Source organism: Paraburkholderia domus (assembly GCF_905220705.1).
In the GTDB taxonomy this organism is placed as follows: Bacteria; Pseudomonadota; Gammaproteobacteria; order Burkholderiales; family Burkholderiaceae; genus Paraburkholderia; species Paraburkholderia domus.
Genome location: NZ_CAJNAT010000032.1, coordinates 1 through 57671, shown reverse-complemented (window position 1 = coordinate 57671; position 57671 = coordinate 1). Strand labels below are relative to the sequence as shown.

49 protein-coding genes (1 of these 49 running past the window's edge) are annotated in these 57671 nt (G+C 59.6%); 29 read left to right on the top strand and 20 right to left on the bottom strand.

What is annotated here, in order from left to right; translation table 11 throughout:
* Positions 1 to 38: the 3' portion of an aldehyde dehydrogenase family protein gene (locus tag KHO31_RS33080; RefSeq protein ID WP_201108671.1), read on the top strand. It extends 1384 nt beyond the left edge of the window; only the last 38 of its 1422 coding nucleotides appear in the window; its start codon lies off the left edge, out of view; the stop codon is at positions 36 to 38.
* 59 nt (positions 39 to 97) lie between these two features.
* Here the strand turns inward: KHO31_RS33080 and KHO31_RS33075 are convergent, their stop codons facing one another.
* The 4 genes from KHO31_RS33075 to xylA form a co-directional block, all read right to left on the bottom strand.
* Positions 98 to 1297, bottom strand: coding sequence for a sugar ABC transporter permease (locus KHO31_RS33075; protein WP_201085218.1), 1200 nt, complete (start codon positions 1295 to 1297; stop codon positions 98 to 100).
* Positions 1294 to 2862 (bottom strand): D-xylose ABC transporter ATP-binding protein, encoded by a 1569-nt coding sequence (xylG, locus tag KHO31_RS33070; protein WP_201085217.1) that lies wholly within the window; start codon positions 2860 to 2862, stop codon positions 1294 to 1296. The genes KHO31_RS33075 and xylG overlap by 4 nt, the downstream gene beginning before the upstream one ends.
* Positions 2863 to 2950: 88 nt before the next feature.
* Positions 2951 to 3979 carry a D-xylose ABC transporter substrate-binding protein gene (gene xylF, locus KHO31_RS33065; protein ID WP_201078020.1) on the bottom strand — a complete coding sequence of 343 codons (1029 nt, stop codon included), beginning with the start codon at positions 3977 to 3979 and terminating at the stop codon, positions 2951 to 2953.
* 175 nt (positions 3980 to 4154) lie between these two features.
* Positions 4155 to 5477 (bottom strand): xylose isomerase, encoded by a 1323-nt coding sequence (gene xylA / locus KHO31_RS33060; RefSeq protein ID WP_211625230.1) that lies wholly within the window; start codon positions 5475 to 5477, stop codon positions 4155 to 4157.
* Positions 5478 to 5751: 274 nt separating this feature from the next.
* Between xylA and KHO31_RS33055 the strand changes: the two genes are divergently transcribed.
* The 5 genes from KHO31_RS33055 (at position 5752) to KHO31_RS33035 (ending at position 10930) form a co-directional block, all read left to right on the top strand.
* Positions 5752 to 6969, top strand: coding sequence for a XylR family transcriptional regulator (locus KHO31_RS33055; protein ID WP_201085215.1), 1218 nt, complete (start codon positions 5752 to 5754; stop codon positions 6967 to 6969).
* Positions 6970 to 7002: 33 nt separating this feature from the next.
* Positions 7003 to 8088 carry an aldose epimerase family protein gene (locus KHO31_RS33050; RefSeq protein WP_201085214.1) on the top strand — a complete coding sequence of 362 codons (1086 nt, stop codon included), beginning with the start codon at positions 7003 to 7005 and terminating at the stop codon, positions 8086 to 8088.
* Positions 8089 to 8262: 174 nt separating this feature from the next.
* The gene (locus KHO31_RS33045; protein ID WP_201078014.1) at positions 8263 to 8574 is read left to right on the top strand and encodes a DUF4148 domain-containing protein; all 312 of its coding nucleotides are present in this window, start codon (positions 8263 to 8265) and stop codon (positions 8572 to 8574) included.
* Positions 8575 to 9362: 788 nt separating this feature from the next.
* On the top strand, positions 9363 to 10439 hold the full coding sequence (locus KHO31_RS33040) for a polyamine ABC transporter substrate-binding protein (protein ID WP_236061077.1): 1077 nt from the start codon (positions 9363 to 9365) through the stop codon (positions 10437 to 10439).
* Positions 10440 to 10510: 71 nt separating this feature from the next.
* A complete protein-coding gene (locus KHO31_RS33035) occupies positions 10511 to 10930 on the top strand; it encodes a cupin domain-containing protein (RefSeq protein WP_236061022.1) in 420 nt (139 codons plus the stop codon).
* Positions 10931 to 10976: 46 nt separating this feature from the next.
* Here KHO31_RS33035 and KHO31_RS33030 read toward each other — a convergent pair whose 3' ends face one another.
* The gene (locus KHO31_RS33030) at positions 10977 to 11915 is read right to left on the bottom strand and encodes a LysR family transcriptional regulator (RefSeq protein WP_201078010.1); all 939 of its coding nucleotides are present in this window, start codon (positions 11913 to 11915) and stop codon (positions 10977 to 10979) included.
* A gap of 146 nt (positions 11916 to 12061) precedes the next feature.
* On the opposite strand from KHO31_RS33030, the gene KHO31_RS33025 reads away from it, so the two are divergent.
* From KHO31_RS33025 to KHO31_RS33010, 4 genes are all read left to right on the top strand, one after another.
* Positions 12062 to 12892: an MFS transporter gene (locus tag KHO31_RS33025; protein WP_201078008.1), complete on the top strand. Its 831-nt coding sequence runs from the start codon at positions 12062 to 12064 to the stop codon at positions 12890 to 12892.
* 65 nt (positions 12893 to 12957) lie between these two features.
* Positions 12958 to 13461 carry a hypothetical protein gene (locus KHO31_RS33020; RefSeq protein WP_201078006.1) on the top strand — a complete coding sequence of 168 codons (504 nt, stop codon included), beginning with the start codon at positions 12958 to 12960 and terminating at the stop codon, positions 13459 to 13461.
* Positions 13462 to 13907: 446 nt separating this feature from the next.
* On the top strand, positions 13908 to 14612 hold the full coding sequence (locus KHO31_RS33015) for an SDR family NAD(P)-dependent oxidoreductase (protein WP_211625228.1): 705 nt from the start codon (positions 13908 to 13910) through the stop codon (positions 14610 to 14612).
* A gap of 292 nt (positions 14613 to 14904) precedes the next feature.
* Positions 14905 to 15864 carry an SGNH/GDSL hydrolase family protein gene (locus tag KHO31_RS33010; protein WP_236061023.1) on the top strand — a complete coding sequence of 320 codons (960 nt, stop codon included), beginning with the start codon at positions 14905 to 14907 and terminating at the stop codon, positions 15862 to 15864.
* A gap of 108 nt (positions 15865 to 15972) precedes the next feature.
* Here KHO31_RS33010 and KHO31_RS33005 read toward each other — a convergent pair whose 3' ends face one another.
* Complete coding sequence (locus KHO31_RS33005) at positions 15973 to 17940, bottom strand: NHL repeat-containing protein (protein ID WP_201078000.1); 1968 nt, start codon at positions 17938 to 17940, stop codon at positions 15973 to 15975.
* A 451-nt stretch (positions 17941 to 18391) separates the two neighbouring features.
* Positions 18392 to 19423: a saccharopine dehydrogenase family protein gene (locus KHO31_RS33000; protein ID WP_201085213.1), complete on the bottom strand. Its 1032-nt coding sequence runs from the start codon at positions 19421 to 19423 to the stop codon at positions 18392 to 18394.
* Positions 19424 to 19602: 179 nt separating this feature from the next.
* Here KHO31_RS33000 and KHO31_RS32995 point away from each other — a divergent pair, with 179 nt between their 5' ends.
* Positions 19603 to 20211: a TetR/AcrR family transcriptional regulator gene (locus KHO31_RS32995; protein WP_201077989.1), complete on the top strand. Its 609-nt coding sequence runs from the start codon at positions 19603 to 19605 to the stop codon at positions 20209 to 20211.
* A 361-nt stretch (positions 20212 to 20572) separates the two neighbouring features.
* Here KHO31_RS32995 and KHO31_RS32990 read toward each other — a convergent pair whose 3' ends face one another.
* Positions 20573 to 21787 carry a hypothetical protein gene (locus KHO31_RS32990; protein WP_201085212.1) on the bottom strand — a complete coding sequence of 405 codons (1215 nt, stop codon included), beginning with the start codon at positions 21785 to 21787 and terminating at the stop codon, positions 20573 to 20575.
* Positions 21788 to 22503: 716 nt separating this feature from the next.
* Here KHO31_RS32990 and KHO31_RS32985 point away from each other — a divergent pair.
* From KHO31_RS32985 to KHO31_RS32970, 4 genes are all read left to right on the top strand, one after another.
* On the top strand, positions 22504 to 23238 hold the full coding sequence (locus tag KHO31_RS32985; protein ID WP_201085211.1) for a FadR/GntR family transcriptional regulator: 735 nt from the start codon (positions 22504 to 22506) through the stop codon (positions 23236 to 23238).
* Between the two features lie 442 nt (positions 23239 to 23680).
* Complete coding sequence (locus KHO31_RS32980; protein WP_201077983.1) at positions 23681 to 24760, top strand: sugar ABC transporter substrate-binding protein; 1080 nt, start codon at positions 23681 to 23683, stop codon at positions 24758 to 24760.
* Positions 24757 to 25758 (top strand): ABC transporter permease, encoded by a 1002-nt coding sequence (locus KHO31_RS32975; RefSeq protein ID WP_201077981.1) that lies wholly within the window; start codon positions 24757 to 24759, stop codon positions 25756 to 25758. Before KHO31_RS32980 ends, KHO31_RS32975 begins: the two co-directional genes overlap by 4 nt.
* Positions 25758 to 26528 (top strand): ATP-binding cassette domain-containing protein, encoded by a 771-nt coding sequence (locus KHO31_RS32970; RefSeq protein ID WP_201085209.1) that lies wholly within the window; start codon positions 25758 to 25760, stop codon positions 26526 to 26528. Before KHO31_RS32975 ends, KHO31_RS32970 begins: the two co-directional genes overlap by 1 nt.
* Positions 26529 to 26636: 108 nt before the next feature.
* Here the strand turns inward: KHO31_RS32970 and KHO31_RS32965 are convergent, their stop codons facing one another.
* Together KHO31_RS32965 and KHO31_RS32960 are read right to left on the bottom strand one after the other, a co-directional pair.
* A complete protein-coding gene (locus KHO31_RS32965; RefSeq protein ID WP_407945974.1) occupies positions 26637 to 27056 on the bottom strand; it encodes a DUF1801 domain-containing protein in 420 nt (139 codons plus the stop codon).
* A gap of 121 nt (positions 27057 to 27177) precedes the next feature.
* The gene (locus KHO31_RS32960) at positions 27178 to 27627 is read right to left on the bottom strand and encodes a response regulator (RefSeq protein WP_201085208.1); all 450 of its coding nucleotides are present in this window, start codon (positions 27625 to 27627) and stop codon (positions 27178 to 27180) included.
* A 58-nt stretch (positions 27628 to 27685) separates the two neighbouring features.
* On the opposite strand from KHO31_RS32960, the gene KHO31_RS32955 reads away from it, so the two are divergent.
* The 4 genes from KHO31_RS32955 (at position 27686) to KHO31_RS32940 (ending at position 34630) form a co-directional block, all read left to right on the top strand.
* Positions 27686 to 29497, top strand: coding sequence for a hybrid sensor histidine kinase/response regulator (locus KHO31_RS32955; RefSeq protein ID WP_236071631.1), 1812 nt, complete (start codon positions 27686 to 27688; stop codon positions 29495 to 29497).
* Positions 29498 to 29782: 285 nt separating this feature from the next.
* The gene (locus KHO31_RS32950) at positions 29783 to 30475 is read left to right on the top strand and encodes an NnrU family protein (protein WP_201077973.1); all 693 of its coding nucleotides are present in this window, start codon (positions 29783 to 29785) and stop codon (positions 30473 to 30475) included.
* Positions 30476 to 30839: 364 nt separating this feature from the next.
* Positions 30840 to 32066 carry a hypothetical protein gene (locus KHO31_RS32945; RefSeq protein WP_201077971.1) on the top strand — a complete coding sequence of 409 codons (1227 nt, stop codon included), beginning with the start codon at positions 30840 to 30842 and terminating at the stop codon, positions 32064 to 32066.
* A 17-nt stretch (positions 32067 to 32083) separates the two neighbouring features.
* Positions 32084 to 34630, top strand: a complete 2547-nt coding sequence (locus KHO31_RS32940) for an ATP-binding response regulator (protein WP_201078083.1) — start codon at positions 32084 to 32086, stop codon at positions 34628 to 34630.
* 106 nt (positions 34631 to 34736) lie between these two features.
* Here KHO31_RS32940 and KHO31_RS32935 read toward each other — a convergent pair whose 3' ends face one another.
* Positions 34737 to 35903: a hybrid sensor histidine kinase/response regulator gene (locus KHO31_RS32935; protein WP_201077970.1), complete on the bottom strand. Its 1167-nt coding sequence runs from the start codon at positions 35901 to 35903 to the stop codon at positions 34737 to 34739.
* Between the two features lie 92 nt (positions 35904 to 35995).
* Positions 35996 to 36130 (bottom strand): entericidin A/B family lipoprotein, encoded by a 135-nt coding sequence (locus KHO31_RS32930; protein WP_201077968.1) that lies wholly within the window; start codon positions 36128 to 36130, stop codon positions 35996 to 35998.
* Between the two features lie 386 nt (positions 36131 to 36516).
* On the opposite strand from KHO31_RS32930, the gene KHO31_RS32925 reads away from it, so the two are divergent.
* A complete protein-coding gene (locus KHO31_RS32925) occupies positions 36517 to 37953 on the top strand; it encodes a pyridoxal phosphate-dependent decarboxylase family protein (RefSeq protein WP_211625224.1) in 1437 nt (478 codons plus the stop codon).
* 190 nt (positions 37954 to 38143) lie between these two features.
* Positions 38144 to 38776 (top strand): helix-turn-helix domain-containing protein, encoded by a 633-nt coding sequence (locus KHO31_RS32920; RefSeq protein ID WP_172308499.1) that lies wholly within the window; start codon positions 38144 to 38146, stop codon positions 38774 to 38776.
* A 65-nt stretch (positions 38777 to 38841) separates the two neighbouring features.
* Here KHO31_RS32920 and KHO31_RS32915 read toward each other — a convergent pair whose 3' ends face one another.
* Both KHO31_RS32915 and KHO31_RS32910 read right to left on the bottom strand, forming a co-directional pair.
* The gene (locus tag KHO31_RS32915; protein WP_211625222.1) at positions 38842 to 41859 is read right to left on the bottom strand and encodes an FAD-binding and (Fe-S)-binding domain-containing protein; all 3018 of its coding nucleotides are present in this window, start codon (positions 41857 to 41859) and stop codon (positions 38842 to 38844) included.
* A gap of 52 nt (positions 41860 to 41911) precedes the next feature.
* Entirely contained in the window at positions 41912 to 42949 is a 1038-nt protein-coding gene (locus tag KHO31_RS32910) for a DUF1338 domain-containing protein (protein WP_236559937.1), read from the bottom strand.
* A 168-nt stretch (positions 42950 to 43117) separates the two neighbouring features.
* Between KHO31_RS32910 and KHO31_RS32905 the strand changes: the two genes are divergently transcribed.
* Positions 43118 to 44050, top strand: coding sequence for a LysR substrate-binding domain-containing protein (locus tag KHO31_RS32905; RefSeq protein WP_201077966.1), 933 nt, complete (start codon positions 43118 to 43120; stop codon positions 44048 to 44050).
* A 7-nt stretch (positions 44051 to 44057) separates the two neighbouring features.
* Here the strand turns inward: KHO31_RS32905 and KHO31_RS32900 are convergent, their stop codons facing one another.
* Positions 44058 to 45191: a 4-hydroxyphenylpyruvate dioxygenase family protein gene (locus tag KHO31_RS32900; RefSeq protein ID WP_201077964.1), complete on the bottom strand. Its 1134-nt coding sequence runs from the start codon at positions 45189 to 45191 to the stop codon at positions 44058 to 44060.
* Between the two features lie 274 nt (positions 45192 to 45465).
* Positions 45466 to 46464, bottom strand: a complete 999-nt coding sequence (pcaQ, locus tag KHO31_RS32895; protein WP_201077955.1) for a pca operon transcription factor PcaQ — start codon at positions 46462 to 46464, stop codon at positions 45466 to 45468.
* A 107-nt stretch (positions 46465 to 46571) separates the two neighbouring features.
* Between pcaQ and pcaH the strand changes: the two genes are divergently transcribed.
* Both pcaH and pcaG read left to right on the top strand, forming a co-directional pair.
* A complete protein-coding gene (gene pcaH, locus KHO31_RS32890) occupies positions 46572 to 47276 on the top strand; it encodes a protocatechuate 3,4-dioxygenase subunit beta (RefSeq protein ID WP_201108662.1) in 705 nt (234 codons plus the stop codon).
* A gap of 3 nt (positions 47277 to 47279) precedes the next feature.
* Positions 47280 to 47867 carry a protocatechuate 3,4-dioxygenase subunit alpha gene (gene pcaG / locus KHO31_RS32885; RefSeq protein WP_201077951.1) on the top strand — a complete coding sequence of 196 codons (588 nt, stop codon included), beginning with the start codon at positions 47280 to 47282 and terminating at the stop codon, positions 47865 to 47867.
* A gap of 205 nt (positions 47868 to 48072) precedes the next feature.
* Here the strand turns inward: pcaG and KHO31_RS32880 are convergent, their stop codons facing one another.
* Positions 48073 to 48336, bottom strand: coding sequence for an H-NS family nucleoid-associated regulatory protein (locus tag KHO31_RS32880; protein WP_201077949.1), 264 nt, complete (start codon positions 48334 to 48336; stop codon positions 48073 to 48075).
* A 452-nt stretch (positions 48337 to 48788) separates the two neighbouring features.
* Here KHO31_RS32880 and KHO31_RS32875 point away from each other — a divergent pair, with 452 nt between their 5' ends.
* From KHO31_RS32875 to KHO31_RS32865, 3 genes are all read left to right on the top strand, one after another.
* Positions 48789 to 49424 (top strand): LysE family translocator, encoded by a 636-nt coding sequence (locus KHO31_RS32875; RefSeq protein WP_201077947.1) that lies wholly within the window; start codon positions 48789 to 48791, stop codon positions 49422 to 49424.
* A 298-nt stretch (positions 49425 to 49722) separates the two neighbouring features.
* Entirely contained in the window at positions 49723 to 49926 is a 204-nt protein-coding gene (locus tag KHO31_RS32870) for a cold-shock protein (RefSeq protein ID WP_012428559.1), read from the top strand.
* 288 nt (positions 49927 to 50214) lie between these two features.
* Positions 50215 to 50439 carry a hypothetical protein gene (locus tag KHO31_RS32865; protein WP_201077945.1) on the top strand — a complete coding sequence of 75 codons (225 nt, stop codon included), beginning with the start codon at positions 50215 to 50217 and terminating at the stop codon, positions 50437 to 50439.
* A gap of 96 nt (positions 50440 to 50535) precedes the next feature.
* Here the strand turns inward: KHO31_RS32865 and KHO31_RS32860 are convergent, their stop codons facing one another.
* Positions 50536 to 52167 (bottom strand): acyl-CoA synthetase, encoded by a 1632-nt coding sequence (locus KHO31_RS32860; RefSeq protein WP_201085203.1) that lies wholly within the window; start codon positions 52165 to 52167, stop codon positions 50536 to 50538.
* A 156-nt stretch (positions 52168 to 52323) separates the two neighbouring features.
* On the opposite strand from KHO31_RS32860, the gene KHO31_RS32855 reads away from it, so the two are divergent.
* A complete protein-coding gene (locus tag KHO31_RS32855) occupies positions 52324 to 53070 on the top strand; it encodes a Crp/Fnr family transcriptional regulator (RefSeq protein WP_201077941.1) in 747 nt (248 codons plus the stop codon).
* A 248-nt stretch (positions 53071 to 53318) separates the two neighbouring features.
* Positions 53319 to 54878, top strand: a complete 1560-nt coding sequence (locus KHO31_RS32850) for a methyl-accepting chemotaxis protein (protein WP_201077939.1) — start codon at positions 53319 to 53321, stop codon at positions 54876 to 54878.
* Positions 54879 to 54975: 97 nt separating this feature from the next.
* Here KHO31_RS32850 and KHO31_RS32845 read toward each other — a convergent pair whose 3' ends face one another.
* Positions 54976 to 55329: a transposase gene (locus tag KHO31_RS32845; protein WP_201085202.1), complete on the bottom strand. Its 354-nt coding sequence runs from the start codon at positions 55327 to 55329 to the stop codon at positions 54976 to 54978.
* Between the two features lie 220 nt (positions 55330 to 55549).
* The gene (locus KHO31_RS32840; RefSeq protein ID WP_201077933.1) at positions 55550 to 56707 is read right to left on the bottom strand and encodes a porin; all 1158 of its coding nucleotides are present in this window, start codon (positions 56705 to 56707) and stop codon (positions 55550 to 55552) included.
* Positions 56708 to 57671: the final 964 nt, after the last annotated feature.

Below are 57671 nucleotides of genomic sequence, written 5' to 3'. Positions count from 1 at the left end.
CCTTCATGGAACCGAAGTCATTGCTGGGCGTGAACTAAAGCGTTTGATCGCTCAGTAGACGGTGCGTCACTATTTGCGTGACGCACCGCCGGATGCCTCACCGCCGGTTCGACCCCGACACCACATCGATCCACACGGCCAGCACCAGAATGCTGCCCTTCACGATCATCTGCCAGTACGCGTCGACGTCGAGCATCGACATGCCGTTGTCCAGACTCGCCATCACCAGCGCGCCGATCAACGCACCGTAGACCGTTCCGGAGCCGCCGCGCATCGATGTCCCGCCGATAAAACACGCGGCGATGGCGTCGAGCTCGCCCATCGATCCTGCCGACGGTGAGCCGGCCGCGAGTCGCGCCGTATTGACGATCCCTGCGAACGCACACATCAGTCCCATCAGTGCAAAGATGGCCAGTTTCACGCGGTTGGTATTCACGCCGGAGAGCCGCGTCGCTTCCAGGTTGGACCCCACCGCATAGATGCGCCGACCGAAAACGGTCTGCGTCGCGATCCACGTGAAAACGCCCAACAGCGCGAGCAGCAGCAGAACCGGCACAGGAATGCCGCCATAACGATCGAGCGTGGCAACAAACGCGGCCAGAATCACGCCCGCCCCGACCACTTTCGCGACGTCCTGCCAGATCGGCACCACCCGCAACTTGTAACGCTCACGGTTGCTTCGTTGCCGCACAGTCAGAAAGGCCAGTACGACAAACAGCACGACGGCCAGCGTATCGCCCGCCAGGCGCGGCAAATACCCCTGACCGACAAACACAAACCCATCGGAGACCGGCGCAATCGTCGAACCGCCGGTGACGCCGAGCAGAATGCCGCGATAGGCCAGCATGCCGCCGAGGCCAACAATAAACGAAGGCACACGCCGGTACGTCGACCACCATCCGTTGAACATGCCGACCAGCACGCCGAGCAGCATCACCACGGGCACGGTGACACCGATCGGCCAATGCCGGTTGACGTCGAGAATCGCCGCGACACCGCCGAGCAGACCCAGCAACGACCCGACCGACAGATCGATTTCACCCGCAATGATCACGAACACCATGCCACACGCGAGCATGCCGGTAATCGACATCTGCCGCAGCAGATTCGACAGATTGCGCGGTGTCACGAACGCGCCGTGTGTCAGAAAGGAAAAGAAAATCCAGATCACGGCCACGGCGATCAGCAACGCGAGAATCTTGTAACGCGCGAACAGTTGCTGAATGCGCTGCGGGCCACCGAATGCGCCTCGCGACGCAGCGCCGTCGGCGGGTTGGGAAGTGACGTCGGGAGTCATGCGGCACTCGCTTCGGTTGGTGCGGTCGGGTTGAGGGATCGCTGCACAGGACGGATTGCGGCGCCGAGAATGTCCTCTTGCGTGAGGCCGTCGTTGACGAAATCGCCGCGCAATTCGCCTTCGCCGATGACCAGCACGCGATCGCTGATACCGAGCACTTCAGGCAATTCGGATGACACCATCACGATCGACATGCCGCGGTGCGCCAGCTGAAAAATCAGTTTGTAGATTTCGAACTTCGCACCGACGTCGACACCTCGCGTCGGTTCGTCGAGGATCAGCACCTTTGGGTCGGTCAGCAGCATGCGCGTCAGCACGGCCTTCTGCTGATTGCCGCCTGACAAGCTCGCAATCGAAAGCATCGGATGTGCCGCGCGCACTGAGAGCCGCTTCATCTCCGTGTGAATCGTGTCGAGTTCGGCGGCGGAATCGATACGGCCGCCCTTCGCGAATCGTTGCAACACCGCAAGCGTGATGTTGTGCCCGACGCTCAAACCCGGCACGATGCCATGGCGCTTTCGATCTTCGGGCACCATGCCGATCCCGGCGCGAATCGCGTCGACAGGGGCGCGAATCTTCAACGGCTTGCCGTCCATCACCACGGTCGCCTCGCTCACACCGGGATACGCGCCGAAGATCGCCTGCATCAGTTCCGTGCGCCCAGCGCCGACCAAACCGGCAACGCCGAGAATCTCACCGCGTCGCAGCGCAAACGACACATCGTTCACCCGCTTGCGGCGCGGATTGGTGACATCGAAACAGGTCACGTGACGCGCTTCGAAGATCACGTCGCCGATGGGATGCGGTTCACGCGGAAACAGGTTCTTGATTTCGCGGCCCACCATCAAGGAGATGATGCGGTCCGTGGTCAGCGCGCGCATGGACTCGGTCGCGACATGGCGGCCGTCGCGAATCACGCTGATTGTGTCGCACACGGCCGCTACTTCGTCGAGCTTGTGCGAGATGTAGACGCAGGCGACACCGCGCCGCTTCAGATCACGCACGATATCCAGCAGGATGTGTATCTCCGTTGCAGTCAGCGACGAAGACGGTTCATCGAGGATCAATAGTTTTGCGCGCTTGTTCAGCGCCTTCGCGATCTCGATCAGTTGCTGGTGGCCGCCGCCGTAGTTCATCACCGGCTGAGCTGAGTTGATGCCGCTTATGCCGAGTTCGCGCAGCAGTTCATCGGCGCGTTGGTACATGGCGGCGTAGTTCATCCTGCCGCCTGGCAGCGTGATTTCGTTGCCGAGAAAGATATTCTCCGCCACAGAAAGCTCCGGCACCAGCATCAACTCCTGGTGGATGATGATAATGCCGGCGCGTTCCGTGTCCCTTATGCTCGCAGCCTTCAGCGGTTCGCCTTCCCAGATTATTTCGCCATCCCAGGTGCCGTGCGGATAGACGCCGGACAGTACTTTCATCAGCGTCGATTTGCCCGCGCCGTTTTCTCCGCACAAGCCGACGCACTCGCCTGGCGCCACCGTCAAGTCGATGCCGTCGAGCGCCTTCACGCCGGAAAACGCTTTGACGATGCCGCGCATCGCCAGTAATGGTTCGCTCATTCGCTATGCCTCGCTGCAAGGCGCGCGGTCGCGCCGATGTGCCTGACACATGCCCGGCACACCGGCTTGGACCGCGCACTCGTTACGCTCATTGGCTTGCGAGCTGGGCCTGGGTATAGAAGCCGTCCTTGACGACTACATCGACATTGCTCTTGGTGAGCAACGTGGGTTGCAGAAGCACCGTGTCCACCTTCTTCTTGCCGTTGTCGTACTGCGCGTTAAAGGCTGGCTTCTCGCCCCTTGCCAGCGCGACAGAGAGTTTCGCCGCTTCGCCTGCGATCAGTTTCAGCGGTTTGTACACGGTCATGGTCTGCGTGCCGGCGATCACGCGTTTCACTGCTGCAAGATCGGCATCCTGGCCCGACACCGGCACTTTGCCCGCCATGTGTTGTGCAGCAAGCGCCTGAATCGCCCCGCCTGCGGTGCCGTCGTTCGAGGCAACAATCGCGTCAATCTTGTTGTTGTTCGCCGTGAGCGCATCTTCGACGATGCGCAGCGCCGTCGACGCGCTCCACTCCGGCACCCACTGCTGACCGACGATCTTAATATCGCCCTTGTCTATCGCGGGCTTCAACACTTTGAGTTGGCCCTCACGCAACATCTTTGCATTGTTGTCGGTCGGCGCGCCGCCGAGCATGAAGTAGTTGCCCTTCGGTTGCGCGTTGTAGACACCTTGCGCTTGCAGTTCTCCGACCTTCTCGTTGTCGAAAGAGATATAGGCATCTACGTCAGCGTCGAGAATCAGGCGGTCATACGAGACGACCTTGATGCCCGCCTTCTTGGCTTCGGCGACCACATTACCGAGGGTCTTCGAATTGAACGGCACGATCACGATCACGTCGACGCCACGCGAGATCAGATTTTCGATTTGTGAAATCTGTCGCTCTTCGCTCGCATCAGCCGATTGCACCGATACTTTGGCGCCGAGCTTTTCTGCTGCTGCAACGAAATAGTCACGATCGCGCGACCAGCGTTCGACACGCAGATCGTCGATGCAGAAGCCAATTTCCGGATGGTCCTTGCTTGCATGCGCGAGCGGCGCGACAAGCGACAGGCTGGCGAGCATCGCTCCACACACGAGCGAACTCAGTACGGTACGACGCGTTGCGAATTTCATGTCTCACTCCTTGTTCTGATAGCCGGAATACCGGATTGGACGGTCCGTGCTGCGAGCCACAGGACCGGACAAGCGACAACCCAAAGCTTCTTTTCTTCGCGCGATCGACGTGGCCGCGCGATTTATTTATGTATTTCTTCTCGCCTTTCTGTGACCTTTACTTCGTGGTGCCTCTTTATCGCCTGCTGTAAATCGCCTGATTCAAAACGTTTTCCAACTGCTCCTGCCGACCGCTCGCGTGCTGTGGATTCAGGCCGCGCGTCAATGCATCCGTGGCCAGCGTCGAGAGCGAATAGTCGCCCTTCAGGATCTTGCGGCCGAACTCCGACTCCCAGCCCGCGTAGCGCTGACGTTTGAATTGCTCGAGACGGTCGTTTTCGATCAACGTCGCTGCCCGTTCGACGGCAAGCGCCAGGTTATCGATTGCACCGATATGGCCGAAGAACAGATCTTCTGCGTCGACGCTCTGCCGTCGCACCTTCGCGTCGAAGTTCATGCCGCCGGTGGTGAAGCCGCCGTGCTTGAGAATTTCGTAGAAAGCCAGCGTCAGTTCCTCGACGCTGTTCGGAAACTGGTCCGTATCCCAGCCGTTTTGCTGATCGCCGCGATTCGCGTCGACGCTGCCGAAAATACCCAGCGCGTAAGCGGTAGCGATCTCGTGATGAAATGAATGACCGGCAAGCGTCGCGTGATTGGCCTCGATGTTCACGCGAATCTCTTTCTCGAGACCGTGTTGCAGCAGGAAGCCGTGTACGGTCGCCACGTCGTAGTCGTACTGATGCTTGGTCGGCTCCTGCGGCTTCGGCTCGATCAGCAATGCACCTTTGAAGCCGATCTTGTGCTTGTGCTCGACCACCATATGCAGGAAACGGGCAAGCTGATCACGTTCGCGTACGAGGTCGGTATTGAGCAGCGTATCGTAGCCTTCGCGGCCACCCCACAACACATAATTCTCGCCGCCGAGCCGTTGCGTTGCATCGAGCGCGTGCCGAACCTGCGTCGCGGCAAACGCGAAAATCTCCGGATCCGGACTTGTCGCCGCGCCTGCTGCGTAGCGCGGATGCGAGAACAGATTGGCGGTGCCCCACAAGAGTTTGATGCCGGTATCCTGCTGCTTGCGCGCCAGATAGTCAGCGATGCGCGTGAAATTCTCGCTATAGTCCTTCAGGCTGTTACCTTCGGGCGCGACATCGGTATCGTGAAACGTGTAATACGGCGTGCCGAGCTTCGTGAAAAACTCGAATGCGGAGTCGGCCTTTTGCTGCGCCCGTTCCATGGCATCGCCGGCCTGCTGCCATGGACGCCTAAACGTGCCTTGCCCGAAGATATCAACACCCGGCCATACAAACGTATGCCAGTAGCAGACGGCAATCCGCAGATGTTCTTCGAGTGTCTTGCCGAGCACGAGTTTGCTCTTGTCGTAATGGCGATACGCAAGCGGGTTATCCGACTGCGGGCCTTCGTAGCCGATCGTGGGAATATGTTCGAAGTAGGACATCAACGTCTCCAGATTTATGCTGCACTGCAACCCGTGCGACATCGCCGCGCCGGTCGACAAGGTGACGCCATGCTGCCGCTTGCAAGATGCATCGGCAATTGCGAAATTGCGCAGCGTGCTTGATGTTTCTTACCGCCCATGCGTTTGTTTCACACCGGGGCGATCTTCGCGGCCTAGAATAACCAGACGCTTAAAAACGGTGCCGCCTTCGGTGCGCACCTCACAGGAGACGAAGGCGCCGCGAGTCCCGACGATCCGCGCGCCGCCCACTGCCATGACCCGTCCGCAAACACCACAGACGACCCATCGGATCGCGCTGCTGTTCAACGCGAACAAGGTGTACGACCGCGAGATCATCACCGGCATCGGCAACTACCTGCTGTCGACGCGGGTGGCGTGGGATCTCTTCCTCGAAGAAGACTTCCGCTGCCGGCTGACGGGTATCGAGCGCTTCGACGGCGACGGCATCATCGCGGATTTCGACGATCCCGCTGTGGGCGAAGCGCTGCGCGATTGTCCGTTGCCGGTGGTGGCAATCGGTTCATCGTTCGAAGACCCGGCGCACTATCCCCCGGACTTACCCTATATCGCGACCGATAACGCCAAGCTGGTTTCGCTTGCTTACACGCATCTGATCGGCGCAGGTCTCGAACACTTCGCGCTGTATAGCCTTCCGCAGGCGCAAGAAAATCGCTGGGCGCAGCAACGTGAGTTGGCATTCGCTCACCTGCGCAGCGCGGACGGCCACAGCGCCGAGCAGATCGGCACCGAGATCTATCGCGGCCTGTCCACCAGCGCGCCGTCGTGGAATCAGGCAACCGAGCAACTCACCGCATGGCTCAGCCAATTGCCGAAGCCGGTTGGCATCATTGCCGTCACCGACGCCCGCGCGCGGCATCTGCTGCAAGCCTGTTTGATCGCAGGCATTCCAGTACCCGAACAGGTGGGGATCATCGGCATCGACAACGATCCGCTCACACGTACGTTGACCCGCATTCCGCTTTCCTCTGTGATTCAAGGCACCGAAGAGATGGGACGCACCGCCGCCCACTTGCTGCATCAGATGCTGCACGGGGCGCGTTTTCCGGGGCGGCGCATTCTCGTGCCGCCGGTTGGCATCAATGTGCTCGAATCGACGAAACACCAGCCGCTCGCGAGTCCGTATGTGATGCGCGCGCGGCACTTCATCCGTCAGTACGCGTGCCAGGGCATTCGTACCGAACAGGTTGCCGATTACGTGGGTGTGTCGCGTTCGTCGCTCGAAGAGTATTTCCGGCGCGAACGCCAATGCACCGTGCATCAGGAAATCCTGCGCCACAAGCTCGACGTCGCGAAAGCGCTGCTCGCGAAGCGCGATGCATCCAGCGCCGAGGTGGCGATCCGTTGTGGCTTCACGTCGCTGCAATACATGTACGCAGTTTTTCGCCGTGAACTCGGCTGTACGCCGCGCGAATACCAGGACCGTGTCAATTCGACGGCAGCACCGGGCTGAGCATGCCTTTCATCTCCTATCTCCACCGACGACATGATCAGCATCGCACCACTTTCTTCTGAGCCGTGGGGCGCGCTGCCCGGCGGCGATCCTGTGCGGCTCTTCACGCTGCGCAATGCGCACGGCATGAAAGTCGCTATCAGCGACCTGGGCGCGACGCTGGTCTCGTGGCATACGCCCGACCGCGCGGGGCGTCTCGGCGACATCCTGCTCGGCCACGACACGCCCGCCGAGTATGTTGCGGCCACCACCTACATGGGCGGACTGATTGGCCGGTGGGCGAATCGCATTGCCGATGCGCGTTTCACGCTCGACGGCATTGAGTACACGCTCGATCGCAACGAAGGTGCGAATCTGCTGCATGGCGGCACACAGGGTTTTCATCGCGCGCTGTGGGATGTAAGCGAAGACAACGGCGCGTTGGTCATGCGCCTGGAATCACCCGAAGGCGACGCCGGCTTTCCAGGCAACGTAACGGTGCAAGTGCGTTACGCGCTCGACGACGACGGCACGTTGACGATCGACTATGAAGCCATCACCGATGCAGCGACCCCACTCAATCTGACGAGCCATCCCTACTTCAACCTGACGGGTCGGCGGGATACCGACATTCGCGGACATGTGTTGTCGATCGATGCCGAGCAGTTCTTCGAAGTCGATGCGTCGATGATTCCTTGCGAGCTTGCCAGCGTAGCGGGCAATGCGTTCGACTTCAGACAAAGTGCGCCGATCGGCGCACGGCTCGATTGGCCGCACGCGCAGCTTGCGAGGGCTGGCGGCTTCGATCACTGTTATGTGCTGTGTGACACGGCTGACGCCACGACGGCAGCCCGCGCGTTGCGGATACGCGAGGTTGCATGCGCGTACGACCCTGGCAGCGGGCGCGAGCTGACCGTATCGACCGATCAGCGCGGCTTACAGCTCTATACCGGCAATGCGCTGAATGGCGACAGGGGACGCGGCGGCATCGCGTACCAACCGCACGCGGGACTTTGTCTCGAAGCGGGCGGCTTTCCGAACCAGGTCAATATGGCTGAGCAGGAGCAGGTTATCGTGCGGCCCGGCAACGCATACCGGCAGGTGACGGCGTATCGAGTGGGCGTACGTTCTGGAGTCTGAAGCAATTCTTCATATCTTACGAAGAGCATTACATAACGCCGACTTATCGTTTGCAGCAAGACTGAATTACCCGTTTAGGGGTTTGCCCTGGATCACCCGCTTCCTAGAATCCCTCCATAGGTCGCCGAACACAGTTTGTGGCGCCGGATAAAACAATTCCCGGAGGGAAGCATCATGAAATCGCTGATCAAAGCAGTCGCGCTGGTCATTTCCATCGCAGCCCCGGTGGCTTCGTTTGCACAGTCCGAACAACCGCTGACCCGCGCTGAGGTCAAGGCGCAACTGATCCAGATTGAAAAGGCTGGCTATAACCCCGCTGTGGCAACTGATTCCACCTACCCCGCGGACATCCAGGCCGCTGAAGCACGCGTAGCCGCACAGCATGACACCACCGGCTATGGTTCTTCGGCAAACGGGTCGTCGCAAACCGGCACGCCTGCACCGGTCGCGAATCCCGCTCAACCCATGCAGATGGACGGTCAGTAAAACGCTGCCGTTGTCTTTCGTTGCGTCGTTCGATGCGAGCCATGCTTGAAGCATGCGCTCGCATCGAACGCGTTTCACTGTGCATGACGATGACGGCACCGTGTAAGAAAATCCTTTGACGAAAATAATGGCTCATATATCCTAGGGCGGCAGTTTGGTGGTTCTCGCAGTGCGGTCGATTCAGATCAGCGAGGACTTCTACTCAACGTCGCTTCGGGTTCCATCGTGAAAGTCCGTGGTCCATTGGTGAGATATCAGCCTGGTCGGGAAAGAACGTTCCTGTCCGGCTGTTCGAACGCTCATCAGGGGAGTCGCTGCGCTTCGCCATCCCGCCCCCTGTCCATTGATACCGTGTTGTCGCGTCGCTCTGTGCGTCGACACAACGTCATTGCAGCTCCCGCAGCCATTGCGGTGCGAACTGACGAAATCGCGTCGCTTCTGCCTTAGCCCCCTTCTCTTTTCGCGAGCAAGTGTTGCGTGCGATAGACCGTCTATTTAACGGTCGAACGCCTGCAACGCGTTTGTCGGTCCGCGCTTTGCATTTGCCTTGCTAGCGTTGCCCGGCTTATAGCGCTCGCCTATCTACGTCCCTCTTAGCTCTGCTGTGCGCTTGCGCCGCGGCAGGCGGCATCACGTCCCTTTGCGTCCGCATTCATGCCGGACATACGGACGTGTGGGTCGTCACGCTCGCACATCTGTGCCTGCGCTGCGGCGAAAACTGAAGATCGAATCAAGGAGATAGTCGAATGAAGATCCGTCATGCCAAGCTTCTCTCGCTCACCGGCACGATGCTGTGCTCGCTGACCGCATTAACGCCAATGAACGCTGCACGCGCAGCGGACACGACGATCAACGTCTACAACTGGTCGGACTACATCGCCAAAGACACGATCTCCGGCTTTGAGAAGCAATCCGGCATCACTGTGAAATACGACAGCTACGATAGCGACGACACGCTGCAGGCCAAACTGCTTGCCGGCAGCTCCGGGTATGACATCGTTGTGCCCACATCGAGTTATATGGCGCGCCAGATCGAAGCCGGCGTGTACCAGAAGATCGACAAATCGAAGATGCCGAATCTCGCGAACCTCGATCCGGGTTTGATGAAACTGATTGCCGATGCGGACCCTGGCAATCAATACGGCGTACCTTGGGCGTGGGGTACGGATGGTGTCGGCTATAACGTCCAGGCTGTGAAGAAAGTGCTGGGCGCGGATGCGCCTCTCGATAGCTGGTCGCTGGTGTTCGACCCGGCGAATCTTTCGAAGCTGAAAAGCTGCGGCGTGTCTTTCCTCGACGCGGCTGCGGACGTTTTCCCTGCCGCGCTTCAGTACATGCACAAAGACCCGAACAGCACTAATCCCGGTGACTACCAGGCTGCGTATGAAATGCTGAAGAAAGTGCGACCGTATATCACGCAGTTCAATTCTTCCGGCTACATCAACGATCTGGCGAACAACGATATCTGCGTGGCGTTAGGGTATTCGGGCGATGTCGGGATTGCACGGCGACGCGCGTCGGAAGCGAAACGTTCGTATGAGGTGCGGTTCTCGAACATCAAGGATGCCGGTCTGATCTGGATGGACGTGATGGCGATTCCGAAAGATGCGCCCCATCCGGAAGCAGCGATGAAGTGGATGAACTACATCGAAGATCCGAAAGTGAGTGCCGCGATTACGAATGAAGTTTTCTATCCGACTGCGAATCGGGCGGCTCGGCAGTTTGTGACGCCCGCGATTGAGCAAGATGCGAATGTGTATCCGCCTGAGGCTGTGCTGAACAAGATGACGTTAATGCGGCCGCAGCCTGCGCCGATCATGCGGCTTGAGAACCGGCTGTGGGCGCAGTTGAAGTCGGGGAGTTGAGCGTTGGCTGTTGCGTTGTGCTTTGGTGATGTTAGGTGACTCCTTTTGAGCGTAGCGCATGCAGTGGGTGTGTGCGCTACGCCTTTTTTGAAACTTCTATTTTTAACCCTGTTTGCATTCAAACCATTATGAGCATTTTGAATATCGTAGATTTTGCGCAGCCTGCCAAGGAAAGTACGGAGTATATGCCGAAGGCGGAAGCGGTTCTTTCCGGCAATCCTTTGCAAGCGGTTCACACGCATTTTGCCAGTCCGTGTGGGCAGCTGGCGGCGGGGGTTTGGGAGGGAGCCTGCGGTCAGTGGACGGTGAACTTCACCGAGAGTGAGTATTGCGAGATCCTTGAGGGCGTGTCCGTGATTCGCGATGCGGACGGGACAGCGAAGACCGTGCGGGCTGGGGATCGGTTTTTGATTCCGGCGGGATTTAAGGGGACGTGGGAAGTGGTTGAACCGTGTAAGAAGGTTTTTGTTTCGGTGGAGTTTAAGGGGTAGGAAAGGAAAACCGCCGCCTCTTTCCCGCAACCCGGCACGCCAATAGTCACCCTGTATCCGGGACTTTGCCCTGGCCTGCCGGGCGGCTCTTCACGTGATCAATGAAGGCGCGCAGCTTCGGCATGATCTGCCGGCGGCTTGGATAGTAGAGAAATACGCCCGGCATCACCGGCGCAAACGGCTCCAGCACGTGCACCAGTGTTCCCGCTTTCAACCCTTCAGCAACCATCGGCTCAGGTAGCTGGGCAAGGCCCATGCCTTCGACTGCCGCGCCAAGCATGGTAGGAAAATCGTTGGCGATGAGGGGGCCGGATACGGCAATCTCGATCGCGTGACCGTTGTCGTTGAATGACCAGAGCGCGAGCGCGCCGCTGGATCGCCGCCATCGCAAGCATGCGTGTTGGCGCAGATCGTCCGTGTGCCTGGGCCGGCTGCGCCCTGCAAAGTAGGCAGGGCTGCCGACGACGATGAGACGAAACGGTGGCGTCAACGGTACGGCGACCATGTCGGCGTCGACAAACTGACCCAGCCGGATGCCGGCGTCGAACCCTTCCGCTGCAAGATCGATCAGCTCCTTGCTTGCGGCGATCTCCACTTCAACTTCGGGATAAGCCCGGCAGAAGGATGCAATCAGCGGTTCCAGCAGGATTGGCACCACTGCGCGCGGCACTGAAAGACGCAACAATCCGGTAGGCCGCTGGCCAAGTCCGCGCGCGACCTCACTCGCGGCGACAAGCTCGTCGAAGGCAGGCTTTGCCTGCGAAAGAAACCGCTCGCCAGCTTCGGTCAGGCCGACACTACGCGTGGTGCGTATGAAGAGCGCTGCGCCAATGCGCGCTTCAAGTACACGCACCGTCTGGCTGACGGCCGAAGGCGTCACTCCGAGTTCAGCAGCTGCCCGGCGAAAGCTGCGATGCTGGGCAACGCTCAGGAACACCTCCACGCCATCGAGCGCGCCTTGCCTGACTGTGAAGTTCCGCTTCATAGCCCGTCAACATTGTGATGAATAGTCGCCCGCGAGAGGCCATGGTACACCTACGCCTGCAGATGAGGCGTCACGCCGACGTCGACTCTCACTGCATTGTTCGAGGCCACGCCGACGAAGACCCAGAGTCACATGGAGAAACGCTCATGACCGCCACCCCTATTCCCGCTGGTATCGTCACGCTGCGTCCTGCCTGGCGCAGCCTGCTTTGGATCGCCCCGTTGACGGTCCTGTGGATTGTGTTGATCTATTGGCAACCGATTATCCCGACCAGCGGCGTTCAGACCACAGCCCACCAACTGATGGCCCATGCGCTTATCGCAGGCGGTCTGTGGCTCGGCCTCGAAAGCACGGACCTGACGCCGGGCCAACGCCGCACGACCTGGCTGGCGGTCATGATCCCAGACACGCTTTGGTTCGCCGTTGCCTGGAGCGCATCCATCAATGGCGTGTTTCGCGCGGACGCCTCACCCTTGCCGTTGCTACCGTTGGCGATCTTCCTGCCGGTGATGATCGGCGCGCCACTGTTGCTGTTGTCGAAGCGCGTGGGGCAGGCGCTCGATGCGATGCCGGCGACCTGGCTTGTCGCTCTTCAGCTTTACCGGATATTTGGCAGTTGGGCCCTCGCTGCCTGGCTGCATGGGGCGCTGCCCGGTGTGTTCGCGTTGCCGGCGGGTATGGGCGATGTGTTGACCGGCTTGTTCGCGGTGCCTGCGGCAATCGCTGTGGCGAGCGGTACGGCTCAAGGGCGCAAGGCGGCGATCGCGTGGAACATCTTCGGCCTCGCCGACTTCGTCGTCGCGATTGCCTTGGGGATGATCACCTCGCCCGGCCGGTTCCAGTTGATCGTTCCGAGCGTGTCGAGCATCGGCGCCGGTGCTTATCCTGCGGTGCTGACCCCTGCTTTCGTGGTGCCAAGCTCGATCCTGCTGCACGCGCTGTCGCTGCGCCAACTGATGCGGCGACGCGCTGGCTGATCGCGTTCCTATCCTTCAATGCGCCAGACAACACCTGGCAGCAACCATTTTTCATGCGAGGCAACATGTCACCGGAACTTCTCTTCCAACTGCATCTCGTCCTGGGGTATGTCGCCTGGCTGCTTTGCTTCCGCCTATACGTCTGGCCCAGGCTCAAGTCGATGGACCCATTCGACGCGCAACGCATCATCGCCACCTTGCACAGCTTCCGCTTCTTCGGGCTGGTATTCATTCTGCCGGGCATCGTCAGCCCCGATCTGCCTGCCAGCTTCGCCGTGTTCGCCGCATACGGTGACTTCGCAACAGGAATTCTGGCGATGCTGGCGTTACTCACAGCACGAGTACGGTCACTCTTCTGGTTGTTCGTCGTAGCCTTCAACGTTGTAGGAGCGACCGACCTCATCCTCGACTACTACCACGCTATCCAGGCCGATCTTCCTGCGCATGCGGGAGAGTTCGGCGCCACGTATGCGATTCCGATCATCTACGTGCCCTTGCTGATGATTACGCATGTCGCTGCCTTCTATCTGCTGCTACGCCCTCAGGCCAAGATGGCTCGGAGCTATTGATCTTTCCAGCGATCGATAATTCGTCAACCTAAGCGGTCTGTGACGCTGCTGGTTGCCAAGATCGCTCTACACTGCTCACTGGTCAATCGACCCGGATGAACCCGGTATCCGCCATCGAGTTCCCTTCCAGCCAGTTGGATTCGTTTATGCGCGTGCGCGGGAGACTGCCGTTTCACAGGCGCAGCCGTTCCCGACATACAGTTAGCACCAGTTGGCGGAGCCAGCGATGAACAGGAGGCTCGCACCACAGCGAGCGCGGCGGGAAAACTCGGAACGACGGCGACAATCGTTCGTCCGAGACGTGGCGCTGGATGCACGTTATTAATGCCACTGCTGCGTCTTCCGCCATGTCTGTCCCGTCGATATATTCCATGTATCGACTCGTGACCGGGCGCGGGGTCCGTAAAACCCACGTTCCGTCGGGTCTCACTCACAGGGAGCTATCCATGCAAGACAACTCTCCGCAGAAAACCGTCCTCCTCATCGGCGCATCCCGCGGCCTGGGATTCGCAATGGTCGAGGAATACCTCAAGCGTGGCTGGCGAGTGATCGCCACCGGGCGGGAGGGCTCAACAGAAAAGCTGCGCCAACTTTCCGAACGCACCCAGGGCGCGCTGGAAGTTGAAGTAGTCGATATTACGATTCCCGACCAGGTCGCCGCGTTACACGGTCGTCTTAAAGATCGGCAACTGGATGTACTTTTCGTGAATGCCGGCGTCAAAAACGACGACCGCGAAACGATCGCCGATGTCTCGACCGAGGAATTTGTGCGCGTTATGGTGACGAACGCGTTGAGTCCGATGAGAGTAATCGAGGCGCTTCAGTACTTCGTTCGGCCGACTGGAACAATCGGTGTCATGTCGTCAGGGCAGGGCAGCCTGACCAACAACACTAACGGCAATTACGAGGTGTACCGGGGCAGTAAGGCGGCTCTCAACATGTTCATGCGTAGCTTTGCGGCGCGCCATCAAAGCGACCCGAGAACCTTGCTACTCATGGCGCCTGGATGGGTAAGGACGGACATGGGCGGTCCTGACGCGCGTCTGAGTATCGAGGAAAGTATCCCCAACTTGCTGAACACGATCGAGGCTTACGAAGCGCGCTCCGGATTACATTATCTGGATTACCTGGGAAGAGTCGTTCCCTGGTGAGCGGCGACGAAAATTAGCGGGCTAACGCAGGTGCGTCGAAGGAGTTTGACGGGCTGAGAACAACGTCGAAGACGGTAAATGGATTGACTGCCCACCGCTCCGCTGTACAAGGATCAAGCATCGAGGTAGTGCTTACTGCGTAACAAGGTTATTCTTCGATACACCACACTACCCGGAGTGCCCCATGCAGACAGTCCGTCGTTTCGCGTTCCTTGCATTGACATGCAGTGTCATCGGTTTGTCTCATTCATCGAACGCATCGGCCGACTCTGCCGATCCGCAACGAAGTCACATGCAGGTCGTGTCGTTCGGGGACAGTCTTTCGGACGTTGGCACCTACGCGTACGCCCGACAATTCGGCGGCGGCGCCTACACCACTAATCCGGGCGCCATCTCCGTACAGCTTATCGCGGAACATTATGGATCGGGCCTCACACCCGCGTTGACGGGCGGCTTCGGGCAACCGAGCGTCGTTCATCCGGAAGGATTTGGCTACGCCCAAGGGGGCGCCCGAGTCGCCGGGCCGCCGAACCCCGGCGACGCAACCGGCGACACCGGCGAGTTACAGACTCCACTGACCTTACAGGTGGCCGCCTACCTTCAGTCGCATGCACGCTTCACCGGCCAGCAACTCGTACTGATGCAAGGCGGGGCCAATGACGTTCAGGATGCCTATGGCGCATGGGCGGGAATGGTTGCGAACGGCGGCGATCCGGGCGCCTCGTTGCAGGCAGTGCTCCCTTCACTGAGACAGGCAGCGCAACAATTCGCGGGGTTGGTTCACAACGTGCAACAACACGGCGCCACACATATCGTTGTTCAAAACGTGCCGGATATCAGCAAGGCGCCGATCGCTAACCTGCTCGAGCAGCAACTGCCGGGCTCCACAAAAGTGCTTCGGCGTATGGCGCAGGTATTCAACACCGCGCTGGATGACGCGCTCCCTTCATCGCCGGCCGTGCTGCGGATCGACGCGTTCACGTTCATTGATGAAGTATCGGAGAACTATCGCCAACTTGGTTTTCGCTTCGACGGCAGCATCGGCACCAACGTAGCATGCGTGCCGGCAAACCTGCCTCCGGCATTTCAAGCCGACGACACAAGCGCGCTCTTCTGCTCGCGCTCAACGTATGTCTCGCCCAATGCTGACACCATCTACATGTTCGCCGACGCTTATCATCCGACGACTCATCTGCAAAAACTCATAGCGGACTACGTCGTGGTCAAGATCGACACGTGGTTGCACAAATAGCTCACCGCTTTGGCCCTTCGTTGCCCCGAACGCCAGCCCGGTAACGAAGAGCCGCTGCATGGCGCAGAGCATTCAGTTTGACCCGCGACATCGTCACGACTCGTTCATTTATTTGAAAGGCGAAACTAGCGAATTCTGGACGGACCCGGAGGTCGAGCTGGGCGTCCAGCGATAAACAACGATACTGGAGCCGTTGTAGTCGTCCTTCGTGACCACGTACTCCCCAGTCGATCGGAGGTACGATCTAAGGCCGTACATCGAATCCACGTCGTTACCAACGTACACGGTATTGGGACTGCTGTTGATCAACGTGACGTCCAGACTGCCTGTGGTGAGATTGAAAGCGTCGATGTTGGGCACCGTGTGTACGTATCCGACGAAGAGATAGTTGCCGGCTGCCGTGATCGACTTGGGATTGGCGCTGGTGATGTTGATCACCGGACTGGGACTGGTGGTGTTGCCTGCGAGCCAGCCGTGATACACCTCGACCCTCGTGCCGATCGACGTCCAATCTGTACTCCCGACAATTCCCTGCGCCAGGATCATGGTGTCGCGATCCGGCAGGTAGATGATTCGCGTCAATGGTGTGATAGTGCCCGGAATGGGCGTTGAAATTCCGGCTCCCCATGTCGGCTTGCCGTTGGCATCAAACCCGGTCAGCGGATAGTGCCAGATGGCATTCGTCTTATCCAAACCGGCCCAGACGTCCCCTTTGCCGTCAAGGCAAAATCCATCGCGGATCCTTGCCGTTGTATTAAACGCTGTACCCGGAATCGTGACGTCCGGTATTGCGATGTAGCCGTTCGCAGCGTTGAAGTGGAAGAAGTAGAAGATATCTGGATTCTGGCCGGCCGCCACGAGGATCCGGTTGGTGCCGACGGTGGCGACTTGGCCGAATTGCTCACCGCGTTCCGGGTCGTTGATGTTCATTCGTGGATCGGATGGATAGTCAATTGGATCGACAGTGTTCGCTACGAAGGTTCCTCCAGCGGAGCCGGTATAGATGTTGTCGCCCCCGTAGAAGTAGGCGCCGTCGGTACCCGGATCCGGAGCGGCGATCCCCTCGAAGTTGAGAGACTGAAGCTTCCATTGCAGGTTGCCGGCGTTGTCGTAGGAGTGAATGTCCGTGCCGCCAGTGCGGCCAAGATCCCATGTTCCGCCCCACGGGTTATTGAGCACATACAGATTTCCAGCGGAATCCTTACCGATTCCGGTGACGGCGGTGAAACGCCTGGCCCCGACCTGACCTTTGATCCCGGTCGTAGTGTCGAGATAGCCGCCCTGAATTCCGAACGTGCTGACTAGTGACGGAACACCAACCAGGCTATAGACCTTGATGTTCATGTCAGGACCTTCGTCGCCTACCATCATGTTGCCGGTAGTTGGGTCGAAGTACAGGGACGACGGTCTTGAGCCGACTGGCATCTGAATCTTCGGCAGCGGCGTTCCGTTCGGACGGAACCCAAGCACCCTGTTGGCGCGCTTCTCCGCAATCCAGATGTTTCCTGCTCCGTCAATGGCGAGCGCACCAGGGCTTGGGGCTGCAATATCCCGTTGCCAGACTCCGTCAGTAGTGAAGACGCGGACCCGATTACCTGGAAAGTCGCTGGCGTAAAGGAGCGCCCCCGCCGTTGCCAGACCCGTAACTACATCGGCATGCCGTTCGGTGGTGTCCGCGCTGACGGGGATGAGAAGGTCACGGGCATGTGTGATTCGATCATATCGCCCGACACTGCCACTGCCGATGGCTGCGCTGAACTGAAGCGCAACGAAGAGATCAATAGAGTTGCCTGTGATCGCACTGCCCTGAAAATCGCTATGAGCGCCGATAGAACCTAGGCTTTGTCCATTCTGGTATATCGCAACGCCACCTTCGTTTTCATCCCACAGGGACGATGTGTAGATGACCCCTTCCGGCGCAATCCACATGGAACGGGCGGCGTTGCCTACATGCGTTGCGTTAGTTCCAAACGTATTCGCTATCCAGTCAGTCGTGTACTGCGCCTGAGATTCTGGCGCAATCGTCGCGACCAGCGCTGCGGCAAGGAATGCGGCAAAGATTCGTTTCGCGACCATGAGTGATGCCCCAAGATCATTTGACACAGGAGGGCCACCAAGGGCATTCCGAAGGTTTCAACCATCGGCAAATCCCTTGAATGGAGTTAGTCAGGATGTGTTCGACAGACGATCCGGGCCGACTGAAATTTCTTATCGTTCTAATATCGCGCGACCCGGTGCCAGTCAGAAATCTAGGCATTTTTCAGCCGAATTTCTGAGCGTTTCAAGAGCGTGTGTGCGCTACCGCACGTGGCCGTCCGCAGGGCTTACTCAGTCGGCCGAATCGCACGTGCGCGTCGAACTTGAGGCCTGGCGAGAAGTGGACGACGCGCAGAGCAATCTTGAGCAAAGTAAGCCCGACGCCAACCTGATCACGCTATGCAAGGTGGGTGGCGGCGGGTGGGAGTCGACCTATGCCAAACATGACAGTCTTCACTGACAGGGTGACGTTAGACAGCCGGTGCAGAACTCAGGACATCTCCAATGCCAGATGTTCCCCACGGAGCGATTCCAGGAAATCACGTGCGTCGAAGGCCTCGCCGGCGGTGAACACGCCCGCCCCGTTGACCAGTCCACTGACGACACGGCTGGCCGCTTCGACCACAAGGGGCGCGCTGATTGCATAGATATCCTGACCGCTTGCCGACACGCGGCGTTCGTTGCCTCCCGACCGCACGACCACGTCGACCAGGAAGGTTTGCGCGGAGCGTCCGCTCTCGTCGACCGCGACAGGCGGCGACAGGTCCGGCTCAAACAGATCTTTAACTGCCACGGCCGTCATGTACGAGCGTATCTCGGGTGTCTTCAGATGGCGCGCAATCGTCACCGTGTCCGCCATCGTAAATTCTCCAACGACCGGCTGGGTTCCGAGCGGTGCAGGGAATTGCCATTCGCCAATCGGTGCTGCGTCCGTGCGGAACGCCATCTGCCCATTCGCAAAGACAAGTCGCCGCCCATCTCTACGCTGCCTCGAAACCTGCCCCGCAGCCCTTGTGCCGGGCGTGGGCTTCCAGCTGCTGAGCCCGTAGGCGATGCAGATCTCGTCCGCAGCCGTCCAATCGCCCATTGCCGCCGTGGCAAGAAGGTCGCCCAAGCCGCCAAAGAATGCCATCCCCGGCACAATAACGATGCCCGCATCGCGCGCCCGTTCGGCGTAGTGCGCGAAGGTATCCAGATTGGCCTCTAACTCCGCGGCGACGTCCAGATAGGGAATCCGCGCACGCAACGCAGCTTCGATCACGGCCGCAGATGTGCTGGCGAACGGACCGGCGCAATTGATCACAGCGGCCGCACCCGCAAGCGCCCGGTCGAGTGAATCCGGGTCATCTACCGACGCAGGTCGAATGTCCAGTCTGGGATAAGCCGCCCCGAGGGCATTCAGTTTGCTGGCATCGCGTCCAGAAAGGATCGGGCGCCAGCCGCGCCTGACCAGTTCCGACACCACGAAGCGGCCGGTGTGGCCGTACGCGCCGAAGACGGCCACGGTTTGATTTAACGTCATTGCAGACCTCCAGTTGTTATGGTGTTTTTTCGAACGGCCGGACAGCAGTTTGGTGAAGCAACAACGCTACAGACCTGTATGTTTTTTCGGAGGTTAAGCTACAGATCTGTAGCGTGTCAAGAGATATCCTGGTACAGTAACCACCAAGCAAAAAGTTTTGGTCTCTCAGAGGAATTGCCATGAGCAGAGGCACACCTACTACAGCAAAAGAAGCCGGAACCACCAGTTCCACCAGCGTTCGGGAACGCATACTCGATACGGCGGCTGATCTGTTCTATCAGGAAGGCGTCAGAGCCGTCGGCGTCGATCTCGTTGTCGAACGGTCTGGGGTTGCGAAGACCAGCCTCTATCGGCACTTCACGACCAAAGACGAACTCGTCGCCGCGGTGCTCGAGCGAGATGACGCGAATTATTGGGCCGCCTGGGACAAGACCGCGACGCGCCATCGGAACGCCCCCAGAGATGAACTCAAGGCTCACCTGCAGTGGATCGCGCGTGACATCGCTGCACCGAAATACCGCGGCTGCCCATTTCTCAATGTGGCAACCGAGTTTCCGTCGCCGGAGCATCCCGCGCGGGTGGTGGCCCTCAGGCACAAGATCGAACTGCGCCGCCGCCTCGGTGCGCTAGCGAGGAAAATCGGCGTTGCCAAGCCCGACAATCTGGCCAACCAGATCGCACTTCTTATCGACGGCGCCTACGTCTACGGACAGCTTGCAAAGGATGCGGCGCAACCGCTCCTGCCGGCGGCGCTTGCCCTGATCCCGGTCGCGGACAATCCTGGCTGATTCGTGCCGGGACCTTCGGGGAAGAATTGACAGGAAACGCGATATCCGGTTCGCGATGCAGGCGTATTTGAACCTTCGCGGTTCCTACGCTTAGGAACGGATACGGATCATCTGTTTGGCGATCTACTCTTAATGAAGTGCGCGAAGCTATGCCGGGGAGACCCAGTCGGACGGTGTGGCGATTGCCTTGAGTAGCCAGCCGCCAGCAAACGAGGCGTGTGATGCTTCTTACAGGTTGACCTACATGCTTGTGCCGGGCCTGACGTCGTGAAGCGGCGACGCTAGTCAGGTCCGGCCGGCTGCTTTCTGTTGCCCCCGGAGATCGCACTAGTGGTGCCCTAGGGTCACCATGTGTTACGGGCTAGTGCTTGGTGCCGCTACCGAGTCCACCTGTGAGGCCGCCGAGCAGGTTCGTCAATGGAGCGAGCGGAGACGAACCACCGCTTGCGCCGCCGAGTGCGCCGGTTAGCGTGCCGACCAGGTTGGTCAACGGTGCAACCGGACTCGTCGCGGAGTTCGTCGACGATCCGTGCGAGGTGCCACCGCCCAAGCCTCCGGTCAGTCCGCCGAGCAAGGTGGTAACCGGGGCGAGCGGGTTGCTGCTGCCTTGCGAGCCGCCGCCTCCCAAGCCACCGGTCAATCCGCCAAGCAAGGTGGTCAGCGGTGCGACGGGGCTGCTGTTACCTTGCGAGCCCCCGCTCACCGAGCCCACTGACAGACCGCCGAGCAACGCAGTCACAGGTGCCAGCAAGCCACCGGCGGCGTGTCCGTTCGATCCGCCCGGAACGCCTTTTGAACCACCAATTGCGCCGTTACCCACGCCGTTGCCGTTTCCGCTACCGCTGTTGTTGCCCACGGTGATCGGCACGATAGGCACGCTGATCGCGCCGACGCTAACGACCAGGTTCACGATCGGGTCAAGGAGGCCACTGGTGATCTGATTGCCGTTGCCGGAGCCTGCTCCGGTGGAACCACCGCCGCTAGAGCCGCCGCCCGATCCGCCGTGACCACCGCTTCCGGAGCCACCTCCTGAACCACCATGGCCACCGTCCCCAGAACCGCCACCGTTCCCGCCACCTGAACCGCCCGACCCACCGGAGCCACCGGAACCACCCGAGCCGCCCGACCCACCGGAGCCTCCATGCCCACCGTCTCCAGAACCGCCGCCGTACCCGCCACCTGAGCCGCCGGAGCCACCGTCGCCAGAACCACCACCGTATCCACCACCCGAACCGCCCGATCCAGTGGAGCCGCCCGCGCCGCCGTACCCCCACCCCGAGCCGGAAACCGAAACACCGCCCCAGGCCGAGCCGCCGCTCCAACCAGAGCCACTACTAACGCCCGAACCACCGCCATACCCCGTCCCGGTCGACCCGCCAGCCGTGCCGCCGGCGGTGCCGCCGCCTCCTGCCCACGAGTATCCCGATCCCGGTTGCCCGGTGGTGGTCCATCCGCCACCTTGCGTGAACGAGGAAGGCGGTGTTGACGTGACATCTCCAGCCTGACAAGAGGTGGCCAGCGACCACCATAGGAGTGCGCTCGCCGATGCAACAAGGGTGTGTTTGAAGGGAGCCATGATTAGTCCTTTCGCGATGAAATCGCGTCCTGATTGGTCAAAGGTGTAATCAGTGCCCCCGGAAAACCGCTGATCGGTCTTGCAGAAAACGGTTGCTTTGAGCCCGACACCGCGTTTGTGCGCGTCGCCTTCGTTTAGTTTTAGAGCCGGGTGCGGTAGCGCCATGCTCGGATGTGACTTGTGCGGGCAGTTGACCGCCGCAAGTTCCGAGCCAGCGCGCCAGTGACGAAGCGCGACACGATCCGCGATTTGGCAATGCCAGAATCGAGTGGCGTGCGGAGAAAGGAGTCTTGCTGGGCGGGGTCGATCGGGCAGGGTGCGGAACACAATGACGGTATCGCGTGGCGCATGTTACGTCCCAGTGTTACGTGTTCCCGTCACGTCGAGCGTAACCTCGCCGTTACGCTACGCGCTGCGCAAATAGTTCAGACAAAATGCGGAGCACCATAATATGGAGTCCGATCTATCAAGTCGCGCGTTGGAAACATGCGTTTACATCCCCGCCGGCTCAGTGATTTTCAAACGCCGCAGCGCAAACATCAGAGAGAGGTGAATGCTGTCGGCGGCAGACAGCCAGATATCGCGTGCTATGCTTGGACCGGCAACGTATCTCCACGAAACAAACTCGTATCCGTATCGACGACGAGGTAAGTGCCATCCAGCACGCTGCACTGGTCGGCACAAGACTGAGCCGGACACGACCGCGATCGCTGACCATGGATTACCGTCATCTGCAACAGCGCAAGAGCCTGCACGGCCGCATTGTGCAGGAGCTCGGCATGGATATCGTCGGCGGCAAGGTACCGCCGGGTCAGCGATTGCCTGCTGAGACTGTTCTGTGCGAGCGCTATGGCGTTAGCCGCCCCGTGCTGCGCGAGGCCACCCGTGTGCTCGTGGCAAAGGGGCTAGTGGTGTCGAAACCGCGTGTCGGCAGTGTCGTGAAGCCTCGCGGGGAGTGGCATATGCTGGACCCCGATGTCCTGTACTGGACGATTAACACTGTGCCGGAAGGCGAGTTCTTCAGTTCGCTCCTGACCGTGCGCCGCGTTATCGAACCCGCGGCGGCTGCACTCGCCGCCACGGCTGCGACAAGCGAGGATCTTGCGCGCATCGCATCGGCTTACGACCAGATGGAGCGTGCGGAAACCGCAAGCGCGCTACTGGATCCGGACCTCGAGTTTCACCGCGCAATCATGGCGGCCTCTCACAACGACCTGCTGGCCTATATCGGCAACATGCTTTCACTTGCCCTGTCGGAATCGATCAAGCTGACGAGTCGTCATCCCGACACGCATGCGCTTTCGTTGCCGCGTCACAAAGCGATTCTCACTGCGATCCAGAGCCGTGACCCGCTGGGCGCGCGACAGGCCAGTCTGGTCCAGCTCGACAATGCGCGCGCGGACGCCGAGAGTGTTCTGGAAACCGGCAGCCAATTTCAGACACAACCCTAACCCGAACGCGGCGGCTGAGCCGAATCAGTGGGCAAAGCGGAGCGGACGCTTCCGTTCTTCAAGTTCCTCTCCTTCCATCTGCTAACTGGATAGTAATACTATTAAAGCGGCACATAGTGCAGATCAATTCGACAATGCATCGCCCCACACCACCGAACGCGGCCTGTCCCGTCATCGTGTTGCACTGCACTGCTGGATGCGAATACGGAAGACCGCGTTGCATCGCAAAAGATTAATTAGTCGGACTAGTTAAGGGTATACATCGATTAGTAGGTAAAAGGGCGTGATATAGCATTTTCTGGTGGGTAGTCATGCGTACGCGCGTGCACGTGGGTTTCATGAAAGGTGATGCCCGGCTCCGGTGCTTTTCTTGCCGGGGCTTTTCCTGCTTGCGCCGTCATGGACAGTGAAGTGTTCAACTATTGAGAGACGGGAGATTGAAATGGCGCAAGCGAAGGAAGACAAGGACGAAGTGCAAGTCATGCGTCGGGGATTGTTGCAGGGCGCGGGTCTGTCCGCGGCACTGGCGCTCATGGGCGGAATGATCACACCGGCCCAGGCGGCGGAAGGCGGTTCGTTCCCGGCGCACAAGCGGTGGAAGATCGTATTTGTCAATCATGTGACAACGAATCCGTTCTTCGTGCCGACGCAATACGGCATTCAGGATGCGACCGCCATGCTGGGGATGGACTACCAGTGGACCGGCTCGGCCAATGCCGACATCGGCGAAATGGTGAACGCGGTCAACGCGGCGATAGCCGGGAAAGCTGACGCCATCGCCGTACCGATCGTTGACCCGAAAGCCTTCGACAAACCGATCCAGGCCGCGCTCGACGCCGGCATTCCCGTATTCGCCTATAACGCCGATGCGCCCTCGGGTTCGACAAATCCACGCCTGGCCTACATCGGTCAGGATCTCTATCTGTCTGGCTATCAGATGGGCGAACGAATCTCAAACCTCATCGACAGCGGCCTCGTCGCGCTCTTTATCGCCACGCCAGGCCAGCTCAACATTCAGCCACGGCTTGACGGTGCAGCCGCCGCCATCAAGAAATCGGGCAAGAAGATCGACGTGCAGACCATCGCAACCGGCGCGACCGTCAACGAAGAGCTATCGAAGATCAAGTCCTTCTATCTCGGCCACCAGGATCTCAAAGGCATGTTTGCGGTGGACGCAGGTAGCACCCAGGGCGTCGCCGAGGTGATGAAAGAATCCAACCTGCCGTCCAAAGGCGTGCATGGCGGTGGCTTCGATCTGTTGCCGCGTACCGTCGATCTGATTCACGAGGGCTTCCTCGACTTCACGATCGACCAGCAACCGTATGTTCAGGGTTTTTATACGGTCGTCGAGGCATTCATCTTTCTCGCCTCCGGTGGGCTCGTTGGGCCGGCCAATGTCAACACGGGTCTGAAGTTCGTCACCAAGGGCACGGTCGATCCATACCTGAACACGTCGACGCGCTATGAAGGCAAGAGCACGAAAGGCCAGATCGTGCCACGTACAGGTGCGATCAAAGGGTGACGTCTCCCGTGACGGACGTTCAAAAAACCGCGAGACGTCCGAGGCGCTGGTCAGGCGCGCTCGGGCGTTCCAGCGAAGTTCGCATCTTTGCGGTCGCGCTCATCCTCTGCATCTACTTCGAGACAGTCAACCATGACTTCCTGCTGACCAGCGCGAGTCTTCAGAATCTCTCGCAGTTCATCGCCCCGGTGGCAATCATTGCCTTTGGCGAAATCATGCTGATGATCGGTGGGGAGATCGACCTCTCCGCCGGGATGGTTTTTGCGTTTGCGCCTTTCATCATGCATTTCGCCCTGGAGGCTGGCTTGCCCGCATGGCTTGCCATGATCATCGGCGTGATTGCAGCGGGCCTCGTCGGGTTGATAAACGGCGCGGTGACGGTGTACCTGCGCATCCCATCCTTCGTAACGACGCTCGGTACGTTGTTCTTCGTGAACGGCCTCACGTTGACGATCTCACGGGGTACACCGGTTTCACCACCGGGGGATTCAGCGTTTGCGGCGTTCATGGGGGAATGGGGTTACAGCGAGATCATCTGGACGCTCGTCATTGCCGCTGTCATGCATGTGCTGCTTCGTCATACACGCTGGGGGCTGCATACCATCGCGTCGGGTGCGAATCCGCTGGGCGCGAGCGAGGCAGGGATACAGGTCAGGCGCCTGAAGCTCGGCAACTTCATTCTTGCCGCGCTGCTTGCCGGTTTGACCGGGATCCTGGAGGGTTTTCGCATCACGTCGATCGATCCGCAAGCGGGCGGTAACCAGATCATGTTTCTTGCAGTTGCCGCAGCGGTGATTGGCGGCACGCCGCTCGCCGGTGGATCGGGCACGATCATTGGTGGATTGATCGGTGCGGCGGTGCTCGGCATTCTCAACGACGGCTTCACGCTGATCGGCATCAACGCCTTCACTTTCAACATGATTCTCGGCGCGGCGATCCTCGGTGCCATGATCTTCAACATCCACGTGGTTCGTCTCGCGCGCAAGGGAGAGTTGTAATGTCTGAGGTGCTGGAGGCGCTGCGCGGCGAAGATATCGTCAAGCGTTTCGGCGCGGTCACCGCGCTCGATGGCGTGACGCTGACGCTAAGACAAGGCGAAATCCTCGGTGTTCTTGGCGACAACGGCGCAGGCAAATCGACGTTGATCAAGATTCTGACTGGGTTTCATCAGCAGACCAGCGGCAAGCTTTTTGTAGGCGGCCAGGAAACGTTGCTTCGCTCCGTTGACCACGCCCGTTCACTCGGCATTGAATGCGTCTACCAGGATCTGGCGCTCGCCAATTCGCTGAGCATCTATCACAACATGTTCCTGAACCGGGAAATCATACGTCGAGGGCCGTTTCGCCTGTTGAACAATCGCGCAATGCGTGAGCGCGCCGCCGAGTGTCTTGAAGAAATCGGCGTGCACGTGCCCTCGGTCGACCTGCCGGTCGAACAGCTTTCCGGCGGACAGCGACAGGCTATCGCAGTCGCTCGCGCGGTCAATTCGAATGCGAGGATACTGCTGCTTGATGAACCGCTCGCCGCGATGGGCGCCCGCGAGGCTGGACTGATCATCGACCTGATCCTTCGGCTCAAAAGCAAAGGTGGTCTATCTATCGTCATGATCATGCACAACTACGCCCAGACGCTCGACATCGCAGATCGCGTGATGCTGATGCAGCGCGGACGTGTCACTTACCAGCGGGAGGCAGCCAGCACCTCGGTCGAGGAACTGATGGATATCGTGCGACGCGAATATCGCGCAATGCGGGCAACGACGAACTGATACCCGTCCGCTACCTGTGTGAGCATTCGAATTGGGCGTGATCAACCTGTGCTTGCTGAAGCGGCGGACTCGAGTCGGCGAGACACACGCGAGAAAAAAGCTATCGCTTCATGCCTCTTTGCTTTTGCGTACTTTCGCTCGAGTACTTGCCGGCGCATTCTTCTTTAATTTGCTCAGATTGTAATCAATAGCGGCACGGACGAGCTTTTTCAGAGCAGGCGCATTGATCTTGTCGCCCTCGAAAAAATCGATCGCTCGCCTCGCGTTGCCTTCGAGGCCGGCGTTGAACAGTTTGTCAGGATCTGGGAGGTGCGCCCCGTGGGCGAAGGTAAGCTTCACCTTCCCTTTGTGGGCGTTGGCGACCGCGATCATTCCGTCGCGGGACCACACCGGGCTTCCCATCCACTTCCATTCCTCGATGATTTCCCGGTCGGCCTCAAGGATGCTCTTGCGCATGCTGGCAAACGTTTTACCACGCCAGTCTGTGATTTCTGCGATCAGTTGGTCAATGCGTTCTGACGGATTCATTGGATCTGTAGGCATCGAATTCTGGTCCCGTTTTATATATGACCACAATAGTCGTTCAGCGACGACATATTAGTGCATTTCAATCTCCTCGACCTCGCGCGCACCGACCAGCAGTTGGCGGCTAACGGCCAGGTGGTTCCGGGCGCTGTCCGTCCAGCAGACTGTGAATCGCTTTTATGAGGTGACCAATGGGTGCGGGCTTGCGCAAGAGTACGTCCCATAGCGGCTCATTCGGCGTAGGTGGAAACGCGGCCGATAACATGACGACAGGAATATCAGCAGTTGCGGGATCGCCCTTCAACCGCCGACACAGTTCAACGCCATCAACGTGCGGCATCATCCAGTCGGTCACAATGAGACCGGGACTCTCAATGGCAGCGGCAGCCAGCGCCGCCCTCCCATCCAGCGCCGTTACCACGCGATATCCCTCCCGCTCCACTAGCAGTTTCAGTGGGCGCAGAATATTCGGGTCGTCATCAACCAGCAGTACCGTAGCCAATCCGGATGTCCCGTTTACCTCGAAAGGACAACCAACTGAACCAGCAATAAACGTACCCGAATATTCCAGCATCGCGCGCACCAGTACTGCGGCATGGCCGTCGCGATACTAGGACTACAATTCATTCAGCATGGCCATTCGTTCCATGCATCTGAAGTACAAATTACAAGCCGGAGGGCTTATGGCCGGACCGTCTGCGCCATCTGCGGCGGACCGTGCACGTCGTGCGGGCAGCCTCGTCACAGCGGTGCTCGATACGCGCCCGCATCGTCCGCCTGATTTTGCGGCTGAAAGCCAGTCGATGCATCTTCTGGCACAGGCACTGACATCGTCGGATGGTGCTCTGTTGCAGACGCTCTCGGACATGGCGCGCAATCTTTGCGAGGCAGGCAGTGCGGGCATCGGCCTGCTGGAAAGTGAAGCCGACGACACCCGGGTCTTGCGCTGGGTCGCAATCTCAGGTGAATGCGCCGCCTCAGTGAACACCACAGTCCCGATCGCGGACAGTCCAGGCGGCATTACCCTCGAACTGGCCGCCGGACAATTGTTCACGTTTCCCAAGCGCCATTTCGGCTGTCTAAACCACGTTATCCCCGAGGTGATCGAGGAGTTGGTCGTGCCGATTCCGGGTCAACCTGAGCCGTGGGGCACACTATGGGTGATGTCTCACGACAGGTCGCGCGTGTTCGATGCCGAGGATCGTAGAATCCTGACCGGGCTCGCGAACTTCACCTGCGCAGCGCTCACGATCACCCGGGCGAAAGCCGATGCCGAAGCGCGTGCAGCAGAAGCCGAGGCGGCAAGGAACGCGCTTGCGCTTGCTGAGTCGCGCAAGGACGACTTCATTGCGTTGCTGAGCCACGAACTGCGCAATCCCCTTGCGCCCATTGACAGCGCCATGACTGCAGCACGAGGGCTGGCCGCAGACAATCCCGCTGTGCTATCCGCGCTGGGTATCGCTGAAAGACAGATACGTCTGCTGAAGCGACTCGTAGGCGATCTGCTTGACGCCTCGCGGATCAGGCACGGCAAACTATCTATCCGTCCCTCGTACGGGCTGCTCCAGGATATCGTGACCGATGCGGTGACGGCGATGAGGGCCGATGCCAACAACGGTCAACACCGACTTCATATCACCGTTCCTTCGTATCCGGTGACCGTTCACGCGGACCTCACACGGCTCACACAGGTTGTGTCGAATCTATTGTCGAACGCGGTGAAGTACACGCCTCCCGGTGGCGACATCACCCTGACGGCAGAAGCACCGGACCTCAGCATCGAGTCGACACACGGCTCGCCACCCCGCTATGCCGTCATCACCGTCAAGGATAACGGCACAGGCATTTCACCTTCATTGTTGCCGCACGTTTTTGAAATGTTTGCGCAGTCGGCATCAGCGCGAAAGCGTCCAGAAGGCGGGCTCGGCATCGGACTGGCCGTCGTGAAGCACCTGGTGAGGGCACACAACGGCACGGTCACCATCGCGAGTGCCGGAGAAGGCGAAGGAACCGAAGTAACCATACAACTGCCCATTGTCTGCGAAAGCACCGGAGCGAAGATCACGACCGCGACGCGCACAATGGCACCGGCCCGCATCCTCCTCGTCGACGACAATGTGGACGCCACGGAGGCGCTGGGCACGTTGCTGGAACTCGAGGGTCACGATGTAAAGCGGGCGCAAAGCGGAGTTGAGGCGCTTTCGATAGTGGAGTCATTTACTCCGGACCTCGCCCTGATTGATGTCAACATGCCCGGCATGGATGGGCTTGAGCTTGCGCAACTGCTTCGTCTTCGGGCTCAGTGCTCACTGACGAAGCTAGTTGCGTTGACTGGCTACACCGATCCTGCCCGTCGATTCCGGACCGACGAACGAGTATTTGACTTCCATCTGACCAAGCCGCTGTCACTCGATGATCTGGCGGATATCATGCGGCGGGCGTAGCAAATAACGGCGCTCATAGCGGTTTTGCGTGATGTCACCACGCTCCAAAACGGCCGTTCAGTTTTTGCGCCTCACGAAGTAGTAATCTTCGGTACTGGATGTGGAACAGGGGCAATGCCACTCGTCTCTATGGCGGCTTACATTGCCATGACGACATGCCCAAATGAAACCCTCTTTCATGCCGAAGTGCGCTCTATGCCGGCAACGTCGAACCAGCCCGGCCATGCCTCTTCGCGAAGGAGGGTAATACGGTCAGCCGACGATACGATTTGAGGAGCCGGGCCAATGGGAAGCACCAACGCAGTTGCGGCGGCGGCAATCGCCTTCGTGGGCAGCCACTTTATCCTGTCCCATCCGTTGCGCAGCCGGTTGGTCCGCGCAATTGGCGAAGCGGGCTTCCAGGGCGTCTATTCGTTGGTTGCGATCTTGACGTTCGGCTGGCTGGTCGTGGCCTACCGAAAGGCGCCCCTGACAGCATCGCTCTGGCCGGTAGGAGACGGGCTCTGGGCGATTGCGACCGCGGTCATGCTGATCGCGTCGGTCCTCCTGATGGGCTCTCTGATCCGCAACCCGGCGCTTCCCACCGGCGGCCGGCCCGGGCCGTTCCCGGAAACGGCGCGCGGCGTGTACGCGGTAACGCGCCACCCAATGATGTGGTCATTCGCACTTTGGGGGTTCTGCCACATCGCGGTGTTCCCGGTGACGAAGAACATCGTACTGTCAGCGGCTATCGTCCTCCTCGCACTTGTCGGCGCAGCATTGCAGGACCGGAAGAAGGAGCAGCTCCAGCCTGATCTGTGGCCCATATGGGAGTCGAAGACGAGCTACCTGCCGTTTGCGGCGATCGCCGCTGGCCGTGCGCGGCTGGGCGGGTTCGGCTTGCACGCGCTTTTGGGCGGCCTCGTTGTCTGGCTCGTAGCGACTTGGGCCCATATCCCGCTCGCCGGTTGGGCTGCGGGCATCTGGCGCTGGCTGTAGCCGCAGCCCGGAGTCGCATATGCATATGCATAGCGCATTGAACCGGGATGCACTGGCAGTCGGATGCAGCTGTATGTTGCACCCGAGGTAGTCGGCATACGCGGATTTCAGCTCGTTCTACAAAGTCCGAATACGCCGGATGTTGCGATGCTTCGCAGTGCATCGGAAAGACCGCCACCGCTGCGGTTGGTTCGCCTTTGCCCCGTCCGCGAAAGGGGAGGTTAAGCGTAACGCTCCATGACGCGAACGAACAAACGGACAAACAGGACCGGATATCTCTAGAGTTGAAGAATCGCCAGTCCTCGATCCTGACTGGCGACGCTGCGCTGGCCGTTCAGCGTGAGTTCAACCTAAGGGAAAACAAATGAGAACGTCTCTTCACAAGGAAATATCGACCGATTTCGACGGGCACGGCACGCTTAACCTGCACGCCAATAGTGCGCCTTTGGCGCTAAAACATACCATTCGCCCGGAAGAAATACGGGACAATCTGCCCGCAAAACAAGGCGGTGTCGGGTTTTTGTTCCACGCTACGGATTGGGATACGCTTTCATTTTCATTTCATAATGTAAAACACAGAAACGCGTCATTCGAAGAGGAGCTTTGGAGAACAAAGCCTTTCATTGCATCGCCTATTTATTCGGGCTCCCAGGTCATAGGGGCCAATATTGCGTGTCCGGTTCCCCTCGATCTGTGGCTTGGGAGCCCACGTGGTATCAAGCGGTTCCGGGAAACGCAATTTTTCCCAGCCCTTGAACTGGCCAGGCAGGCGGGATTGAACATGGTGGCGATGGGCGCCTCCACGCCTTACGCCTGCAACTATGGGGCGCTCCCGCGCCAAACAAAGCCGCCTCACATCACGACGGGTCATGCTGCCACCGCCGCGATGCTGAAAGACTGGGCCACCCACTGCTGCAATGAACTTGACCTCGAATTCGGCAAGACGAAGCTCGCTTTATTTGGCGCAGCCGGACGGCTCGGTACTACGGTAGCGAAATACCTGCTCTACAAAGATGCACCGAAGGAGCTTGTTCTGATCGATTTGCCGGACAAGGTGAATCTGCTCACGGAACAGGCCAGGGAGTTGATGGCAGCGGACCTGCTGGGACGCACCCGGATTACGGTGCACACCTTCAGTCCGGACACCCCATTGCCGCAGTTCGATGGTGCTATTCTGGCAAGCAGTACCAGCGTTCCCTACCTCAGCGCTTCTGACCTTAAGAGGGCACAGTTCTGGATCGACGACTCCCATCCCCGGGCAGCAAGCGTCGAGGCTGAACTCGCGTCACGGGCCCATACGCTATATATTGAGTGCTTCGCGCGTGGCCCTGCCGGACTCGACACCATGTTCCCGTTCAGACTGCCGACCACCCGCGATTGCTATACCTGTTTTGCCGAAGGCTACGCAGCCTGGCAGGAAGGCATCGCTTCCGATTTCATCATTGGCAGCCCGCCCGTGTGGTCCGTTTCTTATACCCACGGTCTTCTGAAGAAGTACGGGTTTTCGGTCGGACCTTTTCACGGTAAAGACGGTTCGACGATCACCCTGGACGTACAGCACCGCAACACGCATGAACTGATAGGGTCGTGAACAGCATTGGAGGCCTGATGGTGATACCGCGCGAAAGCATGCGGGACGTGCTGGAACGAAGCCGGCTTGCAATTCGATGGGGAGGCATACTGGGCCTCCTGTGCCACCCCATCTACTTTGTCGTCTGGACCTACGTCCTGCCGCAGCCGTACGACAATCTATTCCTTCGATTGAGTGCGGCGGCCGTCTGCATTCCATTGATCTTTCAGGCGCATTGGCCAAAGCGGTTTAACCGGCACCTGCTGATCTACTGGCATTGCTGCCTGATCTACGTATTGCCGTTTGCCTGTACGTTCCTCGCGATCAGAAATTCATTCTCCACCATGTGGATGATGACCGAGGTCATGATGATTTTCATTATGGCGCTGTGTATCGATAACCCGTTGTTGCTGATGACCTGCATTGGCATTGGCGTACTTTCCGGCACACTGGCGGCGGTGGCCACTTCGCCTGCTCCGATCGTTTTAAGCCCGGCAAATCAGTCGGATCTCGCACTACTGCCCGTTGTCGTGCTGTGCAGTATGGCCTTCAGTTATGCAATCAACAAAGGACGCATCTTTGTTGAAAAGAATCGGGCATTGAAGGCACTCGCGGGCTCGATCGCCCACGAAATGCGTAATCCTCTCAGCCAACTGAAGCACGTTCTGGATCGCGTGGAAGAGGCGCTGCCCGCGACGACAGAATCCGACCGGGCGCCGGTGTTGTCGCACAACAGCGCGGCACTGCTTTATCGTCATCTTGCCCATGGCCAATTATCCATTGAGCGAGGCCTGCGCATTATCGCGATGACGCTGGACGAAGTCAGCGCAAAACCCATCCGCTCAGATTACCTCACCTATCTGAGTGCGGCGAGCACCACACGTAAAGCATTGGACGAATACGGCTTCGGCGATAAAAAGGAGCGCAGCAAAGTCAGGCTCGTGGTGCTGGAAGATTTCACGTTCAAGGTCGACGAGACCGTCTATCTGTTCACCCTGTTCAATCTGATCAAGAACGCGCTCCACCACATTGTCACGCATCCTTTAGCAACGCTCACGCTCACGGTCGACCGGCAATCGGTAATCGTTCGTGATACGGGCACCGGCATTTCGCCCGACATTCTGCCGCATCTGTTCGAGCCTTTCCGCACAGCGGGAGATTCGGCTGGAACGGGACTCGGGTTAGCCTACTGCCAGCGCGCAATGCGCGCATTCGGCGGCACCATCAGCTGCCGGTCGGAAGTCGGGAAATTCACACAATTCACGCTGCAATTTCCGGTCGTGTCGGAAAGCGAAGTCGCCGATCACGAACGCAAGATTGTTGAACGTGCCATTCCAATTTTCAACGGGAAGCACATCCTCGTCGTAGACGACGACGCCGCTCAGCGGGCGGGAAGCCGTCGCGCGCTGTCGAAGGTGGGTGCGCAAGTGAGCGAGGCGGAAAACGGGCAGATAGCCTTGAGCATGCTCCGGCAGTCGTCTGCCTACGACCTCGTGTTGATGGACGTCAATATGCCGATTCTGGATGGCTACACGACCACCGAGAAAATTCGCGCCGACCACGAAAACCCGAACCGGGATGTCCTGATCTCCGCCTATACGGCGGAGCCCGGCAATGTGGTGCGCGTCCTCGCCAGACGAGCCGGCATGGATGAAATAATCAGAAAGTCCCACAGCACGGTGGAATTGATAACCTCGCTCCAGACGCTCTTCGAAAACGGCAGCCGGCACCATCTGAGCCACAGATTCGACGGGTTCGCCGACAAATCGATCCTGGTGGCGGACGATGACACGTACAGCAGGCTGGTGACCAAAGCCTATCTGGAGCGATTCGGCGCGAGCGTAGTCGAAGCCGAACATGGGCAGGCGGTGCTGGCTCAGTTGCAGGATGGCGATACCGTCGATGCCATTGTGATGGATATGAATATGCCCGGAATGGGCGGTGTGGAAACAACCGCCTCCATTCGCGCTCGCACCGACTCGTATGCCAATGTGCCGATCATCGCCCTGACAAGCCAATCCGATATCGGCGCCGTGCAGGCATGCCTGGATGCGGGCATGAACGAGGTCATGGTAAAACCCGTGCAGGTCGGTTCTCTTTATGCCTGCCTTGCAAGACAGTTTTCCCAGCAACGCGTATCGAATGCTCCAACGAAGGCGGCTCTATCACAACCGTCGGCTAAATCCACCGGCAAGCTTTCGACAATTGAGGAAGCCGATCTGCTCGACGAGAAACACCTCGAAGAACTCACGACACTTGATCTGTTGGATCAATCGTTCCTCAACGGCATTGAGCAGATTCGCTCGCTTGTGGCGCGACTCGCTACCAGTGCTGCAGCTCGTGACTTTGGATCGATGCGTGGAGAATTGCACCTCCTGCTTGGTATCAGCGGCAATATCGGAGCAAAAGCACTGCATCAGTTCGCGAGGCAGCTTTATCCGCGCATAGTTGAAGGCGAATGGCCTTCCGAGCCCGACTGGGTGACGCGAATTTGCATGCTGGGCAGCCGTTCAGCCGACGCGCTGCAGACCTACTTCGCTTCGGACAAAGCAAGTCGCGATCATCGGGACGTCATGAATGACTGATAGCCCGCGAGCACCTTGCGGGTTCGTCGACAAGACTCAATTGGATATTGGAAAGCGCCGTTCGCTCACGCCTGGCGCCTTCGCGGCTGATGAGAAAATTTCGACCTCATTTCCACACCACCTGACTGTCGGGCGACGCCTTATCGTGAGCGGCGTGCACTCGACTTTTGACACTGGGAAAACCCATCGTTACTGTGGTGCCCGCACCCAATGCGGATTCGATCCGCAGACACCCGCCAAAAGATTGCATGATGCGATTGCAAAAGATCATGCCCATGCCGTGCCCGCCGGTCCCGGCGTGAGTCGTGACGGGATCGAGCAGCAAACGCTCTTTTATCTCCGGTGCAATCCCCGGCCCATTGTCGCGAACACGGATCTCAGGTTCTGAGCCACCTACTACTTCAAGGTGCAACGAGGGCGCGGTTGAGCCGCCGAGCGCACGCAAAGCGTTGGACAACAACGAGGAGAGTACAAGCGACACGCAATTGGGCATTGCGCGCACAATGAAATCCCCTTGCACGTCGACCCGTATCCAATCACGCTGCGACCCCGCAAACGGATAGGTGTCGAGCAAGGTGGCGATCAATCGCGTCGCCTTGACCTCGCGGAGTCCGCTGCCCGATCCAGACTGCTGCCCTCCACTTTTGTGCACCGTCGCCCAGAAAGACGAGATCAGCGTCAGGCAATACTGCGCATTGTTAAGCATTGCCGTTGCGGCGTGGCCAATTTCCTTCTGGCGCTCGGGGTCGTATTGCTCAGCGATGTCGGACTCGACGGAGCGCGCAAAAAGCGAGATCGCTGCCAGCGGCGTGTTTAGCTCGTGAGCGAGGAAGGCAAGCGTTTCATCCATCGCCAATAACCGCTGCTGACGCGTTTCCCGCTCGGTATAGCGCGCGATTGCCAGTTTCAGGACCTCCTGCACAGTTTCCGTTCGAAGCGGTTTTTCGAGGATACGGAATAGGTCACCGGTATTGACCGTTTGCAGCAGCATGTCCTTGTCGGCGTAGGCGGTCACCAGTATGCGCACGATTTGCGGATACTCCTGCGCCACCTGGCGCAGCAGATCATCTCCATCGCGCCCCGGCATACGGAAATCCGTCACTAGTACGGCAATCTCTGATCCGTACTCGCTCAGCATGGCAATCGCCTCGTCTGCGCTACTCGCCACATGCACACAGTAGTCCTCACGGATTGCGCGTGCGAAGTGGTTGCGCGACATCTCATCGTCGTCGACGAAGAGAACGGAATACGGCGGTTGCGTCGTGTCACTCATCGTGTTCCCAGCGGGTCGCTGGCAGGTCGAATTTGTTTCGTTACGGGACCGCGCGCAATCCACGGACAGTTGGCGCGCTGCGCTAGCGTCGTCTATTTGGCTTCCTCGGCCGAGTTATGGATGGCCTGGCCACCTTTCGATATGTCCTCGCCGGCTCCAGCTATCGTGTTGCAACCCGCGAGGAAAGCGGTACCGGCGACCAGAAACAAAGCAATAAGTCGTGTCATGTTGCCTCCTTCGAGAGGTTCCGGAAGTCGGCAGCGGTGCCGACACCCAATCGGCATAGGTGTCGTGGTCTCATCGGGACCACTGCACGCATGCATATATCTTATTTTAAGTGAGACATCGGCGAGCCGTGGCATCAAATTCATCTAAAACACGCGATTCGAAACGCGATTCTCTATGGCGCTCAAAAGAACGCGCCATCGTCGCCATTGACGGGTTATTGATCGCGCCAAATCCGAGCCCAGGATTTGATGTCCGGAAACGGTCAATCAAAGGGGTGGACATTCGCTAAACTTGCCTCGCATACCGGGCACTCGCACCGGCACTTGTGGCGCAAGCTGGGAATGACGCTGGATCTCGGAACGTTTCATCTACTCTGGATATTCAAATGAACGACGCATCCGCTTTTCGCCTTGTACTTGAACACGCACTGAACCACTCGTTGGCGCATCTGGAAAACCTGGAGCGTAGTCCTGTTGCGGCCAGTGCGAGTCTGCAAATGTTGCGCGACCGCCTGGTAAAGCCGCTCAACAGCGAGGGCATGCGTGCCGAGCAGGTGATTGACGAACTGGTCGGTGACACCGCCGGAGGCATCATGGGGAGTGCCGGCGGCCGATTTTTTGGCTGGGTCATAGGCGGATCGTTGCCCGCGGCGCTGGCGGCGGACTGGTTGACCAGCGCCTGGGATCAAAACGCAGCATCGTATGCATGCGGCCCCGCAGTAGCGGTTATTGAGGAGGCGTGCGGAGCCTGGCTAAAGGATTTGCTCGGTTTGCCGGATCACGCCAGCTTTGCGTTGACTAGCGGTTGTCAGATGGCGCACGTTACTGCGTTGGCGGCAGCGCGAAACGCTTTGCTCGCGAGGCGAGGTTGGCAGGTTGAACGGGACGGTCTGTTCGGTGCGCCGAAAATCCGTATCCTGAGCAGCGATCAATTTCACGGCAGCATCACGCGAGCAACGCGCTTGCTGGGGATGGGAACAGGCGCGGTGACAGGACTGCAGGCCAATCATGCGGGTCAACTGGACCCGGCCATTCTTGAGCAGGCGCTGCAGCACGCCCCTGACACACCGACGATTGTCTTGCTGCAGGCGGGCGACCTCAACATTGGTGCATATGACTGTTTCGCCGACCTGATTCCGCTCGCGCATCGCTACAACGCATGGGTACATGTCGACGGTGCATTCGGCCTGTGGGCCAACGTCAGCGCACGTTATCAACATCTGCTGTCCGGCGTCGAGCAGGCCGATTCGTGGGCAACCGATGGACACAAATGGCTGAACGTGCCGTATGACAGCGGTTTTGCCTTCGTCGCGCACCCTGAGGCGCATCGCAATGCGATGTCCTACGAGGCAAGCTACATCTCGCACAACGATCAGGTTCGCGAACAAAAGGACTGGAATCCGGATTGGTCGAGACGCGGGCGAGGTGTGGCGACCTATGCAGCGCTGCGACAACTGGGCCGCGAAGGCGTCGTCGCATTGATCGATGGCTGTTGCGATGCAGCGCATAGCCTCGTGACGGGCATCACCGCTCTTCCTGGCACCGAGCTGGTGTGGGAGCCACAAATCAATCAGGGCCTGGTTCGCTTCCTGGATCCCCGCCCGGAAGCCGCGGAGAGCGATCACGACCGGCGGACTGACGCCATTACCAGCGCGGTTCTGGCGAGCGGCGAGGCGCTATTCAGCAACACGACATGGCGAGGGAAGCGTTGTATGCGAGTGTCGGTATGTAACTGGCAAACCAATGCGCAGGATGTGGCGCGTGTAATCGCAGCGGTAGCAAGGGTATTGCGAGAGCAGACTACGGAAGCAAAGCACGAGTAACCGCAATGGCGGGCGTTTCCGATGAGAAAAGTTGTTCGACACGCAGAGCGAGCAAACCGTCCCCGTCCCGGCGGCGCGCGAACGACAAAGAGACCATCCGCGAAGTCACCAACAGTCTTCACCTGGCCCAAATGTTATTATCGGAAACACGACCGGCCTCCCAAGGCGCGCATTCAAGCTGTTGGACCCCATGGACACCCATCTCACCAAACCCGCCGACCCATCGACAACCGACCTCGGCCGCCGCGTCCGCGCCGCCCGTCAGGCGCAGGACTTGACGCTGGAAACCGCGAGCCGCCTCTGCGGCGTCTCCCGCTCGACCCTCTCCAAAGTCGAAAACGGCCTGATGTCCCCGACTTTCGACGTCCTTCAGAAGATCGTCCTCGGCCTGAAGATCGAAATCGGCGAGCTATTCGGCTCGACACCCAAAGTCAGCGCCAGCGGCCGCCGCGCGCTGACCCGCAAAAATGAAGGCCAGCGCCACGCCTATCGCGGTTATCAGATGGAATTGCTCGCCACGGATCTGGCGCACAAAGCGATGTTGCCGTTCCGCATCCGCATCTCGGCGCACACGCTCGACGCGTTCGACGACTGGGGCCGTCACGAAGGCGAAGAATTCCTGTACGTGATCAGCGGCAGCGTGTGTCTGTATTCTGAGTTGTACGCACCGACGCATCTGAACGCCGGCGACAGCCTTTACTTCGACAGCCGCACCGGTCACGCCGCGGTCTCCACCAGCGAAGAAGACGCCGAAGTGCTGTGGATGGCGACCAGCGCCGACATCCCGCAGACATCGGCCACTGCAGAACCGGCGAAAAAATAGCAAAGGCGCCTCAATCGCGGTACAACACGTATCGACGCCAAAGCGAAATCCAAAGCCACCGCATCTTAACGACGCGCCGCCAACGCCCGCTGCGCGAGTTGCGCAATATGCATCGCGTGTTGCCCGGTCCCCTGCTCGATCTGCTCACGGCAACTGAAGCCGTTGGTCAACACAATCGTTTCCGCGTTCGCCGCCGCAGCGGCTCGCACAGCCGGAAACAGCGTGTCCTCGCCGATCTTCTCCGAGAGCGCGTGATGCGCGTCGTTAAAGCCGAACGATCCTGCCATCCCACAGCATCCGGTATCGAGCAGTTTCCACTTCACCCCGAGCTTGTTCAGCAGCGCGGTATCGCCTTGCATCCCGAACAGCGCCTTCTGGTGACAATGTCCATGCACGATCACGTCCGCGGTAAGCGTCGGCCAATCGAACGGTTGACGCGCGACGAAATCGGAAAACAGAAAAGTTTGCGCCGACAGCTTTTTCGCCAAAGCATGACCGGGAAGCTGCTTTAGCAACTCATCCTTGAACACCGATAAGCAACCGGGCTCAAGACCGACCAACGGCACACCAGCCGCTATATCGTCGCCGAGGTCATCGAGAATCGTGGTCAGCAACGCGCGCGCACGGTCGAGCAAACCAAAGTCATACAGCGGACGTCCACAACACAGGCGGTTCTTCGGCAGCACAACGTGCCACCCCATTTGCGTCAGCACATCCGCAGCGGCCTGTGCGATCTCAGGCGTGAAGTGATCGTTAAAGGTATCGACCCACAGGATGACCTTCCTAACCTCGCCAGGAGCAGGAGCAGCCCCCTCATCCTTCAGCGAGCGGCGGGCCATCTGACGATACGTCTGCCCAGCAAATTTCGGCAAAGCACGTGCCTGCGCCACCCCAGCGACCCATTTTCCAACCGCAGCCAGACCTGGCGCCGACGTCATGAAATTCGTCAAACGCGGAAACCGTGCCGCCCACGGCGCCCACTCGCCAATCCGCCCCATAAACAACGCCTGACGCGGCCGGCGATTCGTCTCATAGTAATGCGAAAGAAATTCAGCCTTGTACGAAGCCATATCCGTATGCGTCGGGCAATCGGATTTGCAGCCCTTGCACGCGAGGCAGGTATCGAGCGCCTCTTTCACTTCGCGGCTTTGCCAGCCATCGGCGATCACGTCGCCTTGCAGCATTTCCCAGAACAGATGCGCGCGGCCACGCGTCGAGTATTTCTCTTCACGCGTCGCGCGATAGCTCGGACACATGGTGCCGCCTTCGAGCGAACGGCACTTGCCCATGCCGATGCATCGTTCGATCTCACGCTGAAAACCATCGCCCTCCTGGCTCGCGAACGTGAGCTTCGTCTGCAGGGTCACCGGCTTGTAGGCCGGACCCATGCGCAGATTTTCATCGGCGCGATACGCATGGACGACCTTGCCTGGATTCAATCGATTGGCCGGATCCCAGATCGCCTTGAACTGCTCCATCGCCTGCATCAGTTCGGCGCCGTACATGATCGGCAGGAACTCGGCCTTGGCCTGACCGTCGCCGTGTTCACCTGAGAGCGAACCACCGAATTCGACCACCAGTTCAGCCGCTTCGCGCAGAAACTTACGCCAGGTCGCGACACCTTCCGCGCTGCGCAGGTCGAACGTAATGCGCGCGTGCACGCAGCCATCGCCAAAATGGCCGTAGAGGCTCGTCTCGTAGCCGTAGCGATCCACCAAAGCCTGAAACGCCCGCAGATAATCGCCGAGACGCAACGGATCAACCGCCGCATCTTCCCAGCCGACAACCGGATCCGGCGTGCCCGCCTCCACCGACAACGCCACCGCCGACGCCCCAGTCTCGCGAATCGACCACACCTTCGCCTGCAACGCGCGATCTTCGACCAGCATCGCCGACACGTCCGGCCCCGCTTCGCCCGACGAAAAATACGCCGCAGCATTTTGCGCCTGGCGCACGACATCGTCTTGCGTATCCGCGCCGAATTCGAGCACGACCCACGCATCGCCTTGCGGCAGCAACGCGATCTCGTCCTTCTTTAAACCGCGCGCCTGCAAGCCGCGAATGATCGCGCGGTCGAGTCCCTCGATCGCGATCGGCCCCCAGCGCATGAAATGCGGTACGGCGTCCGCAGCGGTGTAGATATCCGTAAAGCCGACTACAACGATCACGCGTTTCGCCGGACTCTTCACGAGCCGCACTTTCGCCTGCAGGGTCACAGCGCATGTGCCCTCGGTGCCGACCAGCGCACGCGCTACGTTAAAGCCGTTCTCCGGCAACAGTTGATCGAGGTTGAAGCCCGACACGCGCCGTTTGATCTGCGGGAATTTCGCGCGGATCTGATCGGCGTAAGTGTCGCGTAGCCGCTTGAGCGCGGCATAGATTTCGCCCTGGCGTCCGCCGGCTGTGATGATGCGGTCGAGTTCGTCATCGGAAGTAGGCCCGACCCAGAAACGCGCGCCGTCGAAGGTTGCGATTTCCAGCGCCTCGACGTTTTCGACCGTCTTGCCGGCCATCACCGAATGCGCGCCGCATGAATTGTTGGCGATCATGCCGCCAAGCGTGCAACGGCTGTGCGTCGCGGGATCGGGGGCGAACGTGAGGCCGTGCTTCTCTGCGGCGTCGCGCAAGGTATCGCAGACTACGCCTGGCTCGACGATCGCCACACCCGCGACAGGATCGACGGACACGACGCGGTTCACATACTTGCTCGCGTCGGCCACCACCGCGACGTTCACGCATTGGCCGTTTTGCGAGGTGCCGCCGCCGCGCGGGAGAAAAGGCACGTCATTGCGACGGCAGGCAGCGAGCGTTTCCAGCAGATCGTCCACGTCCGACGGCACCACCACGGCAAGCGGGACTTGCCGATAGTTCGACGCATCCGCGGCATACAGCGCTTTCGACCCCTGATCGAAACGCACTTCGCCGCGCACGTTGCGGCGCAGGTCGGCTTCGAGCGCCTGCATAACGGCAGCAGTCCCTTGAAATGGCTTGGCAATGCGTGGCTCTTTCAACGTGCCATACGCGGCGGCGCTCAACGAAGTATTCACGCCCGCGCCCTGCTCTTCATCCAATGACGTTCCCACTGCGTTCCTCACGTCTCGTGTCCAACATCCGCGCTATGGCCTGACCTAAGCATCACGCAGCCTGGCTCGCGGTCATCTTGAAGATGCCCTGTGCGTTGCCCGCGTCGAAACGCAGGTCCGTTTCCCAGCGGCGCGCGTCCTGATCGAAGGTCCGCTTGCGCGTGATGAACTCATAGAACGAACCCGGCACGTCGCGCGTCATGATGCTGCCGTCAGCCGCGCGGAATTCGCGCCGCACGATGTCCGCACGGTAAGCGGTCTGAAACACGCGGCCCGAACGCGAACGCTCAACCTCCGGCTTCATCGGACGACCCTTCGCCTTTTCGTCGTCGGAGAGCTTGAACACGTCCGCGACGCGATCGGTGGCGTGATTGAAAGCGTTGCCTTCGGTCGCGATCCACGCCATTTCCGCCGACTCCTTCAACAATACTTCGTAATCGGCTTCGCGTGGCGTCTCGTGCTGACGCGCGAACGCGCCGACGATCACCGGCAGCAACGCATGAGCCGCTTCGAGCGGCAGCACGCCTTCGCGTTCGAGCTCCCACAACTGGCTCAGGGCTTGCGGCGCTAACGGGTCACGCGAGGCGCCGATCACATTCGTCACCGCCTGCTGGAAATCCGTCGAAAAACGCTCGGGATGCAATTCGCTGACGAAGAACTGGGCAATCTCGTCGGGGGCGTCCTCGTGCGCCCAGGCGCGGCCAGTCATGCCGAGACGATCGAGCGGATAGCGGCCGTTGATGCTGAAGCCGAGCGGACGCAGGATGCGCGCGAAAGCCGCTTCGCCCGGTGGCAACGCGCCACTCGCTGCCCAGCGCACCGTGCGCAATGCGCCGTGGTCGAAATAGACGCTGCCGCCGGCGGCGATCGTCTCCTCCGTGTACTGGCGGCCATTCGCCGAGCGCGCCAGCAAGTCTTCGAACAGCGCCATGTTCATCGCTTGCGCCATCTCGGCCCGCGTGACGGTGCCGTCTTCCCATTCGTTGAGAATCCGCGGATGGTTCAACGTGGCGAACAGCCTCGCGGTTTTCTCAGCGCCGAGCAGTTTCAGCAACAGTTGTTCGACATTCGCATTCTTGATGTTTCGCATATCGGTTCCGGGCGGAGTGCGGTGAGCACGCTTTCGTGTGTTTGAAGGTGGCCTGCCGGCGTGGCTTCGGGACGCAAACGCGGCATCGTTGGATGCGAGATTATTCAAATTCACGGCGCATCCGTAAAGCGAGATAAAATCGCCACTTGATGCGTTTTTGGAATCATCGTGCGAAAGTTCAAGATCCCCAACATGGGCGCGCTACTCGCTTTCGAAGCCGCCGCGCGGCACGAGAGCTTTACGCATGCGGCGCGCGAGCTCTTCCTCACCGAAAGCGCGGTGTCCCGGCAGATCAATACGCTGGAGAGCAATCTCGGCGTGCGGCTGTTCGTGCGCGTCAAACAGCGCGTGGTGCTGACCAAGGCGGGCAAGGTCTATAGCGCACAGGTGCGGCGCTCGCTGGAACAGCTGGACCGCGACACGCTGTCGATCATTGCGCATGGCAGCGGCGGCGGTTATCTGGAACTGGCCGTGCTGCCGACCTTCGCATCTCAATGGCTGATTCCGCGGCTGGCGGCATTCAACGCGCAGTATCCGGACGTGCGGGTCAACATGGGCGTGCGCACCGGCACCTTCCCGTTCGCCGATACACATTTCGAAGCGGCGATTCACTACGGCAAACCGACCTGGCCGGGCACGTCGGCGGATTTTCTGTTCAGCGAGGAAGTCGTGCCGGTGTGTGCCGCAAGTCTGTTGGCACGGCCTGTGGAGACAGCGGCCGATCTGCTGGACTATCCACTGCTGCATTCCACCACCCGGCCGGACGGCTGGGCCTCGTGGTTCGCCAATCTCGGCGTCGACGATAACCGGACGATGCAAGGGGTCCGCTACGAACTCCACACGATGCTGATCAGCGCCGCCGCGGCCGGTCTCGGCATCGCGCTAGTGCCGCGATTTTTCGTCGACGCGCAACTCGAACAGCTCGGACTCGTGATACCGCTCGACGCGCCCGCGGTCGCCGACTCGGCTTACTACCTCGTCTATCCGACCGAGTTGAGTCACGGCAAGCCACTCACGAACTTTCGCGATTGGCTGTTGCGGGAGGCGGCGGCATACAGCGCGGTGAATCCTGAGCTGGCCGGCGATCCCGATACCGATTGATGCAGCGCTAGGCGCCGGCTTGCTCGCGTGCCTGCGCCAACGCACTCAGATTGCCTTCGCCAAAGCCGTGATGCCCTTGCCGCTGCACGATCTCGAAGAAGATCTCACCGGCACCCCGCCGCACAAAGGTCTGAAAGAACAGCAGCGGCACCCCGTCGGCGCCGATCTCGCCATCCACCAGAACATGCGTGCGCTTGAGCCGCTCGACATCGAGCCCATGACCCGGCAGGCGCGCATCGAGTTGCTCGTAATAGCGCGGCGGCGGCTCGACGAATTCGACGCCATTCGCCATGAGTTGCTCGACGCACGCAAAGATGTCGTCGGTGGCCAGCGCGATGTGTTGCACGCCTTCGCCCGGATGATCCGGCAGGTACTCATGCATCAGATTCGTGCGGCGCGTGCCTTCTTCATACAAAGGCACGCGGATCGCGCCGCACGGCGACACCATCACACGCGATTCCGCCGACACATGCCAGTTCGCGTGCAGTTCGTGAATCTCACGGAAGTTGAGCAGGTCGCGATAGAAGTCGAGCCACTCCTGCATCCGGCCCTCGCCGACCGTCTGCGTCAGATGATCGACCGCGACGAGGCCGGTGCCTGCGTGACTCAAATCGGCGTGCGCGGTGTCGATCTCGATCGGACGGAAGTCGATATCGAAGATCGAGATGTCGCCGAGGCCGCCGCGCTGGCCGCCCCGGCCGCGCCAACGGTCGACGAAATAGATATGAGAATCGCCAATGCCCTGGATCGCCGGAATCAGCAGTTCGCCCGCGCCGAGGCGTTCGCCTTCGAACGCCCACGCGCCGAGTTCGATCGCGCGGTCGAAGGCGCGCTGCGCGTTGGCCACGCGAATGCCGATCGCGCAAATGCCCGCGCCGTATTCCTCCGCGTAGCGCTCGGCAAACGAATCCGGCTCGGCGTTGATCAGGAAATGCATCTCACCCTGCCGATACAACGTGACGTCCTTGCTGATATGGCGCGCGATCGCCTTGAAGCCGAGTTTCGTGAAAGTTTCGCCGAGCGCCTTCGGCTCGCGCGAGGCGAACTCTACGAATTCGAGGCCGGCGGTGCCGAGCGGATTGTGCTCAGGTGCCGCCACGGCGCGCAGCGCGACGTCTGGAGTGGGCAAGTCGCTGGGCATGGCAATCTCCTTGTACAGACTTTCAAACGCTGTTCTGACTGTTCGTGATGTTTCTGCTGTTCGGTGCACGCAGTCAAGCACCCGCAGTGTGACATCACATGTGTGGTGTGCCGCAGCAATGCAGCCCGCGATGGCTTTTGCACCGTGTTTGTACACCGGGTTGCAGGGCGTTCGCAACCTTCATTTTGTACTGAATGGTTCACGCGTGGCGAATCGGGTGGAGTCGTGCGTCTTTTGCGTCTCTCGCGGCTCCCGCGCCGCTGCGCGGTATGCCTTAGACCTTGGACGTGCTGCCGCGGCTGCGTTTCGGCGCGCGTTTGGCCGCAGGTTTGCCCGCAGCCGCCGCCATGCGCTGCTGCGCGACCTCGCGCACGGCATCGATGAACGCCCGACCCACTGGCGACGGCTGCGTGTCCGAGCGCCGGATCAGCCCCACGGGCTCGCCGGTGCCCGCGAACGGCAAAGGCAACCGCACCAACATGCCATGCGCCAGTTCATATTCGATTGCGCTCAACGGCACGAACCACACTGCGTCGTTCTCGAGCGTCAACGCGCGCCCCGTCGACACCGACAGCACTTCGACAAACCCCGACAACGGCGGCACACCCCACGCGTTCAGCAAGCTCTCAGCCGATTGCCGGATCAGCGTGCCGAACGGCGGCAGCACCACCGGAAAATCCTCCAGGGACGTGGCCGGCAAGCCGGTTCCCAACGCCAACGGGTGCCCGGCACGCACCACGGCAATCAACGGCTCGTTGAAAAGCTGCTCAAAACTCAGCCCGACCATCCGTTCCGGGTCCGCCAGGCGCCCGATCGCAAACTCGATCGTGCCGGCCTTGAGGCGTTCAAGCAATTCGGGGTTGGCGCCGGTGGCAAGGCGCACGATCACACGCGGCCAAAGCGCGGCGAACAGCTTCAGCACCGGTGGCATCAGCGCAGGCGCGACGGTCGGCAGAATGCCGATCTCCAGCGTGGCCGCGGCGGCGCCTTCCGCGCGCGCCAGCAAATCGACGCCCTGCCGCAACGCACTGACACAGGCGCTCGCATGTGGCATGAACAGCTGCCCCTCGCGGGTCGGCACGGCGCCGTGGCGGCCGCGCTCGAACAGCTTCACACCGAGAATCGCTTCCAGCTCGGCGACCGTCTTGGAAACCGCGGGCTGCGTGATGGACAGGCTTTCAGCGGCCCGCTGCACGCTGCCAAACTGTGCGACGGCCAGAAAGCATTGGAGATGACGGAATTTGACGCGGCTGTCCGCGAGGCTGCGTTGCATAACGAGAGGTTATACGAAATGGGCGAAAACGTCATTTTGCATAACCTTCCAGGTTAGATAAAGTCGCTCCATACGCTGTATCCCACAATTCCCCGAAGGAGACACTGATGGACGAGTCCTTTCTCACCACGCGCGATTTCGCGTCCCATCCTGCCTACATCTATCCCGGCTACGGTTCATCGGTCAAACGCGGCCCGACGCGCCCGCTGATTCCGTTGAAGGAAAAGCTGCATGACCAGCGCGTGCCGGTCTACGGCACGGACGACCTCGGCGCGCTCGATCACGATCTGACGCGCAATGCGGTGCGCAATGGCGAGCCGCTCGGCGAACGCATCATCGTGACGGGCCGTGTGCTCGACGAAGGCGGCCGTCCGGTGCGCAATACACTGGTTGAGATCTGGCAAGCGAATGCGGCCGGCCGCTATGTGCACAAGAACGATCAGCACGACGCGCCGCTCGACCCGAACTTCCTCGGCGCCGGCCGCTGCGTCACCGACAACGAAGGCCGCTATCGCTTTCTGACGATCAAACCGGGCGCTTACCCTTGGGGCAATCACCCGAACGCGTGGCGTCCGAACCATATTCACTTCTCGCTGTTCGGCGACCATTTCGGCTCGCGCCTCGTCACGCAGATGTACTTCCCCGGCGATCCGCTGCTGGCCTTCGACCCGATTTTCCAGGGCACGCCTGAGCACGCACGCGACCGCCTGATTGCAAACTTCTCGCTCGATACGACGCAGGAGGCCTATGCGCTCGGCTACGACTTCGACATCGTGCTGCGCGGCCGCAACGAAACCCCGATGGAGCGCTAAGCCATGACGACCCTCAAGCAAACGCCGTCGCAAACGGTTGGACCGTACTTCGCCTACGGTCTGTGCCCGCAACAATATGATTTCGACTTCAAGAGCCTGTTTACGCCGGTTCTGGCCGACCGTGAAGCGGCCGGCGAGCACATCACGATCGTCGGCCAGGTGTTCGACGGCGACGGCAAGGTAATCGGCGATGCAATGCTGGAAATGTCACAGGTGGACGCGCAAGGTCACTATCCGGAATCACGCGAGGAAATCCTGAAGACGGGGTTCCATGGCTTCGCCCGCGTCGGAACGGGGACGGATCCGCACAAACGGTTTATCGTTGAAACGGTGAAGCCCGGGCGCGCCAGCCCGGACGAAGCGCCGCATCTGAATGTGATCGTGACAATGCGTGGCATGCTGCTGCACACCTTCACGCGCATCTATTTCGAGGACGAAGCCGAGGCTAATGAACGGGATGCCGTGCTGGCAGCAGTTCCGGCGGACCGGCGTGGCACGCTGATCGCGCGTCGCGAACCGAATACGGCCAATGTGTACCGGTTCGATATCTACATGCAGGGTGACAGGGAAACCGTGTTTTTCGACCTCTAACACGGATTTTCTATACTTTCATATAGCTTTCACATAAACTGAAGATGATCCGTCTAGCGACTGGATCGCGAAACTCCGAGTAGTTAAGCCCGCCCCGCGCGGGCTTTTTTTTGGTCTTTGCACCTGCACGGCAACAAACGCTCACTTCAAAGAACACCGCGGCTTTCAGTGTGGATACCGAAGCAATTCAACATAACTCGCAGTCTTAACAACGGAAGTGGTCGATGTTCTGTCCGGCGTAGATTGCGCGCGCGAGCCAATCAGGTTTATCGCCACGGCCGTCCCACGTATTACCGTAGGCGTCGCGATACAGCACGGCCGGGGTCGCGGCTTTATCTGCTTCGATCGAATCGGCGAGCGCTTCCGTCGTAATGCCGTATTCGTCCATGCGTCGGCGGATCCACACGATGAGGCGCTCACGCGCATTCCCGTCGAGGTCGAACAGCCGTTGTTCTTCTCGCTGTTTCATAACGTACCGGTTTCGCGGCTGATAATGCTCGCGTTGGAAAAAACAAAGGCTTCGCTAAACAACGCGAAGCCTATGCGTGATTCAGATGGGTTGAGTGCAAATCGAACTCACGATGCCGCTCCCGATGCGTGACAACCCGCATCTGGAAACCATGCCCAATAAATCCTGGATTTCGGGGAATTCGTCGGCAAACGGCTCAGATCGCGCCCTTGATCGGCCCCGGCGCACCGAGGCTGCTTCAGCGTATGGAAAGCGATTCTAGCATCCAATTTCCGCTGCTTGCAGCAACTGGTTGTTTGCCTGCGATCATGGACTTTCTTTGTCGTTCAGGCTGCGTTCGGCACTGCGCTATTCATTACTTACTGATGCTATTAACACTGCCCAAAAACAAAACCTCGCTCTCTCATGCTATGTTTCACCGACCTGCATCGCCACCCGTAGGAGACACCCCAATGCCCGCCTCGACAGCCATCGTCACAATCCTGGCCGCACTGCTGCTCGGCGCAATGAGCCCCGGACCGAGTTTCGTCATCGTTGCCCGCAATGCAATCGGACTCTCGCGCGGAGATGGCCTCGCAACGGCGGCCGGCATGGGCATCGGCGGTGTGTTCTTCAGCGGTATTGCCTTGCTCGGTCTGTACACCTTGCTGGCGACAGTCGAGTGGTTGTACGTCGGCTTGAAAGTGGCCGGTGGCCTTTATCTGATCTATCTTGCAACGAAGATCTGGCGCGGTGCGGCCAAACCACTCGCGTTCGATGCAACGCAAGCCGCCACCACCAATGTGCGCAAATCCTTCTGGATCGGTTTGAGTACACAACTCAGCAATCCGAAAACAGCGGTTTACTACGGTAGTATCTTCGCGGCCTTGCTTCCGCAACATCCGCCGCTGTGGTGCTACTTTGCGTTGCCCCCGGCGATCTTCGCCATTGAAGCCGGCTGGTACACCGTGGTCGCCTTGTGCTTTTCGAGCAAACGGCCGCGCGAAATCTATCTGCAGTGGAAGGCCTGGATCGATCGCGTCGCCGCAAGCGCGGTTACCGCGCTCGGCTTGCGCCTGATTCTGACGGCCCACAAAGTAGGCATCTGAAACGGAAACCCGGCTTGAGAGCCGTACCGTGCCGTCCCGCACGGCACGGTACGCCGCTAACGAGGACCGTATCACCACGCGCCCGGCATACACAAACAAGGCCCATAACAAAACAGTTACAAGATAAGTGTTGACGCTGGCATGCCCCGGCGGTTATTGTGGCATTCGAAGTTCAAGAAGTTCGATTGCTGTTCATCAATGTCTCGCTCCTCAGCGGTATTCGTTGTCCTCTCCCTCCTTGACGCTTCACGCGCTCCTCAACAGAGCAAATTTTTCTATTTTTACTCAAGGATTCTTCATGGATACCGGTACCGTTAAGTGGTTCAACGACAGCAAAGGCTTTGGCTTCATCACCCCGGACAAGGGCGGCGACGACCTGTTCGCGCACTTCTCCGAAATCAGCGGCGACGGCTTCAAGACGCTGGCTGAAAATCAGAAGGTGAGCTTCGAAACGAAGCAAGGCCCGAAGGGTCTGCAAGCGGCTAACATCAAGCCGCTGTAAGTTTGAAGGGCTCGGTGTCCGGCAACGGACATCGGGCTGCAGCGACATCCTCGCGGAGCTTTGTCTCCCACAGTTGGCGCGATCGCTTTTAGCTGCATGTGTTGTTCAGCAGCTAGCCCAAGCGCCAAACGCCTCGTTGCACCTCATTCTCCCCTCTGGCTTTAACGCCCTTTTTAGCTTTCCGACTGCGTTTGGATTCGGCTCGCAATGGCTTGAATCGGCTCGTCCGCGTGACCCGTATAACGGCTCGCACGGCAGGCGCGCACTCGAACATTATTAAAATATAAAATGCAAAACAAACATATTCATCATTACAACGGCTATGCCGTCAAACCCTCGGCGCATCGTTTGCCCGACGGTAGCTTTTCATCCAACCTGCTGCTCGAACGCGCCGACAGCGCGCGGGCCGAAGGGCGCTACCAATTCTATTCGCTCGACTACTTCCCGAACGAAGAACAGGCACTGCAGCACTCGGCACGCTGGGCACGCCGCTGGGTCGACACGCGCGGTTAAGCGCGAGTCGAACCTGATGCGCGCGGGGGACCCCGCGCTTGCATCGTTCAGCACCCCATAGCGCGCCACCTGGCGCGCTAGACCATCGCGCGCGGTCTATTCGGTTTCTTCCGCCTTGATCCGCGCGCGCAATTCGAACTTTTGAATCTTTCCCGTCGACGTCTTCGGCAATTCGCCGAAGCGCACCGCCTTGGGCAGCTTGTATCCCGCAAGAAACAGCCGGCAGTGCGCAATGATCTCTTCTGCGCTCACCTGAGCGCCCTCCTTGAGCTCGACGAAGGCGCAGGGTACCTCGCCCCACTTCGGATCGTCCATCGCCACTACGGCGGCAACAGAGACCGCAGGGTGACGGTACAGCGTGTCTTCGACCTCGATGCTCGAAATGTTCTCGCCGCCCGAAATGATGATGTCCTTGCTGCGATCACGGATACGGATATAGCCGTCAGGCATCCGCACGCCGAGGTCCCCGGTATGGAACCAGCCACCGAGGAAGGTCGCTTCCGTGGCACGCTCGTTCTTCAGATAGCCCTTCATGCAGATGTTGCCGCGGAACATGATCTCGCCAAGCGTTTCACCGTCGTCGGGCACTGGCGCGAGCGTGTCCGGATCGAGCACCGTTACAGCTGCCTGCAGGTGGTAGCGCACACCTTGCCGCGCGTTCATTTCGGCGCGCGCGTTGTCGTCGAGCGTGTCCCATTCCTCCTGTTTCGCACAGACCGCAGCCGGGCCGTAGGTCTCGGTGAGTCCGTACACGTGCGTCAGATCGAAACCGATCTCCTTCATCTTGGCGATCACCGCCGGCGCGGGCGCCGCGCCCGCCACCATGGTCGACACAGGATGCGTAATGCCATCGCGCCACTCGGCGGGCGCATTCGCGAGCGCGCTTTGCACGATCGGCGCGCCGCAATAATGCGTGATGCCTTCGCGGCGGATCAGGTCGAACACCGTTTTCGCATCGAATTTGCGTAGACAGACGTTGACGCCGGCACGCGCGGCGACGGTCCATGGGAAACACCAGCCGTTGCAGTGAAAGAGCGGCAAGGTCCATAGGTAAACCGCATGCTTGGGCATATCCCATTCGAGGATATTGCTGAGCGCATTCAGATAAGCGCCGCGGTGGTGATAGACCACGCCCTTCGGGTCGCCGGTTGTGCCCGATGTGTAGTTCAGCGCAATCGCATCCCACTCGTCGGCAGGCTGAGTCCAGACGAACTCGGGGTCGCCGGTTTGCAAGAACGCTTCATAGTCGGTTGCGCGGATGAACTTGTCCGTGTCGGCGGGCATCGCATCGGCCACGCTGATCACCCGCAACTCGGGGAATTCCAGCGCGGCGCGGTGCGCCAATTCGCTGTACTCCGTATCGACGATCAACGCCTTCGCCTCGCCATGACGCAACATGAACAGCAGCGACGACACATCGAGCCGCGTATTCAGCGTATTGAGCACGGCCCCGGCCATCGGCACGCCGAAATGCGCTTCTATCATCGGAGGAATGTTCGGCAGCAAAGCGGCAACCGTGTCGCCGCGTTCGATACCAGCCTGTCGCAACGCGCTGGCCAGACGCCGCGCGCGCTCATAGGTTTCGCGCCAGTTACGGCGAATCTCCCCATGGACGACCGCTGGCCGGTCACCGTAGACTTCCGCTGCGCGTACGATGAAATCGATGGGTGTCAGCGGGACATAATTGGCCTCGCGCCGTTGGAGGCCTTCTTCGAACATGTGCTTCATCGCCTTGTCTCCTGAGGCGCTGGCCGCGCCGTCGTCTTTTCTGATGGATGAACTAGCCTAGCAACTGTCATGGTGAACTGTCTGTCATTCAAATGACAGAGTGGCGCGCCTTGCCCCCTCAACCGACTTTACCCTCATACGCCCCGCCAGCCGCTTATGGATGACGCTTCGCTCCCCGCCTTCGCAGACGCCCGCACGCACCGGCCTGAACGGGTGCCGCGCGCCGATCTGCCGCGGCTGTTTGCCACCTGCGCCTGGTTCAGGGCGCTCGCCACCGAGCATCAGGCCATCGTCCTCGCCACCGCGTACGCGGAGCGTCTGGAAGGCGGCGCATGGATCGCGCGCCGCCAGGAGCCGTCGGACTTCTGGATCGGCGTCCATTCCGGCCTCATCAAACTCGCCATCTACAACGCCTCAGGACGCAGTTGTACGCTTTCCGGCGTGCCGCCCGGCGGCTGGTTCGGCGAAGGCAGCGTGATCAAGCGTGAATTGCGCAAATACGACGTGGCCGCCATTCAGCCTTCGCTCGTGATGTTCGTGCCGTCCGAGACGTTCCATGCTCTGCTCGACTCGAGCCTGCCGTTCACCGGTTTTGTGATCCGGCAACTGAACAACCGCATGGGCGAATTCATCGCGTCGATCCAAAATAGCCGGCTGCTGGACGTCGACGCGCGCGTCGCCCAATCCCTCGCGCAACTGTTCAATCCGGACCTCTATCCCGACACCGGACGCACGCTGGCCATTTCGCAGGAAGAAGTCGGCCTGCTGGCAGGCGTGTCTCGGCAACGGATCAACCAGGCACTGCAAAACCTCGAAAGGCTGCAGATCTTGCGCCTCTCGTACAACCAGATCGACGTGCTGGACCTCGACCGCTTGTGCGCGTTTGGTCAGGAGCAGATTTAGCGGCGGCGCGGGCGACCGGCTGCCTATCGCGGCTTGTTCGCGGTTTCCTGCGATTTTCTACGGGTTTGGTCCCACTTTCCCCGATTTTTCCCGTTTTTCATCGGCCGCTTCAGGCCGGACATTCACGCTCCAGGCCGGAATTTCGGATGCCCGAATAAAGAATCCGCGGCAACAGCCGTTATGCCGACTATGCAACGCAGATTGCAGCCCCTCTCTATTCCGAGTTCAACGTATTGTCGAAGCCGATAATGAACCGTCTGACACTGAAACAGAAACTGTGGGTGCCGATACTACTTTGCTGGGCGGCGCTCCTGATCGTTACCGTTGTGAACGCATTCGATGCACGAAACGCCCAGATGGACGCACGGCGCGCGGATCTGGCCGACGTCACCGACATGGCGGTTTCGATCGCCGCGGACTACGCGAAGCTGGCCGACGCGGGCAAGCTCCCGGTCGATGAGGCCAAACAGCAAGCCATCGCCCACATCAACACGCAGCGTTATGGCACATCAGGCTACGTGACAATTGTGCGCAGCGATTCGGTGATGGTGACCCATCCAATGAGCCCGAAGCTGAACGGCAAGGACATGAGCGGCTTTCGCGACGCCAAAGGCAATGCGCTGTATCACGACATCGCCCAGGCAGGGGGCTCGGCGGGCGGCGCAGGCTATTTGCGCTACTGGTGGCCGAAACCCGGTGAAACAGCACCGAGCGAAAAGATCGGCTACGTGAAACGCTTCACCCCGTGGAACTGGGACTTCATCGCCGGTGCTTATATGGACGACATTCAGGCGCAGTTCTACGCAACCCTCGAGCGTTCAGCCGGCATGCTGGTGCTGCTGGGTGTGCTGGTGTCGTTCGTGGCCTCGCGCGTGGTGCGCAACGTATCGCGCTCGATCGGCGGGGAGCCTTCCTCAGCGGCGGAGATTGCCATGCAGATCGCACGCGGCGATCTCGCCACTCATATCGACCTGCGTCGCGACGACACGTCGAGCCTGCTGTTCTCGCTGCGCGAGATGCGCAATCAATTGGGCGCGACCGTCGCGCGGATCAAGACGTCCGCGGAGACGATCACGGTCGCCTCGAAAGAGATTGCCGCGGGCAATCTGGACCTGTCGAGCCGAACTGAGGAACAGGCGGCTTCGTTGCAGCAGACCGCCGCCAGCATGGACGAACTCACCAAGACCGTCACGCAGAACGCCGACAACGCGGCGACCGCGTCGGAACTCGCGACGGATGCATCGAATATCGCCGCGCGCGGCGGCCAGGTCGTCAACGACGTCGTCGAGAAAATGGCCGGCATCACCGATAGTTCGCGCAAGATCGGCGAGATCATCAGCGTGATCGAAGGCATCGCGTTCCAGACCAATATCCTGGCGCTGAACGCAGCGGTGGAAGCGGCACGCGCCGGCGAAGAAGGCCGCGGCTTCGCAGTCGTCGCGGGCGAAGTGCGCAATCTCGCGCAGCGCAGCGCGACGGCAGCCAAGGAGATCAAGGTGCTGATCGATCAGTCGGTCGCTCAGGTCGGCGAAGGCTCGACACTGGCAGGCAAGGCAGGCAGCACGATCGGCGAGGTGGTCGACGCCGTACGCCGCGTGACGGCGATCATGAACGAGATCTCGGCCGCCTCCAAGGAGCAAAGCTCGGGCATCGGCGAAGTCAATCTCGCGATCCGTCAGATGGACGACGTGACGCAGCGCAATGCTGCGCTAGTCGAGCAGGCTGCGGCTGCGGCAGGTTCACTCGATGAGCAGACTGAACGTCTGCGAAATGCGGTTGCAGTGTTCAAGGTCGAACAACATGCGTGATTGAGCGGCGCGCCTATGCGTCCGATTAAAACAGACCGTCATCCTGATACCGGATGACGGTCTTTTCGTTTGTGATGCCGATGCAGTCCCTGGCCGGCTACGCAGTGCGCACGTCGCTCCTGCGAGAGACAGGCCGTGCCAACATGGCGTCGGTACCGAATAGCGCGAACGCGATGCTGGCCAGCACACCTGAATTCTTCCAGCGCAGATAGTAGCGATGCGCAGTCTGGTAAGGCGCATACCGATCGGGCATTGCGTGCCACGGATTGCCCGTATGCAGTATCCACAGCACGCTGTTCACCACGCAACGGATGTCGTTGCTGGGACGGCCGCGCCGAGGACCATGGTCTTTCATTTCAGGCAGGAGCGGCACGATGCGATGCCATTGCTCGTCGGTGAGATCCCGAATGGATGGCGAGCGTGCTGGCGGGTTTGAAGCGGGAGTATCCATGCAGTAAGAACGCGCATCTGCTGAATACTTGTCAGCGTCGCAGCGAAAAAATAATGTCCATAGACCAATCGTTTCAGACTACCGCAAGCGCGCTTTCCTGAAAGTCAATTATTGTCAGACTCTCGTGCGCAATTGTCAGAATTCACAAAGTGGCGCGCCCATAAAAAAAGGTGCCGCGAACGGCACCTTTTCTGCAACAACAAGCTTCTTCTGCTGAAGCTTAGAAGCGGTGACGCAGACCGACCGTAGCAGCCGTCTGGTTCTTCGACGACGACGGCATTTGCATGTTGTCGCCGCTGTAGATCGAAGCAACACCGCCGTCGCCCATTGCGTGCTGGTACACAGCTTGAGCGTAGACGTCCGTACGACGCGACAGCGAGTAGTCAGCTTGCAGACCGATCTGGTGGAAGCGAACCGACGGCGTACCGCCGTCCACGGCAGCGCCGTAACCCTTGGCGTCCGTGAACGTGTAAGCAACGCCCAAGCCCAGAGCCGGGGTCACGTTGTACTTGCCGTTGACTTCGTAGTTGTTAGCGCTCAGCGATTTTCCGCCAATAGCGTTGTCCTCACGCGATTGCGTCCATGCCAGACCAACCGTAGCCGGGCCAAACGAGTACGAACCTGCTGCACCGAATTCACGCTGACGGAAGTTGCCAGCGAGGCCCAGGATCGAACCGTCCGAAGCACCGCCGTTGCTTGCGCCTGCTGCGTTCGTTGCACCCGGGTTGTTTTGCTGTGCGTAAGCAGCGCCCAAACGCAGACCTTGCCACTGGTATGCAGCACCAACGCTGTATTCGCGGTTGTTTGCGAATGCACCAGCCTGGTTCGAGAAGCCGTACGTGCCGCCGAACGTGAAGCCAGCGTAGTTAGCGCTCGAGTACTTGATCGAGTTGTTGACTGCGTAGCCGCCGTTCGTGCTCAGGTTGTCGTTGTTGAACGGGTGAGCGAAGTACGTGCCGCCCCAGCTGCCCGTTGCGGTCAGCGGTGCCAGGTAGTCTTGTGCTGCGTCGTATTGACGACCCAGCGTGACCGTACCGAATTGCGCGCTCGACAGACCGACAAACGCTTGGCGGTTGAACATGCCGTTGTTGTTAGCGAACTTGCCGTTGCCGATATTGAAGCCGCTTTCCAACGTGAAGATTGCCTTCAGACCGCCGCCCAGGTCTTCCGAACCACGCAGACCGAACATGCTTTGGTTGATGCCGCCGTTACCCGCTGCCCACTTTGCGTTGCCGTGGCCGACGCCGTTGGCGGGGGCGACGTTGCTGGTGTACGTCAGGCCTGCGTCCAACAGACCATACAGGGTCACGCTGCTTTGTGCGTGAGCGACAGATGCGAACGATGCGGCAACCGCAACAACGATGAGATTCTTTTTCATGCGTGGGACTCCAGTTCGATAAATTTACGCGGGGAGCGGGACCTGCCTCAGCAGCACAACCATCACTCGCTGCCGCCCTTGGCCGAACCGTTTCGGATCAGCCGGGCACCCTTCAAACGAAGCGTGAGTGTAGGGGGAGACCCTAGTAGCGACGCCCGCAATTTACGCAACAGGATTTTTCAGAATCCGCAACAATCAAATCGGGTCTGGCATTAAGTCTTTATTTTTCAGACATTTATCGCAAAATAAGGGCGGCAGTATGCATGCTCTGGACAGAAGTTCTTTGCAACATATCAATATTAAAGTTGTGTGTATGCAACAGCATTTAATATGCGCGACGCAGTCGGGTCGGAACGTTTGAAAAATGAGAGACGCCTGATTGCCCGAAAATCAGGCAATTACGATAGGTTCAACTCAACGCGGTGTAAATTTATTTTGGAAAAATGGGAACTTAATTGGTTTAATGCAGTCGGCGATTTAACGCGCTGGATATTGCGGGGATACTCCGCATAGCGAATCTATGCATTAGCTGCAATTAAATGCGATCCCGAATTCGCGCTCTTCATGACGGGAAGTCTTCAGCACGGGCATTGCCCGGAGGTGAACTGCGGCGCCGGCCGCCGCGTGGCAAAGACCCGTGCTGAAAGCGGACGGCGTACATCGAACAGCCTTCCGTATTCATCTAACGGTACAACCGTGCGTTTTTTTACACGGATTTTCCCTACATTCCGGTCGTCGGCCCTTACGGATCACTGTGGAAGCGGTGAAGCTGCCGAAGGAGGCGCATGCTCAATAGCGGGTTCGCAGATTTCATTTCGAAATAAATCTGGAAGCGGCACAACCAGATTAATAGCGTAAGCGATCAGCGAAGCACGTCCCTCCCGCAGACTTGACCTAGACGTTTTTTTCGTGCTCCCGCTTGCCCAGCTTCCAGGGTAGCAGCGCCTCGTAGTCGTCGGCGCTC

Coding starts and splice junctions, on each gene's coding strand:
- KHO31_RS32860 (WP_201085203.1), bottom strand. CDS start 52,167: ATGAAGCACATGTTCGAAGAAGGCCTCCAACGGCGCGAGGCCAATTAT.
- KHO31_RS32965 (WP_407945974.1), bottom strand. CDS start 27,056: ATGAATCCGTCAGAACGCATTGACCAACTGATCGCAGAAATCACAGAC.
- KHO31_RS33045 (WP_201078014.1), top strand. CDS start 8,263: ATGAAATCGCTGATCAAAGCAGTCGCGCTGGTCATTTCCATCGCAGCC.
- pcaQ (WP_201077955.1), bottom strand. CDS start 46,464: ATGCAACGCAGCCTCGCGGACAGCCGCGTCAAATTCCGTCATCTCCAA.
- pcaH (WP_201108662.1), top strand. CDS start 46,572: ATGGACGAGTCCTTTCTCACCACGCGCGATTTCGCGTCCCATCCTGCC.
- KHO31_RS33050 (WP_201085214.1), top strand. CDS start 7,003: ATGATCAGCATCGCACCACTTTCTTCTGAGCCGTGGGGCGCGCTGCCC.
- KHO31_RS32960 (WP_201085208.1), bottom strand. CDS start 27,627: ATGCTGGAATATTCGGGTACGTTTATTGCTGGTTCAGTTGGTTGTCCT.
- KHO31_RS32880 (WP_201077949.1), bottom strand. CDS start 48,336: ATGAAACAGCGAGAAGAACAACGGCTGTTCGACCTCGACGGGAATGCG.
- KHO31_RS33025 (WP_201078008.1), top strand. CDS start 12,062: ATGACCGCCACCCCTATTCCCGCTGGTATCGTCACGCTGCGTCCTGCC.
- KHO31_RS32925 (WP_211625224.1), top strand. CDS start 36,517: ATGAACGACGCATCCGCTTTTCGCCTTGTACTTGAACACGCACTGAAC.
- KHO31_RS33030 (WP_201078010.1), bottom strand. CDS start 11,915: ATGAAGCGGAACTTCACAGTCAGGCAAGGCGCGCTCGATGGCGTGGAG.
- KHO31_RS32850 (WP_201077939.1), top strand. CDS start 53,319: ATGAACCGTCTGACACTGAAACAGAAACTGTGGGTGCCGATACTACTT.
- xylA (WP_211625230.1), bottom strand. CDS start 5,477: ATGTCCTACTTCGAACATATTCCCACGATCGGCTACGAAGGCCCGCAG.
- KHO31_RS32900 (WP_201077964.1), bottom strand. CDS start 45,191: ATGCCCAGCGACTTGCCCACTCCAGACGTCGCGCTGCGCGCCGTGGCG.
- KHO31_RS33040 (WP_236061077.1), top strand. CDS start 9,363: ATGCTGTGCTCGCTGACCGCATTAACGCCAATGAACGCTGCACGCGCA.
- KHO31_RS32930 (WP_201077968.1), bottom strand. CDS start 36,130: ATGACACGACTTATTGCTTTGTTTCTGGTCGCCGGTACCGCTTTCCTC.
- xylF (WP_201078020.1), bottom strand. CDS start 3,979: ATGAAATTCGCAACGCGTCGTACCGTACTGAGTTCGCTCGTGTGTGGA.
- pcaG (WP_201077951.1), top strand. CDS start 47,280: ATGACGACCCTCAAGCAAACGCCGTCGCAAACGGTTGGACCGTACTTC.
- KHO31_RS33020 (WP_201078006.1), top strand. CDS start 12,958: ATGTCACCGGAACTTCTCTTCCAACTGCATCTCGTCCTGGGGTATGTC.
- KHO31_RS32920 (WP_172308499.1), top strand. CDS start 38,144: ATGGACACCCATCTCACCAAACCCGCCGACCCATCGACAACCGACCTC.
- KHO31_RS32840 (WP_201077933.1), bottom strand. CDS start 56,707: ATGAAAAAGAATCTCATCGTTGTTGCGGTTGCCGCATCGTTCGCATCT.
- KHO31_RS32865 (WP_201077945.1), top strand. CDS start 50,215: ATGCAAAACAAACATATTCATCATTACAACGGCTATGCCGTCAAACCC.
- KHO31_RS33010 (WP_236061023.1), top strand. CDS start 14,905: ATGCAGGTCGTGTCGTTCGGGGACAGTCTTTCGGACGTTGGCACCTAC.
- KHO31_RS32955 (WP_236071631.1), top strand. CDS start 27,686: ATGGCCATTCGTTCCATGCATCTGAAGTACAAATTACAAGCCGGAGGG.
- KHO31_RS32875 (WP_201077947.1), top strand. CDS start 48,789: ATGCCCGCCTCGACAGCCATCGTCACAATCCTGGCCGCACTGCTGCTC.
- KHO31_RS32870 (WP_012428559.1), top strand. CDS start 49,723: ATGGATACCGGTACCGTTAAGTGGTTCAACGACAGCAAAGGCTTTGGC.
- KHO31_RS32855 (WP_201077941.1), top strand. CDS start 52,324: ATGGATGACGCTTCGCTCCCCGCCTTCGCAGACGCCCGCACGCACCGG.
- KHO31_RS33055 (WP_201085215.1), top strand. CDS start 5,752: ATGACCCGTCCGCAAACACCACAGACGACCCATCGGATCGCGCTGCTG.
- KHO31_RS32845 (WP_201085202.1), bottom strand. CDS start 55,329: ATGGATACTCCCGCTTCAAACCCGCCAGCACGCTCGCCATCCATTCGG.
- KHO31_RS32935 (WP_201077970.1), bottom strand. CDS start 35,903: ATGAGTGACACGACGCAACCGCCGTATTCCGTTCTCTTCGTCGACGAC.
- KHO31_RS32995 (WP_201077989.1), top strand. CDS start 19,603: ATGAGCAGAGGCACACCTACTACAGCAAAAGAAGCCGGAACCACCAGT.
- KHO31_RS33000 (WP_201085213.1), bottom strand. CDS start 19,423: ATGACGTTAAATCAAACCGTGGCCGTCTTCGGCGCGTACGGCCACACC.
- KHO31_RS32970 (WP_201085209.1), top strand. CDS start 25,758: ATGTCTGAGGTGCTGGAGGCGCTGCGCGGCGAAGATATCGTCAAGCGT.
- KHO31_RS33015 (WP_211625228.1), top strand. CDS start 13,908: ATGCAAGACAACTCTCCGCAGAAAACCGTCCTCCTCATCGGCGCATCC.
- KHO31_RS32910 (WP_236559937.1), bottom strand. CDS start 42,949: ATGCGAAACATCAAGAATGCGAATGTCGAACAACTGTTGCTGAAACTG.
- KHO31_RS32980 (WP_201077983.1), top strand. CDS start 23,681: ATGGCGCAAGCGAAGGAAGACAAGGACGAAGTGCAAGTCATGCGTCGG.
- KHO31_RS32985 (WP_201085211.1), top strand. CDS start 22,504: ATGGATTACCGTCATCTGCAACAGCGCAAGAGCCTGCACGGCCGCATT.
- KHO31_RS33005 (WP_201078000.1), bottom strand. CDS start 17,940: ATGGTCGCGAAACGAATCTTTGCCGCATTCCTTGCCGCAGCGCTGGTC.
- KHO31_RS33075 (WP_201085218.1), bottom strand. CDS start 1,297: ATGACTCCCGACGTCACTTCCCAACCCGCCGACGGCGCTGCGTCGCGA.
- KHO31_RS32940 (WP_201078083.1), top strand. CDS start 32,084: ATGGTGATACCGCGCGAAAGCATGCGGGACGTGCTGGAACGAAGCCGG.
- KHO31_RS32945 (WP_201077971.1), top strand. CDS start 30,840: ATGAGAACGTCTCTTCACAAGGAAATATCGACCGATTTCGACGGGCAC.
- KHO31_RS32990 (WP_201085212.1), bottom strand. CDS start 21,787: ATGGCTCCCTTCAAACACACCCTTGTTGCATCGGCGAGCGCACTCCTA.
- KHO31_RS32950 (WP_201077973.1), top strand. CDS start 29,783: ATGGGAAGCACCAACGCAGTTGCGGCGGCGGCAATCGCCTTCGTGGGC.
- xylG (WP_201085217.1), bottom strand. CDS start 2,862: ATGAGCGAACCATTACTGGCGATGCGCGGCATCGTCAAAGCGTTTTCC.